The sequence below is a fragment of the Paenibacillus whitsoniae genome, assembly GCF_003955665.1.
Lineage (GTDB): Bacteria > Bacillota > Bacilli > Paenibacillales > NBRC-103111 > Paenibacillus_E > Paenibacillus_E whitsoniae.
Window position 1 is genome coordinate 114,104 of the sequence record NZ_RXHU01000042.1, and the last position, 57,671, is coordinate 171,774.

The following is a 57,671-nucleotide window of genomic DNA, read 5'->3' on the forward strand; positions in this document are numbered from 1 at the left end:
ACAGGTTAAAAAAAGTTGATTTTTATCTCCAAACGTATCGTAAAGGCTGCCTCTGTGGACACCTGTATGTGCGACCAAATCTTGTATGGAAGTACGTTCATACCCTTTCTGCCAGAACAGCTCCATCGCTTTATCGAGTACAGCTTCTTGATCAAATTCTCTGGGTCTAGCCATCAATTCCCCCTCCTCACTTGTCTATCATAATCGTTTAAAAACAAATCGTAAACATGAACTTTCTCGTATAAGAGGGCATTGATACGTCCAAAAAAGCCGTCCCAGAAGTCATCAACCCGACTCCAGGGACAGCTCTCATTTACTTCACTTTGGCTTCGGTAAGCGCCATAAACTGTTTGACATCGACGATCGCCATATCGACAGCGCTTTGCCAGAAATCCGGCTCCGTCAGGTCGACGCCGAGATGCTTCTTCGCCAGCGCTTCCACCGTCATGCTGCCGGTATCGCGCAGCAGCGCAACGTATTTGTCCTCGAACGCGGCGCCTTCCTGCAGCGCACGCGCGTAGATGCCCGCACTGAACATGTACCCGAACGTGTACGGGAAATTGTAGAACGGCACGTCCGTCGCGTAGAAGTGAAGCTTTGCCGCCCAGAAATGCGGGTGATACGAGCTCAGCGCATCCTTGTACGCCAGCTTCTGCGCCTCAACCATCAGCTCGCTCAACCGCTCGCTGCTGACCAGCCCTTGACGACGCTCCGCATAGAAGTTCGTCTCAAAAATAAACCGCGCATGAATGTTCATGAAGAAGGCGATCGCCCGCTGGATTTTATCCTCCAGCAATACAATCCGCTCGTCGTCCGTGGACGCCTGCTTCACAACGGCATCCGCGACGATCATCTCCGCGAACGTGGACGCCGTCTCCGCAACGTTCATCGCGTACTCCTGGGCCAGCTGCGGCATATCCGTCATCACATGACTGTGATAAGCGTGGCCGAGCTCATGCGCAAGCGTAGAGACGTTGTTCAGCGTGCCGCCATACGTCATGAAAATGCGAGACTCGCCCTTGATCGGGAACGAGGTGCAGAAGCCCCCTGGACGCTTGCCAGGGCGGTCCTCCGCCTCGATCCAGCGGTGCTCGAACGCCTGCTCAGAGAACGCCGCCAGCTTCGGGCTGAACGGCTTGAACTGATCGACGATCAGGGCAGCGCCTTCATCGTACGAGATTTTTTTGGACGAGTCGCCCAGCGGCGCATCCACGTCCACCCAAGCAAGCTTGTCGACGCCAATCAGCTTCGCCTTGCGATTCAAATAATTAACGAAAATGTCCTTGTTGCGGTCAATGACGTCCCACATGACCTTCAGCGTCTTCTCTTCCATCCGGTTGATGGCAAGCGGTTCCTTATGTACGCTGTCCCAGCCGCGGTATTTATACACCTGCAGCCGGAAGCCCGCCAAGTGATTCAACGCCTCTGCGCAGTACTCGGCCTTGTCCGCCCAAGCGCTCTCCCACTTCTCAAAAAGCGCCAGCCGCTCCTCGCGGTTCTCGGTATGCAGCTTATTGAAAGCCTGCCCCGCCGACAGGGTGACGGACTTTCCGTCTTCTTCGATCGTCATGCCGAATTGACCTACGGTCGAATTATACAAGTCGCCCCACCCATGATAGCCGTCTACGGCCAAATCATTGATTAAAGCTTCCATCTCAGGCGCCAGCTTTTCCTTCGCCAGTGCGCGGCGCTCCTCCAAAGCAAAAGCCACTCCGGCGAATGGTTCCTTGTGCAGAATCGCGGACCAAACGTCATCCGGAATGCCCGTCAGCACTTGATCAAAATGCGTCAAGGACGACAAATGCTCCGCGGACAAGCTCTTGACCTGACCGTTCAGGGCAGGCGCTTTCTTATCTTTTTGATTATCGGCTAGCAAACACCCTACGAATGAATCCGCTTCAATGATGTGCTTCAAATTGTGCTGGTAACGCTCCACCAGGCTCGCCAAAGCGGCTGTGTCATCTGCGTTCTGAGGCGGGGCCGTCGTGCGAACCTCCTCTTGAAACGCTGCGATCGAGGCTTGCAGCACCTTCAAATGCTCCGCAAATGCCGCAGACCCGCTTCCACCCGGGAAAAAAGCGTCAAGATCCCATGTTTGATTCAGAGGCAATTTCAACATTGATCACCTGTCCTTTCCACTATTTATTAAATCATATCCGCCCGCGAGAAGAAAGCGCCTCATCTTCCTCATTGCTTATAGGTCAAAAGTATGATTCAATGAGAAAGAGTTCCGCTGAAAAATCTGGAACAGGATAGGTGACTAACACAATGAAACCCTTACAAATTTCCCCCGAGACTGCCGTCAAACTTGCCGAGCAGTTAAACGTGCCTTTAGAACATCTCATGCATATGCCACAACATATTTTATTGCAAAAAATCGCCGAACTTGCCAAAAACGCCTCTCCAGGCGACGGAACGGAATCCAAGTAAGCTGTGATACCTTTTATCAATACGTGGCCGTATGAGATCATCATGAAAGACATTTACGTGGCGGAGTGCCCGTTCTGCCAAAGCGCGAACGTGCTCCTGCCGCTCAAAATTCACGAGCTGACCTCGATTCATGAAGGCAAAAAAAAGCTACTCGTCTTCCCATGCTGCCATAATAAACTGACGATTGTCGATACGGATCGCGACTATTTATTAGCAGACACGCCGGTGCGGAGCCGGTCCTAAGACGCAGCTTTCTCATGTGAGGAGAAGAGTTCCCCCCAATGAATACGTACCTTGTTCCTTTGACAAGTGCATGTACCTTGATCACTCTGAACTACGTGGCAATCAAAATCCGCAGCAAAATGCTCATCGACTCCCATGAGCAGGCACTGGCGCCGCTGCTTACTGGGCTGGCCAGCATCGTCATGATGCTGGTCCCTTTTCCGGCGTCGCTCGGCTTCATCGATCTGCGCTCCCTGCCGATCTTTATGGCGGGCATCCGCTATGGATTTGCAAGCGCGCTGCTCTCGACCCTGCTCCCTGCCATCGCGACGCTGCTGTTCACGGACGGCAATCCGTGGCTGCTGATCGGCCAAGAGCTCCTGATTCCCGCCGTGCTGGCCGCCTTCTTCCATAACCAGGAATATCGCAGCGGCTTTATGGATATTCCGATCAAGCATGCATTTCAATTATCCATCAGCGGGCTTGTGTTGCGCTGTGTCAGCCAACTGGCGCTCGGCAGCGCGCTCACTTTGCCGCTTTTGGTGGATCAACTGCTCATCACCGGCATCATCTTCGCGACATTCGCCATCATTCTCATTATGATCAACGATGAGAACCGCAGCTGGCGCTTGCAGCGGGAACTGGAGCTGCAGGCCAATCAAGACGGCCTTACCAAGCTGCCGAACCTGCGCAGCTTCCTGCCGATTGCAGCGAATTTGCTGCGCAAGCGCAATATCTCAATTCTCATGATCGACCTGGACAATTTCAAACAGTACAACGACTTCTACGGCCATTTGGCTGGCGACCAACTGCTGAGGGAGATCTCCTCCTTGCTGCGGCACCACATTGACGAGCAGGATTACTTGGCCCGCTACGGCGGCGAGGAATTCATTCTGCTCAGTACAGAGACAAATCCGGCACGACTCACCGCCTACGCCAAATCCCTTTGCGATAAAGTAGCGGAGACGTTCGCACAGAACGACCAGCCAAGAGCCATTCCCATTACGATCTCAATCGGCATGGCGATTTCGCCGAACACATCGGTCGAGCTTAAGAAAGTCATCTCCGAAGCGGATCAAGCGCTTTACGCTTCCAAGCACGGCGGCAAAAACAGAGCAACTCTCTTCACGATTCGCCCGCACCAACAAAAAATGAACGCGTAGCCCCTCCGGTCACTCCCGGTCCAGGGCATTCGCGTTCATTTACGTTTAAGCAGCTACCTTCTTTTATTTGGCCTGCTTCATTTCCTCCGGCAAGTCCAGCCGCATCGCCAGCATGTCCTCCCTCGTTGTCACCCATTGCTCACGGCTCGCCCGGATCATCCCGGCGTCCATAATTTTGCGATCGTTGATGATGCGCGAGAACCATCGTACCGCTTCATTAAATCGTTTCAGCCGCCGGTTCAGCTCGCCCATCAAATACATCAACCGCGCATTGTTGAGATCCATGCCTTCCGTTTCAAAAACGCTGACATACGCCTCGAGCGCAAATGCCAGAAACCGCTCTTCCTGTGACGTATCGCCATGGATGCGGTACAGCCACGCCAGGTGGTGCAGGAGTCCTGCCACGACCCGTGGCTTCTCGTTCTTAATCTGCGCACAGAGCAGCGCCAGCTTGTAGCTTTGAAGCGCTTCTTCCCATGTACGTTCGCCGGAATAATCACGGACCGTCCAGATTTTAGCCACCCGTTCATAGAATGCCTCGCGCTGCGCCTGCGTCCAGCGATCCGAGAAATTCTCAGAGTGCGCGAAACCGCAATACGGACAAATGCGAACAACATAGTAATCCGGATTCGTGTCTTTATAATGAACGCAGAAATCTGTATCAGTTTTGACCGCCTTTTTAAAGCTCGGCCGAACCTTCTTTGTCGTGAAACCATTGCTGCAGAAGGTGCAAGTAACGGAAATGTCGTAGAGAGGATCTACCATCCAAATCTCTCCCTTTCCCCGAAGTAGTAATGTTGCCCAAGATATTAGTCCTCGTCCGGCGTGTTGATGAAATGGTACGCAGGACCCTGCAAGCGTTCGAGCAGGAACCGTTTCAAATCATCCGGCATTCCGATCTCGCCCATCGCTTCCGACATACAGCCGAGCCAAGCATCGGCCCGCTCTCTCGTAATTAGAAACGGCATATGTCTGGCGCGCATCATCGGATGTCCATATTGATCGGAGTACAGCTGCGGTCCGCCAAAAAACTGCGTTAGAAACAAATATTGTTTATCCATAACAGGATGAATATCTTCGGGAAAAAGCGGCCCAAGCAGCGGATGCGCCTGCACCTTCGGATAGAAAGCTTCGACCAACCTGCGAATCGTCGGCGCCCCTCCCATCAGATCGTACACCGTATTGCCGTTCGTTTCAGACATGGGAAACCCCTCACAGTTGGAATCAGTAATAATGGTCTATATCCTCATCGGCCGTCCGCATCAGCGTTTCTCGAATGACAAACACGAATACACAGACAACAATACCGGCAATGACACTTGTCATTTCAATCACTCCCGTTCGCATAGGATTATTCGACCATTACTTTAGGCTTCCCGAGCGCTAAATGTAGCTCTACAACAAGCCCCTATTAGTACTATATTACCATAAAAACTGACAAGATACATTACAAAAGTAGGGCAAAAAACGGGACGGCATGTCTGTCCACCTCATCTCATAAGCTTAGAAGAGAGGGGGGATCGACCGGATATGCACAAACGGGAATTCACAGCCGCAATGCTTATATCTTTTGTGATTGTCGGCATTATTGTATGCTTGCTTCTGTTTCCGCATGACGGGTTTCAAGCGGCCGTGCGCGGCGTTGCCATTTGGTGGGACGTGCTCTTCCCGGCCTTGTTTCCGTTCTTCGTCATTTCCGAAATTATGCTCGGCTTCGGCATCGTGCATTTTTTCGGAACGCTGCTCGATCCGATGATGCGGCCCGTGTTCCGCATTCCCGGCATCGGCGGCTTCGTCATGGCGATGGGGTTCGCGTCCGGGTACCCGGTCGCTGCCAAGCTGACTTCCCAGCTGTGGGATCAAAAGCTGGTGAACCGCGAGGAAGGCGAACGGCTCGTCGCCTTCGTGACCAGCTCCGATCCGATTTTTCTGATCGGGGCTGTGTCCATCGGCTTTTTCCATGACGCGTCACTCGCCGGCATTCTGGCGGTCGCGCACTACGGCGGCTCGCTGCTGATCGGCCTCGGGATGCGGTTCCACGGCCGCAAATGCCCGGCAACGCCGCAGCCGCCTAGAGCCGGCGGCGGCATCGTAAGGCGCGCCTTTGCCGTGATGCATGCCGCCCGGCTCCAAGACAATCGGCCGATCGGCACGCTGCTCAGCGACGCGATTCTCCAATCGCTGCGGCTTATGTTTGTCGTCGGCGGGCTCGTCGTCTTTTTCTCCGTTGTCTTGACGATTCTGACGTCTGCGCAGGTCATGCACCTGTTTTACGTAGGGATCGCCGCCGCTCTGTCGTTCACGGGTCTCCCCAGCGAACTCTCGCAGGCGGTCATGAACGGGCTGTTCGAAGTGACATTGGGCGCGAAAGCCGCGGGTACAGCCCCCATGGATTTGGCGCTGTCCAGCAAAGTGGCGATCGGGGCGTTCATTTTATCCTGGGGCGGGCTTTCCGTCCATGCGCAAATCGTCAGCCTGCTCAGCCATACGAACATGCGCTATATCCCTTTTCTGACCGCCCGTTTCGCCCATGCGCTGGCTTCCTCTGCTATTGTTCTCCTCATTTGGGAGCCTATGCAGCGGTTCAGAGAACCACAGGCTGTTTTTATGCCGGCTTACGACCCAGGAGCCCCCGTGCTAAGCACGCTCAAGCTGATCGCCCCCGTCAGCGCTGCCGTCGCTGCCGTCGTTCTCGGAGTCATCATCGTTCTGTTCCTTGCATATTCCTTAGGGATGTTGGTGTATGAAAAGGTTGGAAAAACAAGATAATAGGGGTAATTCAAAAAGATGGGTTACATCGTGATCAAAAGACGACTAGATGGGAGAGACAATAACTATGGCAGCAGCCTTCCCTCAAGGGGCGAACGACATGCCCACAGCAATATCCCGCTTGCGCGAGCTTGCGTACAATGTTTGGTGGAGCTGGAACGACGATGCGCTGCAACTATTCGAACATATCGATCCAAAACGCTTTGCCGCGTCCGGCTACAATCCGGTGCGCCTTCTGAACGAGTTTGAGCCGGGTCAACTGGCATCTCTCAGCGAGAACGCTTCCTTCCTGGAGAGCTATCGGAAGGTCATGGCCCGATTCGACGACTACCTGCAGGGCGCATCGTGGTACAGCACCAACTATGAAAGCTCCAGCAACGCCCGCATCGCCTACTTCTCCGCCGAATTCGGTTTTCATGAATCCCTGCCGATCTACTCCGGCGGTCTCGGCATTCTAGCCGGCGATCATATCAAATCGGCGAGCGATCTCGGCATCCCGTTAATCGGGATCGGCCTCTTGTACAAGAAAGGCTATTTTACGCAAAAAATAGACGCACTCGGCAATCAGCAAAGCGAGATGGCGGCCTACGATTTTACGCAACTGCCGCTGCAGCCGGTGCTGCTGGACGATCGCCAACTTACGGTGTCGATACAGCTGCCGTTCCGCAGCATCACCCTGCTCGTGTGGTCGGTGCAGGTCGGGCGTACCCGGGTCTGCCTGCTCGACAGCGACCACGAGGCAAACGCGCCGGAGGACCGGGCCATTACGGCCCAGCTGTACGGCGGCGACCAGGATATGCGCATCGTGCAGGAGATCGCCCTCGGCATCGGGGGGATCAAAGCGCTGCGTGCGCTGGGGGTTTTCCCGAACGTGTACCATATCAACGAGGGCCACGCGGCTTTTCTCACACTGGAACGACTCAAAGAGCTGATCCAGCTCGGGCTGCCGTTCCATGTAGCCGTTGAAACCGTGCGCTCGGCGACGGTGTTTACGACGCATACCCCGGTGCCGGCGGGGCATGACGCTTTTAACATCGGGATGGTGGAACATTATCTCGGTCCCTATTTCAGCGAAGTAGCTGCGCACAAGCAAGCGATTATCGCGCTCGGTCAGGATCAGAAGACCGGCCTGTTCAATATGACCCACCTGGCGATGAATACCGCTGGGCTCCGCAACGGTGTCAGCAAGCTGCACGGCCAGGTGTCGCGCGAAATGTTCAAAGAATTCCACGGTCACACGGATGCGAATGAAGTCCCGATCGGTTCGATCACCAACGGCGTGCACCTTGACTCCTGGACCGCACCGGCATGGAAAGAGCTTTTTGATCGTTTTCTCCCGGGAACGTGGCGCGAGGAGCAGGCGAACACCCATCAATGGGCACAGGTCGAGGTCATTCCGGACGAATCGATCTGGAAGGTGCATATGCAGTTAAAAGAGCGGTTGATTACCTACGCGCGCAAAAACCTCGCTGCACAGCGAGCCCGCAACGGCGAGTCGCAGGAGCGGATTGACGAAGTGCGAGGCTACCTCAATCCAAGAGCGCTGACCATCGGGTTTGCTCGGCGTTTTGCGACCTACAAGCGGGCGAACATGATTTTCAACGATCTACATCGGCTAAAAAAATTGGTGAATGACCCGGATCGCCCGATCCAGCTCATTTTCGCGGGCAAGGCGCACCCCGCCGATTACCCGGGGCAGGATTTGATTCGCGACATTTACCGCATTTCGCAGATGAAGGAGTTTCTCGGGAAAATCGTCATCCTCGAAAACTACGATATTCATATGGCCCGCTATCTCGTGCAAGGCGTCGATGTGTGGCTCAATAATCCGCGCAGACCGCTGGAGGCGAGCGGAACCAGCGGCCAGAAGGCGGCGATGAACGGCGTCCTCAATTTCAGTGTGCTCGACGGCTGGTGGGAGGAAGGCTACAACGGCACGAACGGCTGGGCGATCGGATCGACCGGGCAGGCGGACTGGGCCCAACAGGAAAGGGAAAACACCCGATCCCTCTACCATTTGCTCGAAAATGAAATCATTCCCCTCTACTACAACCAGGGGGCGCTGCCGCATCAATGGATCAGCCGGATGAAGCGTTCCATCCAGTCGCTAGCTCCGGTGTACAACACCCATCGGATGGTGCAGGATTACACCGTTCAGTCGTATTTGCCGACCGCTGAGCGCGCGACGCTGTTCGTTGCAAACCAGTACGATGTGGCGACCAAAGTCGCCGACTACAAGCAGTTCATTCGCAACAATTGGCATCAAGTCCGAATTTTGGCGATTGAGGACAAATTGCCGCCATCCTCCGAGGCGGAGATCAGCCCTTATGATGCCGCCCCTTCGACCAAGAAGGTCCGGGCGCACATCCATTTCGGCCCGATCTGGCCGCAGGATACGGCTGTTGAGATTATTTATTACGAGGAAATTGACGAATCCTGGCACCAAAAAACGGTGCACATGGAACCCGTCGGCGAACTGATCGGGCAGGCGCAGTACTTCGAAGCTTCCATTCCCGGACATCTGTACCACGGTCCGCACTTCTCCATTCGTGTGCGGCCGATCTCGGCCAATTTTGCCCACTCGTTCGAGCTATCCTTAGTAACCAGCACGCTGGCCTGGCAGGAGGGCTAATCTCACAATTTGAAAAAAAAGCAGATAAGCCAAGCCAAAAGCCCCGTTTGGGGCTTTTCTTATTAGCATGAATCCCTTATGATGAATAGAGAATTTAGGTATTTTCATCATGAGTGTGCATGCAAATCTAACGACTTGGTGATGCTATGGATTGGAAGAAGGCACAAGAATTGGCAGAATTTAAGCCGAACTCCGAGTGTCACTTGATCATTGTCGGTGAATCGAAAGACGGTCAGCCTTTCTGCTTCGAGGACAATTTTCTTATCGACAATATTTGCGATCATTCGATTTCCGTTTGTTTGGAGCCGTTCATTTTGCTGCCTTTCGACAAACTGGAACATGTTTCCTTCGTTGAAATTTCGGTTAAGCATCGCGCCGTGCTATACTATGCGTATGTCGACCTGCTGCAGCTCGAGCTTCGAAAGACCGTCTGCACACTCACCCTCTCCATTCCGGAAGAAGTGTATATGCACCAGAACCGCGAGCATCCGCGTGCCAAACTGTCCGTTCGCACGCCGATTACGCTGCGAGTCGCCGGCATTCGCGGCTTGTCCGCGCAGAAAGGCGTCGCTTTTACAGGCCAACTGCTCGACATCAGCGCCGGAGGGCTTTCTTTTGTGACCACCAACCGGGTGTTTCCTCCGCTCTATCTCGAATGCAGCTTTATGCTGCCGACGCTTACTCTGCCCATCACGGCATACAGCGAAGTCGTCAGGGTGACGAACTTTAGTAGCGATTCTTACCGTGTGGCCGCGGCTTTTCGACTCACACCGGAATCCATTCTTCAAGAAATCGATACGTACTGCACTTTAGGAGGAACCTAGTTGAAATATAACGTCATTGAACGAGGCGACGATATTTCCAAGGAGCTGACCGAACGGTTTAAAGCTCTCGCCGCTGCGCACGGAGTTATCCAGGACGAGCAGTCTCCGGACATTGTCCTGTCCATCGGCGGGGACGGCACGATGCTGCAAGCTTTTCATCAATATGCGAGCCAGTTGGATCATATCGCATTCGTCGGTATTCATACCGGACATCTCGGTTTTTTTGCCGATTGGAAGCCTGCGGAGCTCGATCATCTCGCTTCCCTGATGTTCAGCGTCACCACACCGGAGGATTTGCCGATCGTCCAGTATCCCGTTGTGGAAATTGAAATTACGACCGAAACCGGTGTCGAAACCCACCTGGCTCTGAACGAGTTCACGCTCCGCGGCATCGAGGTTTCGCTTGTCGCTCAGCTGCATATTAATGACGAATTGTTCGAAATGTTCCGCGGCGACGGCATCTGCATTTCTTCGCCGGCCGGCAGCACCGCTTATAACAAAAGCTTGGGCGGCGCCATGGTCCACCCTTCGCTCGAGGCCATCCAGATTGCCGAGATTGCTTCCATCAACAATCGGGTGTTCCGCACGCTCGGCTCCCCGATGATTTTGCCGAAGCATCACCATTGCGACATTTATCCGAAAGCGCATCAGAATATGCTGCTTTCCCTTGATCACAAATATATGCAGCGCAGCGACGTCGTCTCCATCCGCTGCCGGGTTGCCGGCAACGTGAAGGTCAAATTCGCCCGCTTCCGGCCGTTCCCGTTCTGGCTGCGAGTGCGCGAAGCGTTCGTCGGGCAGGCCAGCCAATAACCGTGCGGAGCAAACAAAAACACCCCACGCGACCTGAATCATCAGGCGTGCATGAGGTGTTTTTTTGCTGAATCGGCAAGTTACACCGACGGCGAAGAAATCGCTTCAGCCGGCGTTTGCTGCTTGGGATTCGGTACGCGTTCGATAATAAAATACGCGCAGCCGAAATTGCAATATTCGTTCAGGTAATCCTGCAACGCGGCAATGGAGGACTCCTTGGTCGCTTTCGGATGAGCTTCTTTGAAGAAGCCTCTCAGTCTCAACTGGTTATAGCCCCAGTCGCCCACGATATAATCGTAACGCTCCAGCACTTCGCTGTAGCGGTCTTTGAATACTTCGTAGTTCCAGCCGTTTTTATGATCGGTTACGAGCTCATAGGTTCGATTGGCAATATGAATCATCGTCGTCAAAAGCGCTCCTTTCCAAGAGGCATCCCATAGGCAGGATGCTTATACCGTTGATGCGGCTTTCACTTGTTCATGCGCATGGTAAGAGCTGCGAACCAGCGGACCGGACTCCACATGCTTGAATCCGCGCTTCATGCCCTCTTCCTTCAGTTCAGCGAACTGTTCGGGCGTGTAGTATTTCGTTACCGCAAGATGCGTCGTGGATGGCTGCAAATACTGGCCGATCGTCATAATGTCGCAATCGACGGCACGAAGATCATCCATCGTCTGGAGCAATTCGTTCCATTCTTCACCGACGCCGATCATGATGCTGGACTTCGTCGGGATGCTCGGCGCAATGCGCTTGGAGCGCTGCAGCAGCTCGAGCGAGCGGCGGTATTTCGCTTTGGACCGGACGCGGTCGGACATCCGTTCAACCGTTTCCATGTTGTGGTTCAAAATATCCGGCTTCGCTTCCAAAACAGTCGCGAGCGACTCCTCCCGGCCCAGAAAGTCCGGAATCAGCACTTCCACCGAGCACAGCGGCAGCTTGCGGCGGATCGCTTTAATCGTCTCGGCGAAAATCATCGCCCCGCCGTCCGCCAGATCATCACGGGCAACGGAAGTGACGACGCAGTGGCGCAGCCCCATTTGCAGAGCGGCCTCCGCTACGCGTTCAGGCTCCTGCAGATCGAGCTCGGTCGGCAGCCCCGTTTTCACGGCACAGAAACGACAGGCGCGCGTACAAATATCGCCGAGAATCATGAACGTCGCCGTGCGGTTCGCCCAGCACTCATGGATATTCGGGCATTTGGCTTCCTCGCACACCGTATGCAGCGTTTTGGAACGCATCATGGATTTGATTTCTTTAAAATTCTCATCGGTTCTGAGATTGATTTTCAACCAGTCTGGTTTTCTCTCTATCGGCTTGGTAGGCACGTTAAATCCCCGCCTTTATATATGGGTTTCTCAATAGAGCTATTATAACATGAATGAATGACAAAACAATCCACTTTGCCCGGCAGTTATGATACACTTACTAATAGCGCTTTTCGAAAGTTCCTCTAGTTTCGGAAAGTCGCCTAGATGGACCAGAAACAGCTCAACTTAGAGGATACGGCTGTATGGGAGGATAGAAACATGAGCATACAAGAAGCAACACGCGAGAAAGACCGCAAGCTTGGCGAAATACTTAGAGGCATGGGCCGCGTCCTGGTCGCTTTTTCCGGGGGCGTGGACAGTACATTCGTGCTTAAGCGCGCGCAGCAGGAGCTGGGAGACCAGGTGCTGGCTGTGACAGCCGCTTCCGAAACATTTCCCTCGAGGGAGTTTGATGCGGCCGTACAATTGGCGGAGCAATTCGGCGTCCGTTTGCATAGAACCGAAGTCAAGGAATTGGAGAACGCCAATTTCGTTGCCAACAACCCTGACCGCTGCTACCACTGCAAGACAGGGCTTTATTCCCATTTGCAACATATTGCGAAAGAACTGGGCTATCCTTATATTCTGGACGGCTCCAACGTGGATGACCTAGGCGACTATCGACCGGGCCTCCAAGCCAAGAATGAACAAGGCGTCCGCAGCACGCTGCAGGAAGCCGGCCTGACAAAGGACGAAATCCGCGCGCTTTCCAAAGAGCTCGGCCTCAGCACGTGGAACAAGCCGTCTTTTGCCTGCCTGTCTTCACGGATTCCTTACGGAACCATCATTGAAAAATGGAAAATCGACCAGCTGGACGAAGGCGAGTTTTTCTTGGCGCAGCTTGGTTTGTACCAGGTCCGTGTGCGTCACCACGATAAAATCGCCCGCATCGAAGTCATGCCGGATGAGATTATGAAAGTCGTTGAGCACCGCGAAGCCATTTATGACAAATTTACCAAACTCGGCTTTACTTATGTCACGCTCGACCTGCAAGGCTACCGCACCGGCAGCTTGAATGAAGTGCTCTCCAAAGAAACCAAAGATAAGGTGAAAGAAGCTTCCCTATGATGGATTTAGACAAAATACTTAAGCTCGTTCAAACGGGCGATCTGGATGTTGAAGAAGCCAAAAAGCAACTTATCAAGGATGGCAGTTCAGGTCCTGCCAACCTTGACCTCGGCTTCGCGCAGCTCGACGTCGAGCGCGAGAAGCGGACAGGCTTCCCCGAAGTCATCTTCGGGGAAGGCAAGACCGCCGAGCAGATCGAGACGATCTTCCGGCGGCTGATGGAACATACCGACCGCGTGCTCGCTACGCGGGTCGATAGCGAGAAAGCCGCTCATGTTGTCGCGAACGTGGCAGGGGTTACCTACCACGAAACGGCGCGGGCGCTCACCTGGTTCAAGCGCCCGCTGCTCAAAGTGCACGACGGCTACATCGCCGTCGTCTGCGCAGGCACCTCCGACCTCCCCGTGGCGGAGGAGGCTGCCTTGACCGCGGAATGCCTGGGCAGCCACGTCGAACGTATCTTCGACGTAGGCGTAGCCGGCATTCACCGGCTGTTCCGCCGGCTGGAACTCATTCGCGGTGCGAACGCGATTGTCGTCGTAGCCGGCATGGAAGGCGCGCTCGCCTCCGTCGTCGGCGGGCTGGTCGCGAAGCCGATCGTCGCGGTGCCGACGAGCATCGGCTACGGCGCCCACCTCGGCGGCGTCGCTCCGCTGCTGTCCATGCTGAACAGCTGCTCGCCGGGCATCTCCGTCGTCAACATCGACAACGGCTTTGGCGCAGGCTACTACGCAGGACTCATCAACAAAAATATGTCGAAACGAGCGTGATCAACCACCATGCGTATTCTATACTTGGACTGCTTCTCGGGTATCAGCGGCGATATGACGCTTGGCGCCTTAGTCGATGCGGGAGCAGACCGCGCTTATATTGAGGATGAGTTGTCCAAAATCAAACTCGAGCCCTACTCGCTGGACTGGAAGCGCGTGATCAAACGCGGCATCTCCGCGACGAAGCTCGATGTCGTGCTCGATCCGGAGCATCCGCCGAAGCATCACCGTCACTATTCCGAAATCGTGAAAGTCATTCGCGAAGCGAAATTCTCGGATCGCGCCACCGCGCTGAGCCTGGCGATTTTTGAAAAAATCGCGATCGCGGAAGCCAAAATTCACGGCACCTCCATAGAGAAGGTGCACTTTCACGAAGTCGGCGCCATCGATTCCATCGTCGATATTGTCGGCGTAGCGCTGGCGATCGATTCCTTGCACATTGAGCGCATCTACGCTTCGCCGGTGCCGCTCGGTTCCGGAACGATCCATATCGACCATGGCATTTACCCGGTGCCCGCGCCGGCAACGCTCGAAATGATGGTTGGCGTGCCGATTGCTTCGACGCCATACACTATGGAGATGACAACGCCGACAGGCGCCGGCATTATCGCAGGCATTGTCGATGAGTTTTCCAAGAGCTTCCCGCCGATGGTCGTCGACAGTATCGGGTACGGCGCAGGTACACGCGACCTGCCGAAGCAGCCGAACGTGCTGCGCGTCGTCGTCGGTCAGATGGACCCTTATATCGGCAAGTGGCAGCTTACACACGAGCATCTGGCCCATGATCACAGCCATGAGCATGCACACGAGAATCATCATCACCATCACAGTCATGATCACCATGATCACCACCATCATCACGAGCATGCGCATGGCGATCATAAACATGATCATCACCATCATGATCATCACCATCACGATCACGATCACGATCATGATCATGATCATGACCATGACCATGACCATACACACCACCATGATCATGATCACGACCATCATGATCACAAACATGAGCACGTTCACACGCACCATCATCATGATCATAGTCACTAGCATAGTTAAGAAAGGCCCATGCGCGTTTGCATGGGCCTTTCGTTGTCCTCGCAGATATCAATTAATTCGTCCAACGGCAATGACGGCTTTCGCGTCAGCGGTCAGAACAGATTTGGCTTTTACCGAAATGTGAGACTGCAAACCCTGGTTATTCATCACGTCCAAGAAATCCTGCATATGCTTGATGGCTTGAGCTGGATGATTTTTGTTCAACTGATCCAGCGCCTGGATTAGTTTATTGCTCAGTTGGGTCAGCATGGGACCTCCAAGTTCACCTTGTTCCGTAAAACGATCCATCAGCGCTTTCAGCGAATCGATGTTTGCCGACACGTTAATCTGGATCACCGTTTGAGAGGTATTGCCCGCTGTATCTTTTAACATAACCGATACTACATGTTGACCTAGGTTACCCGCCCAATCCAGCGTCGTACCCGGTGCATACGGGATTCCGTCGACCTGGATTGATTGCTCGGCCATGCCGGACAAATTATCTGCTACTTGCATAGCCAAGATGATCGATTGGTTATCCTGGAGGGCCATTCCGTCATTCAGCGGGTGGCCATTGGCCGTTAAGAGCGCTGTCGGAGCGGTTTTATCGATATGGATCGTCGTGGAGTTCACAACCTCGACGTTGCCCGCTTTATCCGTGCTGTGATATTGCACTTCATAGATGCCGTCTTGATTGAGGGTTACTGGTTCCGTATAGGGTGTCCAAGTTTCCCCATGGTCTAAGCTGAATTCCGTTTTTGCTACGCCTGATAGATCGTCCGTAGCACTGATGTCTACCGTTACATCCGACTTATACCATCCCTGACTGCCGGTCGGCACCTCCGGGCTTATCTGTGCGACGCTGGCGGGTGCGATTACGTCAGGGACAAGCAGCCTGCTCGTGAGCTGTACGGGGAAGTGGGCGTTGGTGTCCTTGGTCCTTCCGATGCCGGACGACCATTCCAGGAAACCTTTGCGACCGCTGCCATCATCGTCGTTCACCAGGAACGAGAGCGCGAACGTTCCCTCAGGTGCGGCGGTAAGCCCGAAGCTCTGCCACGGAATGACGGCGTCGTAAGTCGTTGTGGTGCCTACGCGAGTGACCGAGAGGCTATCCGTCGGGGTGCGTCCCGTCACGGCGAGCCCAGTCGCTGCGAAGGTGTAGGCGTCGGGGCCGCTCGGCGTGAGGGCAAACCCGATCTCGGTGCGCTCTTGCGAGGCGCCGGGCTGTCCCGGGGAGAACGACAACTGGATCGAGTCGCCGTTGTACATGTTACCCGCAGGGTTCGTCTGCCGGAAAACGTTATCTTGCACCTCTGCGTGGAAGTGAACCCCGTTTAAGGTCTCGGTGATCTTGACGGTTCCACTGAGATCGGACGCGCCACCCCAGTCCGCAGTGTATTTCTGCCATGCGGCATCCGTTGCGAGGTCGATCGGTGCCACAGCCGCGCTGCTGTCCGGCTCAATCGGACCTATGCCCACGGACTGGCGCAGCGTTACCGGATCCATGTTGTGGACGCCGACGCTCAGGTCAAGGTATCCCTGCTTCCACAGTTGAAGGCTCGACAAGGGGAGCGTGCGCTGTATGCTCTTGCCAGCCTGGATGGTCGAGGTTTCGTTGATCGTACCCGACTGGCTGCCAACCTTCCATGCGATGTTGTTCAAGGTGACCGGCGTGACGCGCGACTTGTTCGCAACGCTGATGACTGCTTGCTCGGCGTAATTGTCGCCATCGCGAACAAGTTGCAGGTCGACGGTCGCCGTGATGGCCTGCGTGATCGAGATGGCGGAGGTAGCTAGGCTCGCGAATTGACCGCCGTTCATGGATGCTGTGCCGGTCACCCAGCTAGAAGTCTGCAATGCGGTGGTCGGCAAGTGGAAGATAGCTTCGCCGACGGTGCATCCGTTTACCTGGACTTCCTTCTGCATACCCTCCATGTTGAAGGTGACTGTCGAAGGAATGGACTGACAGTTGGAACCGCTGCGGTCGACCACGGCCCGCACCTCGATGCTCTCCCCTTTTGCGACTGTCGAAGTGGTTTGAAGCATGACGCCGGGTGCTGTGCCAAGCGCGACGGCGGTCGGTGCACCAGTGACGTAGACCGGGTGCTCGGTCAACGCGACGTTCACCGCTCCCGCATAGGGGGTCAATGTGCTCTGCGCGCCGAACTCATCGGTGAACGTCAGCGGCTGATAGGTCGACAACGTGACCGTCTTGCCGCCGCTCGGAGCCCACATGACGCGGGTCGCATCGCTTCCCGTTCCGAAGACGTAGGAATACGTCGACTCGTCGAGGGAGTCGCGGCCGGTCAGTGTTTTGCCTGCCAGCTCCGCAGCCATGACAGCCTGTGCGACCGCGGAGACCTTAGGTTCGGCTGCGTTCACCGAGGCAGCACGGCGCACTTCGAACAAGCCGAAATTATGTTCCTGATTGTTCGGATCAGTTCCATCGTCCCGAGCGTCGTACCAATACAACCTCGCAACGCCGCCAGCCAGCGAAAGCACGCTCGAGCGGACAAGATAATCCGCCTGCATGACGTCAGTAATGCCGTTGACTGGGGTGTTTGTCGGCCAGCCAAATTCGGTCAGCCACAGCGGGATATCCTTGCCGGCAGTATCCTTAATGGCTTTCACCATCGAGGCCATCTGCTTCTCCATGCCTTCGGGCGCCTGCGGGTGCCTGTAAGGGTGGATCGAAACGGCGCTCAGGATGTTGGAGCCGCCGCCCTGGAGCACCTGCTTGACGAAGTCCTCCGACGCGCCGGAAATCGCCGGCCCGACAAGCTGGCCATTGAGGTTCTTCGCCTTCACTGCTGCCCCGGCTGCATTCAACAACTGCGCGTAGCAGGCCGGCGTGCGACCGCACTTGCCGTCATTGAAGTTGATGTTGAACTCGTTGTAAACCTCCGTCGCCTGCGTGTAATTCTTGAACTGGTCGTTGAGTGCAGCGGTGTAATTGCCGTAGGCGGCCAACCCTTCCGGTGAACTCGGGGTCAGGTTGTTATCGTAAAGGGTATTGCGATAATCGGAAATCGGCAGCGGCTCGATCCCGGCATTGTAAAGCGCAGCAAAGCCATCGGTCAGGGTGCTCGGAAACGTGTAAACGCCTGGCGACTTTTCAACGGACGACCACGAAGCGTCGGTTCGCGCATGTTTCATGCCGATACGCGACAGACCTGCGATCACTGTGCTGTCGAAACCGTGAATGCCAACGCCGAATGGCGATCCGAAGGAATTCGCAGCTGCGGGCATGGAGGGTACGACACCAAAGGATGTCGACAGGTTCATAGGGCCATTGTCGGCGGTCGATGTCGCCTCGATGGTATAGAAGCCGTTGCTGAGGCTTGAGAGGTCTACCGCAGCCTTTCCATCGGTGTAGGCCGCCGTTCCGTTCTTGACCGGCAAGCCGCGGACATCACGGACCGTCCAACTCGCCGAGGTGGGATTGGGCGCGTCAGTGATGAAGTTGATCGCCGCCGTGCCCGGATCGAACAGCAGTGTACTGTTCGAGACGCCGAAATAGTAAGAGTGCTCTTCAAAACCACCATTGCTCAGCAAGTTCTGAGTTGTACCGTTCTCGACCATCGTCATGTCGTCGATACGCACCACGGGGGTAACGTCCTGCGTGAGGAGTCGAAGCGTCATGCTCGTCTGGCTTGATGTTGTCGTGTAAGTCCAGGTCACCTGCCGCCACGCGTAAGTTCCACTGGGGAAGCTGTATCGTATCCCCCAGTCGTCGCTGAGGATGGCCTGCAGCGCGCCACTGGAGGGCAAGCCGTCCGAAGCAACCCACGCACTGAAGCGGTAGAGCGTAGATGGCTTCACTGTGACCGTTTGATAGATCTGGGCGAAGGTGTTTGAGGTCTTGGGCGTCTGATTAACGATGCTGAGCGCAGCCCCTGTGTGACCATTCAGGGTCGCTGTAAACGCAGCGTCGATCGATCCGCTGCGACCGACAGTCCAGTTTGCGAACGTGCTCGAGTAGGGCAATGGGGCGGTTGCGGATGCATGGACGACACTAGAATTCAACAAGGTAAATGGGACGGATGATAGCACGATTACGGCAGAGAAAAACCAGATCAACCATTTTTTCATCACAATTTATACCTCCTGTTATGGCTCGCCGCAGCTTCCCCCTAGCCTTTCACGGCAGAGCTTGAAAAGCCTTGAATAATATACTTTTGACCCAAGAAGAATACGATGAGCAGGGGCACAACACTTGCCGTAGCAGCCGCCATCATGAGGTTATAGTCCACACCCGCCTCCAGCATGAAATTTTGCATCCCGAGCGGCACCGTGTACAGTCTCTTGTCCAACAGGAAAATCAATGCGTTCTCATAATCGTTCCAGGTCCATGTAAAATCAATGATGGCGAACGTCGCCAAAACCGGCTTGGAAAGCGACAGGAACAGTTGAAAGAAAATCCGGATATGCCCCGCCCCGTCAATGAAGGCCGCTTCGGATATTTCGTTGGGAATACTAATGAAAAATTGCCGAATCATAAATACCCCAAATACCGTAAACAACCCCGGCAGAATGAGCGCCCAATGGGTATTGTAAATATGCATCCACTCGAACATGATGAATTTGGGAACAAACAGCACCTGCTGCGGGATCATCATTAAACACATATATAAGAGAAAAATGGCGTTTCTTCCCTTGAAATCAATTCGGCTGAATCCATATGCGGCCAATGCGGCCAACAACGGTGCGCCAATCATGAGAAACACGGAAATCTTCAAGGAATTGAAATAATAGAGCGCAAATCCGTCTCCGGCCGTCCAGACCTTGATGTGATTGGTTAGCACCGGGCCAAGCGGAATCCACTGGACCGGGTAGGTAAAGACGTCCTTGGGTTGTTTAAACGAGGTGCTGATCATCCAGATCATGGGCAACAACAGCAGGAGGCTTAGCAAGGCCATGATGATCGTATTCAAGCTTTTGCCCAACTGCTCTTTGATGATTCTTGCGCTTCTTGCAGGCATGTCGCGTCTTTCCCCCTTCCTTTGAGACTGCGTCGAAATCAACTACCGCTATTTTCCTCGCAGCTCCTTTAGTAATGGACCCACTTTTTCTGACCCGCCCATTGAATGAGCGTAATGCCTAGGATAAGCAGGAACATGGTCCATGAAACGGCGGACGCATATCCCATTTCATAGAAGTTGAAAGCTTTTTTATAGGCGAAAATGGAGAATACCGTCGTACTGTTGGCCGGTCCCCCCTGGGTAATGGCATAGATCATGCCAAAACCCTTGATCGAACCGATAAACCCGGTAATCATCAGAAAGAATGTCGTTGGACTTACTAAAGGTAAAATAATAAGCCGCAGCAGTTGCCCAAACGTCGCGCCATCCATCTTGGCGGCTTCCATTTGCTCCGAGGATATTTCCTGCAGGGCAGCCAAATAAATAATCATGTTATACCCGATGCCGCCTGCAATCATCATGATAATCACCGCATACATGGCCGTATCGGGGGAAGCAAACCATTTCGGCGGATCCTCGATCCCGACGGATTGCAGGAAGGCATTGATCGGTCCCTTGGCCGGTTGGAACAGCACCATCCAGACGAAGGCAATGGCGATTCCGCTGGTAAAATGCGGGGCGAAGAAGAAAGCCCGCAGCGTCTTCTTGAAATAAACGCGATTGTTCAGCATGACCGCGATCAGAAAACCAAGAATAATCGCAATCGGCACCGGGATTAATACCAACAGCGTGTTTTTGACGGATACAGCAAACAGGTCATCTCTCACCATCATTTTGAAGTTATCCAATCCGATAAAATGGGGTGGTTCCCCGCTGGCGAATACCCAATCCGTAAACATCAAATAAAAGGAGAACAGAGCTGGAATCAGCATGAAAATCGACATCCCAATCAGATTGGGAGCGATGAAAGCATAACCAAGCAGCCGCTGCCGTTTCATCCAGTTCACGATCGGTCACCACCTTTCTCTATATAATAGGGGAGCCCTATTTTTTAGCAGCTTGCAAGTTCGCGTTATGGACCTTCGCCAGCTCTTTGGCACCTTCCTCAGGCGTCAGCTTCTGCGAGAACACCTTGTCGTAGATGACTTGCTGCTCGGTTCCCGTTTTCTTGTCCAGGCGACTTAACCCAAGCGGAAGGCTGCCGAACATGACCCGCTTAACGGAAGCAATGTCATAGGTGTTCTCAACGCCCTTGAACATAAGAGCGACAGCCTCGTCAACAGGGAAGTCCTTGGATGACGGCACTCTTCCGCCTGCGGCCATCGGCAGCATCCCTTTATCTGCATACCACTTGATAAATTTCCAGGCCGCTTCCGGATTCTTCGTGCGCGGGTTAATGGAAAGTACGTCACCCAGGCCACCGGCGTTGATGTAATCGGTCTGATCCTTATTTACCTTGGGAGCCGGCGCTGCCGCCACCTTGAAGGTGCGAGGATAATCCTTCACATTGTTGGTGGTCCGGAAAATCTGGTTGGTAGAGAAAAGCATCGCCGTTTCGCCCTTCACAAACATCTGGTCCAGGGCCGGCTTCGAGGTAATCTGCTCCGTATGGGGCATCATGCTCTTGTCCTTGAACATCATGTCCGAATACACTTGCAGCGCCTTCACCGTCAGCGGATTATCAAATGCCGAAGTGCCATCCGGTTTCGAAAATGTCAAACTTTGCTTCAGCATCGAGCCGTTGATGGGCACATTGAAGTAATAATCGCTTTGCGCCGCTCCCCACACCTTGTCTCCCTTGAGCTTGTTGGCATAATCCCTGAATTCGTCCAGCCCCCAGTCCGTGGGAACCGGAAGCCCCTTGGCATCCAGCATGTCCTTGTTCAGCCAGACGAAGGACATGCCCTTCTGGGTCGGGACACCGTAATACTTGTTGTCCACCTTCCATAAGGAGGCGCCTGTACCCATTTTGTCGTCCACATTGTAGTCGGTAAATTTGCTTAGATCCAGCGCGTTGCCCGCTTTAATCCGCTTCTCGTAGAGGCTGTAGTCATAGCTCATGTACATGTCAACGGGCTGACTGGAGATGAGGGCCGTATCCAGCTTCAGATTGCCTGCATCGTCATTGACAAATCGCACATATTCGACCTGGATATCCGGATTTTCCTTATTCCAGTTGTCTACAACAGCTTGCGGACCGCTCTCGGGCGGCACGCCTCCCCACATGGTCAGTTTGACCGGCTCCTTATTCGCCGCGGCGCTAGGCGCTGCGCTTACCGCAGGTGAAGCTGTCCCCTGCGCCGGATTGTTGTCTCCCTTCGTACTGCAGCCGGCAAGGGCCAACGGCACTGCCACAAGCCCAGCCAGCCCCAAGCTCATCCATTTTCTGTTTCTCATCTTACCTGTAACCTCCCTGTAATCGGATATTTGAGTCATTCCAACTATACCAAGCGACGTCCACGCTTCTAAGGGATGAAACTTGCAAGTTGATAGGATAAAACTTAGATATTCGTCTCCCTCCTGAACGAGCTGGGCGTTAATCCGGCCATGCGCTTGAATACCTTGATGAAATACGCCCCATCGGTAAAGCCTGTTTGAAAAGCGATCTCTTCCACACTGAGCTTGGTATGCAGCAGTAAGCGTTTCGCCTGCTCGATCCGAATATTTTGTAAAAAGGCGATAGGCGTCAGCCCGGTTTTTTTGCCGAATACAGTGCTTAAATAGTCCACATTGATGGCTACCAGCTTGGCTAGATCCGCAACCTTGATATTTTCCTTATAGTGTTCCAGCATATATTGAATCACTCGGTTCACCTCGGGATGGTCCGTAAAATTGACTTGCTCCTCTTTCAGATAGCGGATATGGTCGCGTATGGTTTGCAGCACATGGGCGAGCAGCGATTCATGGCTTATGGCCGAGTGAATGCGGCTCCCCTCGCTATCCTCCGATCTCCGTCCTGCGAGCATCGCCAAGATCTGCAGGAGATGGCCCGCCAACATTTTCACTTCCATATGGGAGAACGACGAGGCCTCCATGCCTTCCCACAACTGAGCTGCCACTTCTTCACATTTGCGTTGATTGCGTTCTTCAAAGCAGCGAATCAGCTCAGCTTCCAGCTCCGCAATGGACGGCAGCTTATGGTCCTCCGTCATCGGGCATGCTTCACGGCCGTACCAAAAGCAGTTCAACTGATTCAGTGCCCGCCGCCAATCCTGAGCTAGCCGATCCATGCAACTGCCGACTACCAGTCCAACGGGACGGTTCGGCTTGTTCCAATGGGCATGCTCATCCTCGCTATGACATTTCCAACAAAAAAAAGTGGTCTGCCCCTCTTCATAAAAAGATTGGACGACCAAGTACGCATCCGGTCGGATTCCTGCCTGATCCGCAGAAGATGAGCCAGTTCCGCTCAGCACTGCTATGATATCCAGTTTCAAGCTGCCGAACTTCTCCGCTGCCGCAACCGGGATGGCCTGATCCTCAGGAGCAAGTAGACTTGTCCCCCGAATGCCCGACCAAATACGATGATAATGGGGATACAGCGCCTCTCCCGCGACTCGCAGTTCTTCAAGCAATTCTCCCTTGATCCGCGCCAGATTGTCGAGCAACACCTCGTCATCTAAAGACAGCTTGAGCAGATAATTAAAGGCGCCATATTGGAGGGCGTCCCGGGCATAGTCAAAGTGGCTCATCGCTGTCAGCATAATAAACCGGCTGCGGATTCCCGCCTTTCGCGCTTCCTTCAACAGTTCAATCCCGTCCATGCCCGGCATAACAATATCCGCAATGACAACATCGGGCTTAAGCGCCAGAATTGCCGACAGCGCCTCCCTTCCGTCTCCAGCTTCACCTGCAACGCAAAAACCGTGCCCTTCCCAGTCCACGGTTTCCCGGATGGCTTCCCGGACAAAACCTTCATCTTCCACCAGCAAAACCGTCCACATGCCCATCATCTCCTTCCTGTGAATAGGGCGTTGCAATCAACAAAGGCAACTTGACCTTGACCAAAGTCCCTTCTCCGCTAGTTACAAATGCCACGGAACCTTCCTGTTTAAAAAGCAGCTGCAGCCTTTCTTTCAAGTTGCTTAGTCCGATCCCGTGCCCGCTTCGCCTGACTGGTCTCTTAGCCGCCGCTTCCATGCCGATACCGTTATCTTCCACTTCTAAGACAAGTTCGCTTCCCTCCACCTTGGCCCTGACCTTGATGGTGCAGCAGCCTTTCGCCGCGTCAAAGCCGTGGACGATCGCATTCTCCACCAGCGGCTGCAAGCTAAACTTGGGAACTAGCGCGTATTGAACCGATTCATCCATGTCATAGTGGATAGCAAATTGATCGCGAAAGCGAAACGCCTGAATGGAGCCATAAGAGCGCAATAGTTGTATTTCTTCTTTAAGAGGAAGCAGTTCAATGTCCGAGCCCAAGCTTGCCTCCAGCATGCGCCCCAAAGAGGTACAGATGCTTACAATCGCTTCCTGCTTCTCTTTTCTGGCCATCCATTTCACCGTGTTCAACGTATTCAACAGAAAATGCGGATTCATTTGGGAGAGCAGCATTTGGAAGCGAACCGCCTGCTTTTGCCGTTCCTCCAGCTTAAGCTTGTTAATGAGTGCGACGACGTCATCAATCATCCTATTAAAACTTTCGCCAAGGGATCGCACTTCGTTCGTCGCCCCTTTACCGATCGTTAGTTTGACATTCAGTTTCTTGTCCGACGCTTCCTCCATGCTCCGCCCCAGGGCATACAACGGCTCCGTCATGCGGGCCGATAAGAAGATGGTCACCAGCACAAAGGCGATAATCAGAATGGTCAAGAAGAGGAAAGCCATAGACCTTAATCGTTGTATCTCCTGCTGCAGCTCGTTGAGCGGCATTTGACTGACCACATACCAATCGAGATCCTCCAGATAGCTGTAATTGACAAGAGACAAGGCGCTTTCGTCCTTGAAATGTCCTTCTTTCGCAGGCGCGGACACGATTCTTTGCCTCATATCGTTACTAAAAGCCGTTTCCTTGCTTTGCAGAACAATCTCTCCCTGACCGGTCAAGATGACCAGGTCCTTGGTTGCCGGGCTATCTTTTAACGTACCGCGGAACCATTCTTGAATGTTGATGCTGATGCGAGCCAATCCGTAATTTCCCCGCAGTTGATCATCCAAAATAGTGTAAAAGCTTAGGAGCTTGCTCCCTTGGCTCCCATTCACATCATTCCAATCGTCGGCCATCCAGCGATAGGGATGAGCACCGCCTTGCAGCTTGTGCTGCCAATCTTGCAATTCATTCAACTGGTTCGTCAGCTGACCGTTAGGCGAATAAGACGTGTACACATTGCCCTTGCGATCGATAAATCGAAAATACAGCTCTGTCTGATGGAAGAAAAAGCTGTTATTGATGCCAAACATTTTGCTTTCGATCACTTTCTTTCGCTCAAGGGGATCATACTTGTCCGGATCATCCATAATCTGGATCAGGCTCTCGTCCTGGCTCAGCATCGTGTTAGCCTTATAAGCGAACGCCATCATATCTGTCAAGGACACATGGACCTGCTGCATACGCTCGGACATGCGGTCCATCATATCTTTCTGGCGAATAGACTCAAAATGCTGGAATAAATAAAAAATTGCAACGCACAAAGGAATCATCAGGAGAGTGATGTAGGCCATGAAAAGCCTGTATTTTAACGTGTTCGGCAGTAAATGTCGCCAGATTGGCATCGTGTAGGATTCACTCCTCATTGAATACAGGCAAAAACGCCTCTGCCTAAGAGCAAGAGGCGCTTCACCTTGAATCGTAACGGTTTTTGCTAATTGTATCACGTAAAAAACCGAAGGCGTTAGAATCAAAACTTGTAGTTTTATATAACAATTCTTGGAATCTGGAGTATCGATGCACTGTTAAGCGCAAAAAAACGCGCCTTCCCCTAAGTGGAAAGCGCGTTGTCTATATGTGCCGCTTCACAAATTGAAGCCTGACTTCCTCATACACTTGCTTTAATGGAACACCATATTGCTTCGCCACCTGCTCGCATTCCTTGAACTCAGGAGCGAATTGCACAAGCTTGCCGGCATGATACCCCACCTTCACCGTAAGCTCCCCCCATTTCGTCTCCACATGCTCGAACTCCCGCGCTAACCGATGGCAAGAAGCATGCAAATAGCGGAGCCCCAGCGTTGTCGACTCGCTAAAAATAATGTCCTCCATTGCCGATAATCGGTCCTCATCTATGAGCACGTTCAGCATAATGCCTGGCCGGCCTTTTTTCATAATAATCGGCACGACGTAGACATCGTTCGCCCCCGCGTCAAACAGCTTATCCATCAGGAACGAAATCCACTCCGGATTCATATCGTCCAGATTGGCTTGAACCAACAGCATACGATCATCCACATGCTCATCTCTATGATTAAAGCTCACCTTAGCCACCTCTTATTCGCATCATAACAAATATTGGGGAACAACGAAAGATCAATGCGTTTGTCCGACGAATTTGCGTCAAAAACGTCTCTTCGAACAAACTCCAAGGATAAGCTTTCGCCGATACGCACATCCTAATAACTAACAAGACAGGAAGGATGATCGTGATGCATAGTACCTCACGCTGGACAAAAGTTCTCACCCTAAGCCTCCTGCTATCCGCAGTCACGCCGCCGGCGTTCTCTGATCGAGTTGCATCACAGGTTGCTGCTCCGTCCCCATCCGCTTCAAGCACGCAAACAGGCACCAACAACAAAACAAAAGATCCAAAGACCGTCGCAGCAGAGCGGAAAGAACTTTTCGATAAAATAAGCTTAGTAACAGGAATCCCGTGGTCATTCCTCGCAGCAGTGGATCAGTACGAGAAAACGATGAACACGGTGAAAAAAAGGTCTGTCCAGCTCACTTTGGCCAACATTTATTTTAGCGAAGCCGCTTGGAGCGGCATGCTAAATCCGAACCAACTGGATACGAATCCGCGCAGCATCGCTTTCTTTCACGGCTACGGACGGGACGGATCGGGCGATCAAATCGCCGATAAGTCCAACGACCTCGACGTCCTGGCGGCAATGAGCGAAATTTTAGGCAAAAACGGAGTAAACCAAGAAAATCTGCAAACCAACCTTACGAACTATTATCAGAATCCGCGAAGCGTATTACGAATCAATCAGTTTGCAGCCATTTACGAAAAGCTGGGAACAATGGACGTGAATGAGCATGCATTCCCTCTCCCCGTCACCGCGGACTATTCCTACCGCAGCACCTGGGGAGACAGCCGCGGCTGGGGAGGTCACCGCATTCATGAGGGAACGGATCTTTTTGCCGGATACGGTGTTCCGGTCCGGAGCACCTGCTACGGCATCGTGGAGGAAAAGGGATGGAACCCTTACGGGGGTTGGCGAATCGGTATTCGAGACCTCAACAACATTTATCACTACTACGCGCATCTTTCTGGATTTCAAAAAGGCATCCAACCAAACGACATTGTCAAACCTGGCCAAGTCCTTGGATGGGTAGGAAGTTCAGGCTATGGCAAGCCTGGCACTTCAGGCAAGTTTCCGCCTCATTTGCATTTTGGTCTATATCGGGATAACGGCAACAAAGAATGGAGCTTCGACCCCTACCCGTCACTCCGAAGGTGGGAACGCGAAGATCAGCAGCGCAGAAAAAAATAAAACAAAGCAGGACCTCCTTCCCCAAAAAGCTAGTGGAGAAGCAAGGTCCTTTTTCATTATTTTTGGCCTGTTCCTGTTCCAGGCGCTGCCGAATTTGCCGGGCCGGTATTTCCGCTTGTTGAGCCGGTCCCCGGTACACTCGGCAGTGAAATGACCGGTGGACTCGCGTCCTTGTTGCTGCCAACCGGGTTCCCTTTATTATCGTAATAGTACGTCGGCACATCCCCTACTACAAGAGAATAGGAAATCGGAATTTCCGTTTCCACAATCTCCGTTTCCGAATCAAAAGGAATGATGACCGACACCTCAGCAATGATATGTACGTACACTTCAAACATCACCATATTAATCCCTACATTTTGCGTGCGAGTATTCAGATCCACCTTGACACTCCCTACAGGAAGCAGCCGAACGGGAATATCCGGGCCAAAAGAGGCCAAAATCGCACTATTCATCGCCTGCCCGATCGGAACGTGTTCCGAAATGCTCTTCAAATCCGCAAGCTCCCCTTGCACCGTGTTAATCGCTTCTGAAGTAATGCGCATATGCTCATTATAATTCAACATAAAGCCGGTGATTTTCCCGTTTTTGTCCATCTTCCAATCAATCAGTTGCTCGGCATTCGCCCCTCCTGCTACATGATTGGCAATCGCGCTATTAATCGCCTGTGTGGCAATTTGCTTAATTCGAACCTTAGCTAAACTCATGAGCGGCGGCCTTAAATTTTTCTCGATATAAATAAAAAACTGAATACAAAACAACACAACAATCAACAAACTGATCCAAATAATCTTCTTGCGGTTTGTCTTCCCTGTGGGCCTGCTTCGCCATCGTCGCCTTTGCAGCAGCATCCTGTCTGTCCCTCCCCCTAAGCCCGAGTCGACATTCTTCATGCCAGAACATGCCGATTTCGTTAGTACTACCTTATGCGGACAGGATTCAAGGCTATGCCTTTATGCATGCATTTGTCACAACTTTAAGCTTGGCAAGCCCATTGTGTTCGACCAATCTACCTCCCTTCGATTTCGATCCGTTCAGCGCTCACCCTTTCGCTCAGAAAACCATCTCGCTTGGCTCCAGCCCTCGACCAATGCCCTTCTCCAACAACGTTCCTTTTAAGGCTATCCCTTTCACTCAGTCCCCCTGCCTCTGGCCTACAACTAATACCTCTCTCCGACTCCGCTCTTTTCGATGCTATCCCATTCACTCAGTCTCCCCTGCCACTGGTCTTCAACCAATACCTCTTTCCGGCAACGCTCCTTTTAATGCTATCCCTTTCGCTCAGTCTCCCCTGCCTCTCGTCTTCAACCAATACCTCTCTCCGACTATGATCATTTCAATGCTATCCCTTTCACTCAGTAATTTTTTGCTAAAATGATATCTTAATTACCATATTTCAATTGAAATAAGATCATATGTTCGGTATAATGAGATTTAGAAAATATCCCATTTATGATAAAAGGGAGGTCTCACTATGCGTTTGTCCAACCTTACTTTGGAACAATTCAACAGCCAGTTTGCGACAGAAGAAGCATGCGTAACTTTCATCTATCAATCAAAATGGCCTCACGGCTTCAGTTGCCCCCGCTGTCAGTTTCGGCATGCATATGTGATCAATTCTCGGCGGGTTCCACTATATGAGTGCAGCCGATGCCAACACCAAACCTCGCTAATTGCCGGAACTATCATGGAGAACAGCAGGACTTCACTCAAAAAATGGCTGCTGGCGATTTATTTAACTGCTAGATCACATATCGGCACAACCGCCGTCGAACTTGCCAAACGTATTCAGGTTACCTACAAAACTGCTTGGCTCATGCTTCATAAAATCCGCACATCCATCCACCTCGCAGATCAGAAAGAACCGTTGAAAGGCACCGTTCAAATAAACGCCGGCATTTACGGCAAATCGCCAAAATCAAGCTCGTACAAGCAGCCTTCCGAGCATCTTGTTTTAGTCGGTTCGACGCTGAATTCAAATCATGAATGGGAACATGTAAAAATAAAACATATAGCTGCACCTCGATCTCGATACAAAGAAATTACTCGTACCGATTTACTATCCTTCCAGGAAAGCCATCTAGATGCTAGTGTTACATCATGCCAAGCTGTGACCGGCTTCTACACGCCTCGCAAGCAACGCCCGCTTCTTCAATTCGTTACACAAGCCAGCAACTGGCTAAAAACAACCTTCCACGGCATAGGGCCGCGCCACCTGCAAAAATATTTGGACGAATTCACGTACAAACTCAACCTATCTCTAAAAAATATTGCCATCTTCGACCACTTGCTTCAAATTTGCGTATCGCAACATGGCTAGCATCCCCATGCTTTCTTTTTCTTCTAAGTCGTATTTGTTCCCAAAGATCGACCTCTGTCTGTCTGTCTGTCTGTCTGTCTGTCTGTCTGTCTGTCTGTCTGTCTGTCTGTCTGTCTGTCTGTCTTTCCGCCACTTCGCACACCCTTAGCCATAAAAATCATTGGAATACCGTGATTCAAGCGTTATAGAAAGTTGCTTGCATGCAGGTGTACAAGCGTTTTTTGTTACGCTTCACAAGTCGCTTGGCTCTCTGACTCATTACAGCAAGTGTACGTAACTTGTTCAGCAGAAGCACAAAGCCCAAGCTTAGTTCTCCTGAGCAACGGGGATAGATAGTAAAAGAGACGTTAGGAGAACATAACAAATTCCGTGTTCGCCTTGGGCGCGCAGTGTCACCGACGCATAGCGGCGGTCAAAACCTTACTGAGTTAAGGGGATAGTGAACAAAAGAGTCGCAAATGGGGGATATACAGATAGACCGCCCCCCCGCTAACGAGGTTTTAGCGAAGAGGGCGGCATTGGAACCAGCATCTCTGCGGCCCGGAGACCACATTAAGTGGTAAGCTATGTGGCAAGACCGGCCAGCTCGGGCAACTCTTGCCACGAGGTAATTCTTGGCAGGTTCACGTGCTGATTGTAGGAGCGGTCTTTTACACAAACTTTCGTCGGCAAATGCAGCAGCGTCTCCAGTACCTTCGGTTTATCGTCAACATAATAATCCAGTCCCAGATTTGCAATGATATGCACTTTCTCCGAATCGCTCATGCCGCAGTAAAAATGCCCTTCTGCGACTGGAAAACCGTTCTCAATCATCCACATCTTCGTCCGCTCGGAATGCTCTCGATCTCTGGCTGTTATATAATAAACCTCATGTCCTTGCGCCACAAGTTGTTGCAACACCTCACGGGCATGGGGAAACGGCGAGCAGCCGGAGAAGTAAATTTCGTCCCGCAGACTGTGCCACAACTTGCCGCCTTCTTCCTTCGTAAGTCCAAATGCCTGATGGATTTCCATCGTATCCAAAGCTTCGAAGATATCTAGGCCAACGTTCATCTGCAGCTTATCATTATAAATATGAAAGGCGTGCTTCCTTAAATCGATGAGCGTGTCATCAATGTCAAATCCAAATTTCAAAGTGTGATCTTCCTTTCACCGTGCTGTTAATCTTTGAGCTGCAGTCCGATCAAATTTGCAAAAACCGCTGCTTGCTCCCTTGAAATGATGCAGCCGCGCAAGTTCTCCACATTCACACCCAATCGGGCAAACGAGTTCGTGCTGAGATCAATGCCTTCCAGCTTGACGCCGCTAAGCTGTGCCTGATCCAGCTTGCAATCTTCAAGCGCAATTTTTTGGACGGTCGCTTCATAGAAATCGGCCCCGATCAGCGAGCACTGGTGGAACAGCACTTGCTTCAAATTTGCCATCCGCAGCGTGAGGTAATCGCCCAAGCAGTTGTAAAAGCCGGTATTGCGGATCGTCGCGTCGGACAAATTCATCCCCATGATTTTGCAATCGCGGAACTCTGTCCGATGAATCGTCGCCGTGCCGAAATCCACATTGGATAAGTCGCATTTTTCAAAAATGACGTCGGTCAACTCAATCTCTTTCATTGAAATGCGCGAGAAGGTGACGTTGCGGAAAATAATTTTATCGAACGCGACTTTGTATGCCCGCTGGTTGTCGATGTCACATTGACTGATGATACCGGTATGGAAGCTGTCCTCCGGTTCCATTCTCTCTTCCTTCAGAACTAGCGGCGGCATGTCCGCCGGCAGCTTGGGCTGCTCTATTTTCAGTATGCTCATCAGATACTCCTTTGCAGTCATGAATGTATTCATATTTTACCAATCGCTTGCCAAAAAAGATACCGAAAATGGGACGACTTTGTGTCAAATCCGGTTCAATAAAGAGCGAAAAAAAGACGCCTTCCTCCCGTTGTAGCACGGGCCGGAAAGCGTCTGTATGAAGCGGATTAATGGCCGACGATGATCGGCATTTCGATGGAAGCCGCTTCGCCTTCGACCTTCTTAGGCTTCTGCAGCAAAAGCCCCAGCAGGCCGCCGACGATGGCGATGCCCAGCAAAATCAAGAACGTGTGACCGAATGCGGAAGCATACAAGCCGACATCCGGCTTTTGTGCTTTGGCTTCGATCATAAGATCCTTCATTTTCGTGGTGAAAATGGTCATCAAAATCGCGATCGCGAACGACATCATCACCTGCTGCGCAGCGTTCGTCAAAGATGTTACGCGGCCGACCAAGTTCTGAGGCGCTGATTGGATCAAATGATTGTTCAGCGGCATCATGAACAGCCCCATACCCGCGCCGAGCAGCGCGAGCGGCAGCATGACCGTGCCGACGCCGGACTCGCCGGAAATGTTCGAGAGCAGCAGCGCGGAGATCGTCGTCAGCACCATGCCGGCGATGACGAGCGGACGCGCGCCGAAGCGGTCGGACAGCTTGCCGCCGATCGGCATGAATAGGCCGGATGCCAGCGCCTGCGGCAGCATGATAAGCCCTGTTTTGAGCGGGCTGTAGCCATGCGCCTGCTGAAGGAACAGCGGCACAAGAAACATTGTGCCGAACATCGCGATTTGCGAGATCCACTGCACGATAATGCCTTTCGTGAAATTGCCTGAACGGAACACGCGCAGCTCAAGAAGCGGGTTATCGCGTCTCAGCTCAACGATGACGAACAAAATGAGGGCAACGAGACCGATGCCGGAACCGATGAGCGTATCCGCATCCGTCCACGTCGATTTGCCGGTTACCGGATCGATGCCGCCGTTGGAAACGCCGTAAACCAGCGCGGCGAAAGCGATCGGCCCGAGCAGCATGCCGAGCAAATCGAGCGAAGCGACGTTTTGACGCTGAATATTCGGCAAGGTACGAATGCCGAGTAAGATGCCGATGACGCCGATCGGCAGGTTAATCAAGAAAATCCACTGCCAGGAGTGATACTCCACCATCCATCCGGCAATGACTGGACCCAGCGCGGGACCGAGCAAAATCGGAATCCCCATCATGCCCATCACCGCGCCGACTTTATCCGGCGGAGATAAGCGATAAATGAATGCCATCGCAATCGGCACAACCACACCTCCGCCAAGGCCTTGAATGACGCGGAACGTAATGAGCATTTCCACGGAATTCGCCAGTGCGCACAGCCCAGAACCGATCGTGAACAGCGCTACGGAAATCAGAAAAATTTTCTTCGCGCCGAAGCGATCCGACAGCCAGCCGGCCAGCGGGATGACTGCAGCTTGCGCCAACGCGTAGCCGATAACGGTCCACTGCACGAGCGACAGATTCAGCAGGTGGAATTCTTCTTGCAGCTTCGGCAGCGCGACGTTAACCGCCGTGCCATCCAAAATAACCATGAAAATGCCGACAACAATGGCGACGAGCGGCGCCAAAATGCTGCGCATGGAAAACGGCGCTTCCTTCGCGGAAGCGTTTGTTGCTTGTGAAGACATGGGATCCCTCCATCCTTTTCTACGTATCTCTCTTGTCTATCGTTGACCATACGGTACGCGCACGGTACAATAGCAGTATTCATAAACTGCCGCAGCAGCTTGCCATAAACGGACAATTGTCCGTTTACACCTTTTGATGCTAACGGACTTTGAATTCTTTGTCAATACGAACACAGTAAATTTAACAATTCCGAGGTGGAACCGCATGTCCATTCGTCATGAACGCAAGGACGCCATGGAGAATCGCCAGCTCATTCTGCAAACCGCCAATCAGCTGTTTCAAGAGCACGGCGTACAATCTGTCAGCATGCACCAAATCGCCAAAACGGCGGGCGTCGGACAAGCGACGCTGTACCGCAGATATGCCCACAAAGGTGATTTGTGCTTCGATATTTTGCAGCAGTACGGGAATCACTTAGTGGAGCGGGTTGCGACGTATCTGGACAATCGCCGGCAGGAGCCGCCGCTGGAGCGTCTGAACGGCATCCTGGAAATCTGGATCGATGCCATTGAGGAAAAAGCCGATCTCATCGTCGCGATGGCTTCGAAAATGGCGCTGGATTGCGAGGACGGCCGCGGCAACTTTTTCCTCTCGCCCATGTATCGCATGTTCCGCGACCGCATGTCCGAGCTGATTCTGGAATGCATCGGCCCGAAAGCAGCGCAGCAGAAGCACCCGGAGCCGGAGCTGGCGGCACACACGCTCATCTGCTCGATCTCCCCGGCTGGCTATTTTCATATTAAGAACGAGAAAAACTACTCGAAGGCACGCATGAAAGAGCATTATCGGCAGCTGTGCGAGCTGTTGTTTCGGGCAGACGGCGCAGTGTAAGCAAAACCGCGCAAAAAAGCCCTCCCGTTGACCATAGGGTCAGCGAGAGGGCTTTTTCATTGTTCCGCTTACTTGATCGCCAGCGGGCTGTTTTGAACGGCATCCAGCCATGCGTTCGCGATGAGCTGGTGACCGGCTGCCGTCGGGTGCACGCCGTCGCGCGCCCAGAATGCGGCTTCTGCACGCGTGCAAGCCTCATCGAAACGCTGCTGCAGCGGCACGAACACCGCGCCGTATTCCTTGGCGAGGCCGCGAGTGACCTCCTGGTACTTGCCGACTTGCGCTTTCCAGCCGTCCCAGTTGTTCGCCGGCACGCCGACGTTAAGCACAAACGGCTCGCATAGAATGAGGCCTGATTGCGGCAAATACTCCTTCGTAATCGCAAGCAGATGGCGATACGAGCTTTCAAAACGGTCCGCCGCGCCGGTCGGCAGTTTATCCATAATGCGCCAAGCGTCGTTGACGCCGATCAGAATGCTCAGACGCTTCGGCTGCAAATAGATCGCGTCCTCGTTCCAGCGTGCATATAAATCCGATACCCGGTTGCCGCTGATGCCGCGATTTTGAATTTGCAGCTTTTGCTCAGCCAGTTCATAGCTTAACTTCGAACCAATAAGGTTTGGATAGCCTCTACCCAGATTTACCAAATCCTCGCGCACGCGGTTCGCATCGGTGATGGAATCTCCTTGAAACAGCAAATCAAGCGGTGTTTGCTCCGTACTCAATCGAACTCCCCCATTCTTTCCATGAATTAACTCTCTTATTTTACCATAGGGAGGAAGCTAGATTAAGTCAGAATTTACGCCATCACGTGCGTACCAAGGATTTACTTCGAGGACAGGTTGCTCACGTCGATAAAAGGCGTCGCCCCGCCGGTGACGGACGGGAGCTTGCCGTCCCATTTTTGAATTGCCTGTTGCTGCACTTCGATTTGCTTCAGGGCAATCAGATCCGGCGTCACTTCCTGCTTCTTCAATTTGAGCGATTCCGCTTCGGCCTGTGCCTGCGCGACCGTCTGCTGCGCTTCGATCTGTATACGCTTCAGGTCGTTCTCCGCTTTGAGCGCTTGCTGCTGCGCGACCTGCTTCGCTTCAATCGACTGGTTGAACGCGTCCGAGAACTTGAAATTAACAATGTTGATGTCATTGACGATCAAATCGTACTTCGCCATGCGCTTCGTCAGCAGGTCGTGAATCTCATTCGCAACGACGTCGCGTTTTGCAATCAAGTCTTCGGCTGCATACTTTGCCGTTACTTCCTTAACGATCTCCTGAATCGCCGGTGCCACAATGACCGTGTCGAACCCGCCCCCAATGTTGTTCATCAAGTTATAGGCGGATTCCTTGTTGACGGAATAGTTGAGCGCCACATGCGTGGAAACCGGCTGCAGGTCTTTGGAAGAAGCCGAGGTATCCGCTTCCGCTTTGGTCACCTGCACGTTGACTTGAATAATTTTCTGCACAAACGGGATCTTAAAATGAATGCCGGGTGCGAGCGTATTGTCGCTGAGTTTGCCAAGCGTTTTGTACAGGCCGACGTGGCCGAACTGCACGGTCGCCACGCTGTTGATCGCCGCGATGAGGAGCAGGAGCCCGATCAGACTCCAAGTGATTATGCGGCCAACGGGACTTTTCGCTTTCGGAACAGGGCTGTTTGGTGCTACGCCAATATCCATATGCCTACCTCCAACGTTAGAATGAATTGATACCTATCTGTACGCCGGAGAGCAATTCCAAGTTTCATTCGGATTTGGGGGCTGGAAGCTGCTTAATACTCGGTATAGCTCGTCACTGATTTCCCGGGCAATGTTACCGTAATCGCGCCGCCGGAAACGGCAATATCAGACAGCTTCGCCAGATTCTCTGTCGCGCTGGTCCGTCTGCCTGACACGTTTGCAAAGGTGAGTCCGCTGATCGTCGTCGTAATCGAGGACGAGCTGTTGTTGATCAGCACGACAGCTGCGCGGCCTGTGGCATTTTTGCCGGCAACGGAGACGATATTGCTGTCGCTGGACGATGCCAGGATGCGCGTATCATCCGGCCGCAGGTAGCGGCTGAACTGCCCCATGACATACAGGCGCTTGTTCACGGAATACGTATTGTTGCCCAGCAAATTGATCAGCCCCTCGCCGGTTGTCGAGGAAGCCGGATTGACGGCCCACCAGTACAACCAGCCTTTTTCGCCGCGCTTGAGGTCCGAAGCGATCATATTGCCCCATTTTAACCCGTCGGTGATAGTAGGATCATTGGGGTTCTGGAAGTCGCTGACCTCCGTGCTCATGAGCGGCTTGCCGTAAGTGCTGACGTCCGTGTATGTGCTGTAATCGTGAACGCTCAGAAAATCGAGCTTATCCCGCGTCGCCGTGCTAAGGTTGATAATGTAATTGTTCGAAGCGGAGCGGTTCGAACCTTCCGGCCCGCCAACCATCACACCCTGGTTCAGGCTGTGAATGCTGTCGGCCACCTTCGCCGCCACGGTGTTCATTTCGCTGATCGTATACTGCGCCGACGCGTACGGCGTGGACAGATCGGGCTCGTTTTGCACGCTGAGCCATTTGATGTTGAAGCCGAGTGTGTTGCGGTAATAGTTCACGTAAGTCTTCAAGTAATCGGCAAACTTGTCGTAATGCGTGGACTTGAGATGACCGCCGTTGTTCGGCGAGCCGTTATCCTTCATCCAGCCCGGCGGGCTCCAGGGCACGGCATAGAACTGGTTCGTGCCGCGGTTTTTCGCCTCTTGCGCGAACCAACGCTGATGTAAATCCGTGTTCCAGTCCAGCACACCGTCGGACGGCATGAACGTCGTCTGGACACTGTCCTGCGCCGACGTATACGGATTGACCTCGAGCCGTACGATGGATAAGCCTGCATTTGAATTGTCCGTGCGGAACAAGGTGTCCAGAATTTGCCCCTGCACCGTCGCGTTATATCCGGTTTTCAGCTCATTGACCGGGTGATTGGCCGCTGCGCCAAAGCCCCAAATCGTTTGGTACGTGGTGTCTTTGTACACCGTCACCGTGCTTGCCGCATACGTGGGCGCTGCAAAACTCAGGGTCAGCGCTGCTGTTAAACCTAGTACACCATAAACCTTCTTCCGTGTTGAAATCATGAATCCAAACACCTCTTTTCTCCAATTTGGCCTCATCGACCTCCCTCTACGTTAATCTGCAATCGCTTACAAAACACTGAGGCAAAATGCTTTTTTACCACAGAAATGCGGCATTTTGCCTGAAACTTCCCGTTATTCGCTGCCAAACCGTTCCTTGTATTCCATCGGATTGATCCCGTGGTACTGCTTGAAGATGCGCGAGAAGTGAATGCTGTTCTCGTAGCCAACCTTTAGCGCGATTTCGTAGCTGCGCAGCGACGAGGTCAGCAGCAGCTCCCGCGCCTTGCGCATACGCACGTTGACGCAGTACGTCCAGATCGTCATGCCGGCTTGCTCTTTGAACATTTTGGCGAGATACGAGCGGCTCATCGCCACATGATCAGCGAGATCCTGGAGCCCCCAGTTCTCCGCGTAATGATTTTCGATGTAGCGCTTGACCTGGTCAACGGCGCTCTCTTTCTGAAGGTTTTTCGCCTTGCGGGCGCGGTCCATCAGGAGGTTCGCCGCTTCTTCAAGCCTTTTCACGGCGCACAGCCGAAAATAGTGCCGCACCTGCGACCGCTGCAGGATCGCGCTGTCTTCGCCAAAGCCGAGATCGTCGGCTTCCTCCAGTTCGACGTCGATGCCCTGCTTTTTCAGCTCGGCTACCAGCATCGCCGTCCAGGCCAACGCCAGCTCGTCCAGAATTTCATAGCGGCCGTCGACCCACGCTTCGAACATCGCCAGCGTATCGACGATGAGCAGCGGCTGCCCGTGCAGGTAGACACTCAGAATCATCTCGAGCCACTGCTCGAGCAGGAGCTTGTTCAGGGGCAGCTTGCGCAGCAGCAGTTGGTTCGCGTCGTTCCGGCGCTGCCGGCTCACTTTTTCGTTAGCCTTCTGCACGGCCTCCGTCAGCAGATCCGGATCAATCGGCTTAAGCACGTAGTCGACGGCGCCGAGCAGAATGCTCTTTTTCGCATATTGAAAATCGTCGTAGCTGGAAATCACAATACACGTCATCCACGGGTACAGGCGGTTGATCTCCTCGATCAGCTGCAGCCCGTCCACGAGCGGCATGCGCACATCCGTCACACACACATCGGCAAAATGGTCCTTCAGCCAATCCAGCGCCTTTTGCCCGTTCGCGTGCGTCGCCGACACCGCCACATCCGCCATATCGGACAATTGGATCGCCAGGCTTTCCCGGATAAGCTCCTCGTCGTCTACAATCATCAGTCTGTTCATGCTGTGACCTCCCCTTTCCAAAACGGCAGCGTAATCTCCACCACCGCGCCTCCATCCACCGCTGAATTGCCAAAATGCAAAATCGCCTCTTGATGATAGAACATGCGCATCCGATAAATCAGGTTCGACAGCCCTACCTGTTTAAAATGGTCGTGGCTCGCCTGCAGATCCGCCTGCTCCTGGCTCAGCCGCTGCAGCGTCTCCTCTGTAAAGCCGGCGCCGTTGTCCCTGACGGACAGCGTCAGCTTGCCCTCCTCCGTCAGCCGGCCGGAGATGCGGATATGCACGGATTCCCCGGTCGTTTCCCGGCCGTGCTTGATGCAGTTCTCGACCAGCGGCTGTAAAAGCGCTTTCGTACAAATGGCAGTGAGCAGCTCCGGCGGCATGTCCACCTCATAGGTCACCTCGTCCTTGTAGCGGACCTTCATGATTTTCAAATAATTCTCGAGATGCTGAAGCTCTTCGCCGACTGTGACTTGCACATGCTTATAATCCGACGTATAGCGAAGCATGTTCGCGAGATTTACAGACACGTGTCCGATATGCGGCTGCCTCGCAATTACAGCCATGGAATTAATCGTTTCAAGCGTATTGTATAGAAAATGCGAGTTAATTTGCGATTGCAAGGCGGAGATAACCGCCCGATGCTGGAGCACTCGCGTCTCGGCATGATCGTGGATCGACTGGGCGAGATGCCCGAGTAAATTGTTGAACGAATTGCCGAGATCGGCCACCTCGTCGGTGCCGCTGACCTGTGCCCTGACGCCAAAGTCGTTGGTCAGCTGCATCGTTTTCATCAGCTTCCGAAGGCTTGATATCCGCCTGGTGATGGAAGACGCCGCAAAGTAGGTCAAAATGACCGAGATAATGAGCGCCCCGATCGCCACAATAATCGTGACGTTGCGCGTGTAGTAGATGCTTTTGCCGATCTCTTCGTACGGCAGGATGGCGATGATTTTCCAACCGGTGATGGGAATCGTTTGAAAAATAATGAGCTCCTTGCCCGACTTGTCGAAAAATGAGCCTTCCTTCTTGCCCTTGACGGTGTCCACGATCCGGTCGTCCATATGCCCCATGACTTCCTTCGCATCGGAATGGTGAATGATCGTGCCCTTCTCGTCCATCACGACGGCGGCGCCGGAATTCGTAATGGAGATCTGATCCATAACGCGCTGTGACGGCGTGAGCGATATGTCGATTTTGAGGTATCCGCCGTTATCCACCTGCTTAAACAGCGTCAGCACAGGAATTTTCATCTTCTGATTGGCGGAATCCAGGTAGTTCTCGGAGATGCCGGTGATGAATTTGATTTTTTCGAAATTGCCGGAAGTGACGAAATAGGGTTCGTTCTTGATGCTATACGTTAACGGAAGCGTGTAGGCGGCGTTGGTAAAATGCTGCTCAAACCCGCGCGGGTTGTACAGCGACACCGACAGGATTTCCGGGTATTGCAGGAACATGCGGTTAAGGTAGTTCTCTTTCATCCGTTCGTAGTTGCGGATTGAATCCGACGTCAGCTGCGGCGAGGCTGCACGCATCCATTCGCGGACTTCCAGCGAGTTGCTGAACATGAGATAGGCAAGCTCGTATCCCGAATAGTAGCGGTCCAGGTTCATATTCGCCTGCTTCAAAATTTGCACGCTCAAGTGATCGATGTCTTTGCGCACGTAAGACGTTGTCTGCATATAGCTAAGAAGCCCGATCAACGCCACGGTGAAAATAAGAATGGTAACGATGATCGAAATCAGCTTCCATTTGAGCGATCGGCGCATGTTTTTCATCATGTAGGTCAGCAAGGTGTCCGCCTCCTGAGGGCATGTATCGTACCTTCAATCATAGAAGGAAGAAGGCGGGCGCGCAATGAGGGAAATGTTTGAAATACTGCAGGGATCGTATTTTTTGGGGCTCAAAAAGCCGCCCGCATTTAACATGCGGACGGCTTCGTGAAAAATCATTATGGCTGATATACGTGCTTAAACATCCGGTAAAGCATGACAGCGGCTTCCGCCCGTGTGGAATTGCTGAGCGGATGCAGCAGGTTCGCATCGCCTTCAATAAAGCCTTGACTGGCCATGGCTGCGATCGCATCCTTGGCGTACGGAGCGATTTCGCCCGCGTCCGTGAACGGAAGCGACTTGCCTGCGCCGCTCGGCAGCTTCGCATCCGTTTGCGCGAGCGCTCTGGCGATCATCGTGAACATCTCCTGACGGGAGATGAGCGCTTGCGGCGCAAACTGTGTAGCCGTTTGCCCGTTGACGACGCCGAGCTGATGCGCGATTGCGACAGCTTGGGCATAGTACGCGTCTTGGCTGGCATCAGCAAAGGCGTCAGCCCCTTGAACGTTGGCTTTCAGGCCGAACGTCTCCACCAAGAGCTTGGTGAAATCAGCGCGAGTGACCGCTGCCGACGGATGAAAGGCACTCTCGCTTACGCCTTGGATGATGCCTTTGGCCGCAAGCGCTTCAATCGCTTGCTGCGCCCATGGCGTGCGGCTTACATCTTCGAAAGCCGGTTTCACATAGGATACCGCATAGGTTGAGAAGTGCGGTGTTGAGAAGACCATTTCTCCATTGGCGACGTCATAACGGCCAGTCGGCATGAGCTGTGCGTTGCCGCTGCCGTCAACGTACCATACGTTCAGCAGCTCGCTATGGCTTCGCTGCTGAGCCGTTGGCTGGTACGGAATCCGCACTTCAACGACGGATTTGCCGTTGAAAGAGAGCGGCTGTTGATCTCCAGCCGTGATGCTAAGTTCTACGACAGCACCGGTCGTGCCCGGCACTTGCGAAGCACCGCTACGATCTGCGGAAGCGATGCTCACTGTCAGCGCAGACGATTTCTCTGCCGCAGGATTTCCGGCAAACAGGCTGCTTGGCAGCAGCAATGTGCCGAACGTCGTTTTCACTTGCAGGCTGCGTCCCCCTGCTTGCTCAGTCAGAAAGCTGGCAGGCAGCTGCAGCTCGTAAGCTTTAGCGCCCTCCGCTTTGGCAAGGTCGACAACCACGCGTCCGGCTGACGCTGACTTGAAAGCTGCTTCAAGCGCTGCTTTATCGACGCTGGCCACCGATTTGCCGCCACTTACCGTATGCGCAGGTACGTTAATGATATTGCTGCCTGCTGGCGACGCTGTCTGGTTCGGCATGGATGGTGCCGGAGTAATATCCGTCGACGCTGTACGAACCGCCAGTGTCGGCCCATTGGTCGACCAGTTGCCGGCTTCGTCCACAGCTTCGACTTTGAACGTATACACGCTGTCTTCGGCTAAGCCGGTCACTTGCCAGAAAGTTTGCGCCGTCGTAGCGATCGGATTGCCGTTCAGCTCCAAGCGGTATTCCTTCACGCCCATGCGATCGATCGCTTCGCTCCAGCTGACCGTGATGGAAGTTTGGCCGACCGACTGAGCGGTCAAGCGGCTTCCTGCCGGCCAACCTGGTGCCGTCGTATCCGTCGGTACCGGAATAAGGGCATCGTTCGTCGCCGGTCCGAAGACGGTCGCAGTTCCTACTAAGTCTTGTGCTTCTATTTTATACACGCTATCAGATGCAGCATCTTGCAGCGTGTAGGTTATGAGGCCGCCATCGACCTGTGCAACTTGCACGCCATTGCGGTAAATCAAGTACTGTTTGATCGCGATATTGTCAATCGCCGCATCCCAAGTGAGCGTCACTTGGTCGCCGGCGCGAGAAGCTGTTACACGCGAACCTGTCGGCCATTGCGGTGTAATGGTATCCACTTGCAGCGTTGTGACTTCCGCTTGCAGCGGATCGGATGCGTTCCCGGCCTGATCAAGGGCGCGAACAGTGAACATATACGGGTGTGCGGCTTGCAGCCCGTTTATCCAATAGGACCGAATGTCTTGCGATACCTCGATTACGGTTGTTCCGTCCTGCTCGATACGATAACCGGTGACTCCGGTATCGTCCGTGGCCGCAGGCCAATTCAATTGCATTCCAGAGTCGCTGATGAGCGAAGCGCTCAAACCGCTTCCTGCGCCCCAGCCCGGCTTCGCCGTATCGGCGGCAGCCGTTGCCGTGGTCAGCGTCTGGGAGCTGGCCGTATTGCCTTCTGCGTCGCGAGCATCGACATGGAACGTGTAGGAGGTGCCAGGCGTCAAACCGGTGACCGCATATTGGTTGATTGTCCCCGATACCGTGCCGAGCAACGTACTGCCCTGATACACGTCGTAACCTGTGACGCCGTAATTGTCAGCCGCAATCGGCCAGTGCAGCGTCAGCCCATAGCGGCCCGCGTCTGTAACTGTAACTGTAACTGAAGAGCCTGAAGGCCATGTCGGATGTACCAGGTCGGCGGCAGGCGTTGTCAACGTTGTGGATGGCCCTGTCGTCGATTCCGAAGCAGCGTCCATCGCTTCCACTTTAAAGGTGTAATTGGTGGCTGGCTTGAGTCCGCTCACTTGATAGCTGTAAACATCCGCAGCTACCGTTGCAATCGGTACACCGTTCTGGTACACCTTGTAGCGGTTGACGCCTACGGTGTCCTGCGCGCTGGTCCAGCTTAGTGCCAGCGCATGTGGAGCCAACTGCGATACAGAAAGATTTGCGCCAGGCCAAGCCGGTGCTGTCCCATCAACAGGAAGCTCTTCCGTGCCAACCGAGAGGTACGGGCGATAGGCAACGTTGGCGCCTGTCGCTTCTTTGGAATGCATGTCAACGTTTTGATCCAGCCATGCATCGTCCTGCAATTTAAAGGAGATCGTCTTGTCGCCGCTCACTTCAAGCGCCGTTTGAGCAGTTACATCGAACTTCTTCCAATACAAAGCGTTGCGGATCACAGTACTTCCGATCATGGCGCCGTCGGTCGGCTTGTTCAACCAGTTGATCGTCGACTCCGTCCAATTGTCTCCTGTGCTGTACAGGTTCATCGGGATGTCCATATTCGGTGACTGCACAGCAGAAATATACAGATTGAGTGAAGCGTCATACACATTGCCCGTTACAGAAGTCAACGGGAATTTCAAATATGCGCGCCGGTTGTTGCCGGTGTTCTTGTTCGCATCGGTGCCCGAAGCCCCGGCCGCATTCTTGTATCTGAGATACTCCAGATTGTTCGTCGTGCCCGCTCCGCCTACTGTAGCAGGCGCTTGAATAAACGCATCGTCGCTCGGATAGTAGATCGTCTGTTTGCGCACGACGCCGTCAAACGTCCTCACGGAAACGGAAGGCCCGTTCGCCGTCCAGTTGCCCGCCGCATCGCCAGCCTGCACGCGGAATGCATACGTTGTTCCCGCTGTAAGGTTCGTCACGGCATAGCTCGTCGCATTGCCGTCCACCGTCGCGATCACCTGGTTATTCGCGTACACTTTATAGCCCGTCACGCCGATACTGTCTACCGCAGGCGTCCAATTCAACGTCACAGCGCGGTCTGTTAGCCCGCTGTAGGTTAAGCTCCGGTCCGGCGGCCACGCAGGTGCGGTCGTATCGGGCCCTGCTGCCGTCGTCACAGTCAGCGTCGGCCCCACCACCGACCAGTTGCCTGCCGCATCGCCCGCTTCAACGCGGAATGCATACGCTGTGTGCGGTGTTAAGCCCGCCAGCCCAAAGCTGCGCGACGAAGCCGGCAGCGTCACGATTTCCCGGCCGTCCTGATAGACGCGGTACGCCGTCACACCGTAGCTGTCCTGCGCCGCCGGCCAGCTCAGCCCCACGCTCGTCTGCGTCACATCCGAGGCGGTCAAAGCCGCTGTGCCGACCCACACCGGCGCTGCCGTATCCGCTGCGCCCAGCGTGCGGAACGTCACAATTGGCCCGCCGACGGACAAGTTGCCGTCGCCGTCCTTGGACTCAACGCGAACTGTGTACAGCTTGTTGTGCGTAAGCCCCGTGAGCGTGTACTGGGTATCGCTCGTATCGCTCCAGAGCTGCCCGTTCACGTAGAGGCGGTAGCCCTCCGTACCGTCGTTATCTACGCCTGCCGGCCAACTCAGCTTCGCTCCGGTCTGACCCAGGTCCGCTACGTCCAGCAAGGAGCCTTTTTTCCAGCCTGGCAGTTCGGTATCTGCGCCAGAAACCGCCGTCACGTCAATCGGCTGACTCATGACAGACGTATTGCCCTGCGCATCCAGCGCCTGAACCGTGAACGAATAACGGTGACCCGGCGTCAGGCCAGTCACATCCAGACGCGTCACGTTCGCGCCCAGCTCCTTCACCAACGCACCGTCTTGATACACCTTGTAACCGGCCACCTCTTGGTTATCGTGCGCCTCAGGCCATGTCAAGCTGACAGACGTCGGCGACACATTCGACGCCTGGAACACGCTGCCGTAAGGCCAGACCGGCGCCGTAATTTCCGCCGTCTGCGCCGGTGCCGTGAGCGGCACAAAGCTTGGCGCCGTCGTGCCGCCGGATGGCGAGCCCCAAACGATCGTCACCTTGTTGTCTTTTCCTTTTAATAAGGAGGTTTTCACCGTCTGGCTCGTGCCGCCAATTGTAACGGTAATATCATAGTTTCCATAGAAACCGCGCGTTTGATACACACCGTTCACATCGCTCTGGCCCGTAACATCCGTCCACCAGGTATGATAAATAAGGTCACGCCACGCCTCGCCGGACGGCTTCAGCGTCCAGTTCTGGCGGAAGAGCGGAGCATTGTTTTGCCAATGCGAACCATCCCAGAACCCCCACATCGTGAATGACTGCACGTTCGGATGACTGAATGCCGCAAGCATAATGTCGTGGGTGAACTTACCCTGTATATCCTCTTTCGGAGAATTGACGTCGAATTCGGTAATCGCAATCTCCGGCGCGTACTGCGCGAAATGCGTAAGCTGGTTATAGAAAGCCATCGGACTGACCGGCGTCGAGCCAAAATGCGCCTGAATCCCGACACCGTCAATCGGCGCCCCGTTATCCTTCATCGATTGCAGGATGTTTGAGAACGTCCCGATCACCGGCGCGTCAACGCCGAGAATTTGCGTTTCATTGACGTACAGCTTGGCGGTCGGGTCCGCTTCCTTCGCCATTTTAAACCAGTTCGCCATCACGGCTCCGGGATTGTCGTAGGTGCTGCGGATCATACTGTTGAGCACCGGCTCGTTCAGCACATCCCAATTGTAGAGGCGCCCCCGAAAAAAGCCCGCCAGTTCATGAAAATGATCCTGAATCCGCTTCTCGAGCTGCGGCTTGTTGCTCATCAGCCCTGGAACGTCGTTCGGAAGCCGAGGCGTGTTGTCCCAGATCAAGGCATGGCCCCGAATGTCAAAGCCGTTTGAGCCCAACCAATTGTAGGCATTCACCGTCTTGGCCTTGTTGCCTTCCCAGAATTGCCACTTCATATCGTTTTCCATAACGGCCGAGTTAAAATTCTCTTTCAGCTTCGTCCGGTACATTTCCGAATCCGCATCCGTACCGAACAGCTTATCCGAATTCACGGCGGTGCCCCATTTAAAATCGTGCTTCGTCATCGCCACGTGCACGTCCGCATTCGGAATCGGCTGACCGCTGGCATCCTTCACCTCAACCGTCAGATCGCCTTTACGGATCTGCTCGATGCGGGCATTGGCTTCCGTGCGCCATGGCGCATTGTCCTCCATCCCGTCATACACAACGGGGGTGCTGGGAAGATCCGCAAATGCAACCGCTTTCTTATAATTGACGACTTTCAGATCGGCAATCTCGATCACCTGCGGCTTGTAGCCCAGCCGGAACGTAATTTGCGGCGTATTCTCTTCCATAAGCAAAGCCGCTTTAATCGGGACGAGAAACTTTTTCCACGTGTTCGGAATCGTAATCGTTTCATTGATCGATTTATCAAACGTTACCGTTTTTTCCATGACTAACGAAGCCGTTCCCTCCGCCGTTTCTACGGTGGAACTGAGCGTTCGGGCATAGAATGTGGCCAACATTACGTCATCTTTTTCAATGCGTGAGGCAATCGGGAATACGTATTGCAGCAAATAGGTAGAGGCAGGCTGCACGTTCGTCGTAAAACGCAGCGCCTCAGCAAACGGCTGCCCGTCAACGGATACTTTGGCAGCGGTTCCATAAGCAGGCGCTTCAGGATTAAGCGCAGCGTTCGGCTGATGAATGCCTGACAGAATCACTTCGCTGCCGCCTACTTGCGCAAGCTCATCCTCCGTCAGCGCCTGCGCCCCCACCGATACGGGGACCAAGGAGACGATCAGCAGCAGACCGATTAACAGCAAAGCGAGTATTTTATGCAGGTGATTGTTCACGATCTTCATCCTTTCCCATGTAGAGCTCAAATACATAAAGCGGTGACCCACCCGAGCAAAATGCTTGCTGCAGGTGGGCTGGCCGAAATCCTCTTATTTCTTGCGATTGGCGTTGTACCAGTCGGTAAGCTCTTTGATCGCTTTATCTCCACCTTGCTTTTTCCAGCTCGCCACGTACTCATCGAAATAGTCCAGCGGCTTCTCGCCGAGAATAATTTTCGCTGCTGCTTCCTGGAAGGAGCCTTTGTAGCCCAGGTCCGCATTCTTCGTCAATGTCTCTGACGGCGGCATACCGGCTGTCGGGTTCGTAATGCCTTCTTTGCGGGACGTTGCAATCGTATCGAGCAGTTTGTTGTACGCTTCATCGTTGTTGATCAGCACTTTTTGCGCTGCTTCGTTAAAACCGTGCATTTGGAATACGGCGGAGCGCCATTTCACGTCGGCATCTTTGTCGGCGTTGTATTTAATCGTGCTGCCTTCTTTGGTATAGGATTGACCTTCAATGCCCAGCTCCGTGAACATTTGGCCTTCGTCCGATACGAGCCAGTCGAACATTTTGACGATCGCTTCCGGATTTTTCGTGTCTTTGCTGACGACGAACGTTTTCAGCACGGGCTTCTCGACACGGCCGACTTGACCGTCGTAGCCTTCGCCTTTTGGCGTCGGAATCGCGACAACGTTCGGTTTCTTGTCTGGGAGCAGCTTACTAAGTTCCTTCTGCCACGGATCCCAAATGCCGAAGACGACGTGATCCCAGGAGCCGACGAGGTCGGATTTGATTTTCTGATCCCAGATGGCTCGGGTATTCGTCAGGAATTCCGCATCGATCAGCTTCTCGGCGTACATCGTTTTGAGGGTACCGAGCGCTTTTTTCATATTCGGGCTGACGAAGCCTGGCATTACTTCATTGTTATATAGCGTATTCGAATCGAGGTTCACCCCGTACATGCCAAAAATATTGTCCGCCCACTCGAACTTCTCACGCGAGGAGAACGGAATCTCGTCCTTCTTGCCGTTGCCGTTCGGGTCTTTATCGCGGAACGCCCGCAGCATGTCGAGGAATTCAGCAGTCGTTTTCGGCGTCTGAATGCCGAGCTTATCCATCCAGTCCTTGCGCACATAGATGACGCGCTCCGAAGGCGCATTGCCTTGTGCAGGCTGCGGGATGGCAAGAATTTTGCCGTTCAGGGTGACAGCGTCCCAAGCGGATTGCGGAATGTTTTTCTTCAGATTCGGCCCGTATTTATCGATATAAGGTTTCAAATCCATTGCCAAACCGTTGATGACAAGATCGGAGGTTTCAATGCCCCATACCATGTGCACGTTCGGAATGTCGCCGGAAGCGAACTTCAGCTTGAGCTGATCCATGTAGTTCTCATGCGGCAGAAACGTGATGTCGAGGTCGGTGTTCGTTTTTTGCGCAAGGTACTTGACGGTTGCCAGGTCCATCGATTTGCCGCCCGGAATTTGTTGGGCGTTATTCGAGACGAACATCGAAATCTTCGCCGGTTCAGCCGGTGTCGCGCTTTGGGTGGCTTCCGGCGCGGAGGCCGACGGTGTCGAAGACGTGCTTTTATCGGAACCGCAGGCAGCCAAGGCACCGGTGAGACAGACGACACAGGATAATGTAATCGCTTTCTTTAATAGAACTTTCATCGAGATGACCCTCCCTAATTATGTTCATTATAAAATACAGACTTTCCACTTAACATCAGCATATGGCTGGTAAAATCTGCATCACCTCCGGTGTAGACTCTGTAGGAACGTCAAGATGCGGGCGGGCGGAGCCGCCGCTTCCTATTCCTTCACCGAACCGAGCAAAGCGCCTTTAATAAAATGCTTTTGCAGGAATGGATAGATGATGATGACAGGCACGGTTGCAATGACGATCGTCGCCATTTGAAGACCTTGCGGCGTAATCGCCGTCGAGAGTTCTGTCACCGACTGGCCCCCGGCGGAGTCCATATCGAACTGCGAGATCAGCTTGTACAGGTACAGCTGCAGAGGCTGAAGCTCGCGATTCGTAATGTACAGCAGCGGGCCCAGGTAGTTGTTCCAATGCCCAACGGCATAGAACAGAATCAGCGTCACGTTGATCGGCATGGACAGCGGAGCGACGATTTTCCACAAAATGCGGTACTCCGACATCCCGTCCACCCGGGCGGCTTCGAACAATTCCTCCGGAATGGAGCGCATAAAGGTGATGCAGAGCATCATATTAAAAGCGCTGAGCGCACTCGGAATAATGAGCGACCAGATCGTGTTCATCATGCCGAGGCTTTTGATCAGTAAGTACATCGGCACCATCGGGGCCTGGAAGATCATTGTAAAAATAATGGCCAGCAGGATGGCTTTGCGTCCGCCGAGCCATGACTTTGAGAGCGGATACGAGGTAAGCAGCGTCAGTACCATGTTGAGTGCCGTACCGATGACGACAATCTGGATCGTGACCCAGAACGCTCGCCAGAAGACGGCGTTTTTCAGCACGAACTCATAGTTGAGCCAGTTAAAACCGACGGGCCACAACATCACTTTGGCATGCACGATCGCTTCATTGGAGCTGAGCGAGCCTGCGATGACGTTCATGAGCGGCAGCGCGACCGCTGCGCAGAAGAGCAGCAAAATCACGACGTTGGCTGTATCGAAAGCGACTTCGCCGGATGAGCGTTTGATTTTCATAGCTGAGAAGTCCCCCTTTTAATAGAGCCCTTCGCCGGTGGTCAGCTTGCTGACGCGGTTCGCGATGACGAGCAGAATGAAGCCAATGACGGATTTGAACAATCCGATGGCGGTTGTGATGCTGTACTGTCCTTGCAAAATCCCCGCCCGATACGTGTAGGTATCGAGAACGTCCCCGGTTTCATACGTCGCCGGATTCAGGAACTGATAGATTTGTTCAAAACCGGAATCCATAATATGGCCGATTTTGAGCATGAGCAGAATCATAATCGCCGGCAGAAGGCCCGGCACCGAAATGTGCAAGAACTGCTTCCAGCGGTTCGCACCGTCCATTTTGGCCGCTTCGTACAGAGCGGGGTTGATGCCCGCCAGCGCAGCGATAAAGATGATGGCGTTCCAGCCCATCTCCTTCCAGATGCCCGATGTGATGATGATCGAGCGGAAGTATTCCGGCTTTTGCAGGAATGAGATTTTCTCGCCGCCCAGCATGACAATCAAGTGATTGACGAAGCCTTGCGCCGGGGACAGCATCATGTACGTGAGTCCGAAGACGATCGTCCACGAGAGAAAATGCGGCAAGTAGAGCACCGTTTGCGTCACGCGTTTGAACGCCATTGACCTCACTTCGTTCAGCAAGCACGCCAGAATGATCGGCAGCGGAAACGCGAAAATGATCTGATACAGCGAAATGAACAGCGTATTGCGGAGAAGCCTTGCGAACTTATCGTAGCTGAACATCTGCTCAAACCACTGAAAGCCGACCCAATCACTGCCTGTAAAGCCTTTGAAAATGTTATAATCCTGAAATGCGATTACACTGCCGGCGAGCGGCACGTAGCGAAACACGAGAAAATAGAGCAGCCCTGGAATGAGCATCAGATAAAAAGCCCGATGCTTCAGAATGTACGTCCAGGCGCTCATTTTCTTCGGCTTCACAGCGGCCAGCTGCACCGCCTTGTCCTGTCCTAGAATGGTTTCCATGTCTCTCACCTACTGTTGTTTGATCTAGTGTCTTCATTATAGATTCCGCTAGTTGGCCCAACAATGTGGCGGTTTGTCGATTTACTGTAGTAAAAGTCTTTTTGTAGGGAGAACTGATCAGCAATGACTGTTAAAACTAAAAACGGCTTGGTTGACGAGGTTACACAAGTCTAACGGACGTTTTTGTCAGCTAGATCGTGCACTAGCCCAAAAGCGTACCGCTAATGGACATTTGCGTCCATGAGGGTTACGCCAAATTCTACTACCTCCAACTTTATCCTCCTCCCAACGCTCAACTGGAATTTATCCCGTTCATTTTACGCAAAAAGGAGGATTGGCCAAGGTGAACTGGAAAACCTCCAGTTTAATTGATGCGTTTGGCCCTCCAGAGCTAGCATAGGTGCAAATAAGATGGAGAAATTCCAGTTCACGCGGCTATTTTTGCGGAAAAGCGGATATTGAACTGGAACAATTCCAGGTCAGCGAAGTTGCCGCGGCTCCGACGAGGCTGTGCGCGCCCAAACATGCAAAAAAGAGCCGCCCCAGCAGCTTAACCTGCTTAGGGCAACTCTTTTTGCAAAATCGCGGCTTACCAGAACAGCTCGCCATGGCCTAACAACCGGGACAAGCCCTCGACGAAGTAGTAGTCGCCGTAGATTAGCGGCACGTCGATGTTCTTGCCTTCCGGGAAGTGGCTCGTGCCGTGCAGGACGAGCCCCTCCTCGGCGTCGGAATTCCACGCGCCGTAGTTCGTGTACAGCGAGTGAAGGATGCGCTCTCCCGCGTCGCGGTACAGCGCCGCTTCCGCAGGGCTCACCTGCTCGCTGATCAGCAGCAGGCCGCATGCCGCGCATGCGCCGGCGGAGGAGTCGCGGTACGCCGGCACGCCTTCCGGCAACCGGAAATCCCAGTGCGGCACCTGATCCTCCGGCAGGTTCGCCAGGAAGAAGTGCGCCGCGCGCTTCGCCGCTTGCAAGTACTTCTCATCGCCGGTGTACTTGTAGCTCAGGCTCATGCCGTAGATCGCCCATGCCGTGCCGCGCGACCAAGCGGATTCCGGCGCGTAGCCTTGCCCGCCGTTCACCGAAACCTGCTCGCCGGTGTGCGGGTCGAAGATCACGATGTGGTTCACTGAACCGTCGGGACGGATGAAGTGCTCTACCGCCATGTCCGCGTGGCGCGTGGCGATATGCGCGTAGCGCGGGTCCCCGGTCGTCTGCGAAGCCCAGTGGAGCAGGGACAAATTCATCATGCAGTCGATAATCGCCCAGCCTGCATTGTCCTCGCCTTCGCGCCACGGGTTCCAGGCGCGGATGTACCCGCCCTGCACGTTGAACCGTGCAGCGAGCAGATTCGCCGCCAGCAAGGCGCGGCGCTTCGAATCCTCCGAGCCGAGCAGCTTGTACTGCGCGACGCTCGTCAACGTCCACATAAAGCCGATGTCATGATCGAGCTTGTAGTAGTCGGCCACGACCTGATCGAGCTGCTGCTCGCAGGACGCGGCAATCGCCTTCATTCCCTCGTCCTTCGTATCGCGATACAAGAGCCACAGCAGCCCCGGCCAGAACCCGGCGGTCCACCAATAGGCTGGCTCCAGCTTGTATACGCCATCCACGCTCGCATGCGGGAAGTTCGCCCCGATGCGCTTGCTCGTTTTATTCACTTTTGCCACAGTTTGTGACCAGGCTTCCTGCGCCCAGTCTTGCTGAATCGTCATTATCGTATGCTCCTTAACAGGTGTTGTTTAAACGTTTAACCTATTATAACACCTGGGGGTTAAGAAGCCTAGTCAGGAATGTTTCTTGAGCCCATGGCGCTGCTGCCGGACTGCATAGTTCGTCCAAGCTGCAGCTCCAGGTTCTTTTTACCCTTTCACGGCGCCTGCCGTAATTCCCTTTATAAAGGTACGGCTTCCCAGCATGAACACAATCAGAACCGGCAGAGTTGCCATCGCCAGTGCAGCCATTCGCGCACCGTAGTCGGTTCGATGTACAATACCCAGCGTTGATATAAACACCGGCAGTGTAAACCATTTTGAGTTGTTGATGGTCACGAGAGGCAGCAGATAATTGTTCCACGACCACAGAAACACGAGCGTCGACAACGTGGAAATTCCGGGTTTAATCAGCGGCAGCACGATTCCGCCTAAAATTCTCGGCTCAGACGCACCGTCGATTCGCGCGCATTCCATAACCTCGCTGGGCACCGTGTCGCGGATGAATTGAATCATAAAAAACGCACCGAACGACCACGCACTCCAGGTCAAAATGACGGGCATTAAAGTATTGCCAAATCCCAATGTCCGCATCTCGATGATGTAACCGATCAGCCCAACCTGAGCCGGTATCATCATCGTAATGATAATAAAGTAATTCAAATGTCTTTTCAGTTTGAAATCAAATTTGGCCACCGCGTAACCGATCAGCGTGCTTGTTGTAACCCCAAGCAGCGAAGAGCAGATCGACACGGTCAAACTGTTCGCATAAACGCGGAAAAAGTTTGTTTTAAACACAGTCTGAAGGTTCTCAAACAAGTAGTTGGACGGGAGGAGCGGCAGCCCTTTAAAAATATTTTCCGAATAATACGTGCTCATCATGATCATCACATAGAAAGGAAATAAAGATACGATCGTCACAAGCCCGATAAACAGCCATTTTATGAGCTTCATGCCTTCTCCTCCTTCCCCGAACCGATGCGATAACTCACGATGGAGAACAGCACAATAATAACGAATAGCATGTAAGCCGTAGCAGCACCATAACCGAAGCGGGTTCCTGTAATGAAGGAATCATTGACGAATTTCCAGATGACCGTTAATGCGGCGTTATCCGGTCCGCCGGAGGTACTGGCTGTCCAGCCACCGTATAATAGTTTTGGCTCATCAAACAGCTGCAGACCGCCAATAATCGAGGTGACAATCAGGAAAACCGTAATATTTCTCAACAAAGGCAGCGTAATGCGAGTGAACGTATGCAATCCTGTAGAGCCGTCTACCCTCGCAGCTTCGTAAATATCCTGGGGGATTGCCGTCATCCCCGCCAAATAGATGGTCATGAAATACCCCAGGTTTCTCCATACAATCATCATGGCAATGATCATCTTGGCCGTCAAAGGATCTTGCAGCCACTGGAGGCCCTCCGCTAACAGTCCAAGCTTAAGCAGCATGTTATTGACAATTCCCGTTTGCCAGTCAAACATGAAAGAAAATATAAATCCAATCGCCACCGGCGTTGTGATATAGGGCAGGAAGTTCATTGTCTGGAAGAAGACCCGCCCTTTCGCGAGCTGAAATATCACATAGGCCAGTACCATGCCAAGCAGAATCATCGCCGGCACGGACATGATCATGATCATGACTGTGTTGTACAGTGCCTTATAAAATAGCGGATCCTTGGTCAGCAAGGTTGCGTAATTGCGCAGTCCGATGAATGTTTTCCGCCCTACGCCATTCCAGTCGTGCAAGCTTAACCAGAACGAATATAAGACCGGATAAAAATGGAAGGCAAAATAAAGCACGACGAACGGCAAAGCAAACAAGTAAGGCCATACTTTCATACTCGAACGAACAACTTTCACAGACCTGTCGTGCTCGGCTCGCTTCGTGGTCGCTTCCACTTGCATGACGCTCTCTCTCCTCTCCGAAGACGGCCCCCTTCGTTATTTTATTGTAGCTTCCGGTGCCAGATTTTTGACTTCACTCTTCAGTTTCTCAAGCGCCGTTTTTACATTGATGCTCGTATCCTTCATCCATAACGGATACAGTGATCCGTATGCCGTCTGCACCATCGCATTATATTTCGTTTGTGGATCCGCTTTCACCGTAGGTACGATTTTTTCAACGAACGTCTTGTTCAGATTCTGTCCTGCGAAATACTTATCATACTCCGTACCCGCATCAATCCAATCTTTATGTTTCTCAAAGAACTGCTTTGTTCCCGCCATATTGCCGAATTCTTTGTAGTTGATCGCCATGCCTTCGTCAGACATGTAGGCAAAGTTAATGTACGCCCAAGCAGCGTCCTTGTTCTTGCTGTCTTTATATACACCAACAGATGTTCCACCGTAGGTGTAGCTTCCGCCAGGCGCCGGGATCAACCCCCACCGTCCGATGCCGTCTTTGTCATTAGCAGCAATGTTCCACTTCGCGCTCCATGGCGCCATCGGATAGAAAATGTTATCCCCTTTCGCAAACGATGCATTCCAACCTGGCGTATACGCTTCGTACTTGCCTAGTATGCCCGCGTCACGCATGCTGAACACCGTCGTGAGCGGAAGCTGCAACCGGTCTGTCAGATTGATTGTTGTTCCAGTCACATACGGCTTCGAATTTTGCTCGCGGATGACCCGATAAGCATCGTCGAAGGATGCGAACATCGTTACCTTACCGCCGCTTTCCTGCTGCACCTTTTTCCCCTTCTCAATAAATGCGTTCCAATCAGGAATCGCCTTAGCGAGCGCGTCAGGATCATCGGTTCCCAAATACTGTTTTGCCAGATCTCGACGGTACGCAAGGCCTGCTGGCGTAATCGACTGATCGACGCCGACTAGCTCACCTTTTGAATTCGTCAGTATCGACGGCAAGTAATCCAACAATTCGGTACGTTTAAAATTGTAGGGGGCCTTCTCCAGATTATCCAGAATATCCAGATCGAACAGCTGTCCGCGATAGTTCATTTCGCCAAGAACGACGTCCGGTACATCCGAACCGGACGCAATGCCGCTTTGAAGCTTTTGCATATAATCGCCGTTATTGACTACGGTGTACTCCACCTTCACGTTTGGAAACCGTTTATTAAATTCGGGCACCATTTTCTTCAGAAAGGCTTCGTCCCAGTCCCACACTTTAATCGTTCCCTTAATGCCAGCGGCTGTAGCAGCCGAGTCGCCATTCAGCGTGCTCGCTCCCTTCTCTCCGCCTCCGGCTGCGTTATTACTTTCACTTGTGCAGCCTGCCAGTGTGACGGCTCCTGCCAACAGGAGCGTTGCGGGCACATATAACCAAGATTTTTGTGTGTGTTTCAACTTCAAACCCTCCTCTTTTGAAATCGCTTCCTTTATCATGTTAACGCTTACTTAACACGGTTGAAATGAAACAAAGCGGTTATTTGCCTCACAATCCGGTTGTCGTCTTTAGTCCGGCTGCTCTCCCGTTCTTAAAGGAATCCGAATAGTAACGGACGTTCCGGAGCTGGGTTGAGAAGTCAGGTCAAGGCCGTACTTGTCCCCGTAATGAAAAGCGATCCGCTCTCGAATATTGGCCAGTCCAATCCCCTTCGTCTGGCCGGAGTTGGCAGAATGACGTTGGGATACATGGTAATGCGAGGAGTCCGCATCCAGACCAATGCCGTTATCTGTCACAGTGACGCAAAGCGTATTCTCTTGAGCCAAGGCGGATATCCGGATCACGCCCTCTTCCTCCAAGTTAAAAATACCGTGGACTAGCGCATTTTCCACAAGAGGTTGGATCATAAGACGAAGCACAACACATGAACGAAGCCGATCCGGGATAGCCCATTCTACTCGAAAGCGATCAGGATATCGGTATTGCTGAATATGGATATATTGGACGACGAGGTTCATTTCCTCGTCGAGTGTCGAGAAGAAAGCATCCTCGCCCGTCTTGATTGTATCCTGCAAGATAGCGATTAACGCTTTCGTGATCGTAATTGTATCCTTGTTGCGCCCTGCATGAGATAAATAAATGACCGTATTCAGCGTATTGTAGATAAAGTGCGGATTGATTTCCGAAAGAAGCAAATTAATCTGCATATTTCTTTTGATTTCTTGCTCCCTCATCGAAGATTTCATCCAGGCATCAAGCTCGTTTACCATTCGGTTGAATCCTTCCCCGAGCACCTCCATCTCATCGCCGCTGCGGATCAGCACGTTGGTGTTCAGTTCGCCGACAGATACCTTCCGCATTGCCCGAGCGAGTTGAGTAATCGGCTTTGTAAAATTAAAAATGAAGGTAGGCACGATAAGGAGGATGAACATCAATCCGCCGATGACAATTAACAAGTAGAAGAGCAGAATCGGACGAAATGACTCGTACAGCTTCTGCTTCGAAATGTATGCTTCCTGGCTCCACCCTTCCCGCATGGCATCGTAACGGATGGAAATAACATCATCAGACGATACGTTAGCTGATTCAGAGGCCTCCTCCCTATTCGTATCAAAAATGATTCGCCCGTCTCCACCCCTTAGAATGATGCGCTGAAAATCTTTACTGCTTTCCGAAAATACCTTATCGATTTCATCCTTCTTCATTTCGATGATCAGGAAGTATGAACTTCCCGATGACTTATCTTCCCAATTGCGGTAAGGTGTCACGTAACTAATCACATCACGCACGCCATTAAAGTTGACGAGAGGATGTATCGCGGAGAAACGTGTCTCATTTGTTCCGCTCAGGAAAGGTTGCAGCCAGTCCTCCTTTAAATATTCTTCATAGTAGCTCTCATAGCCACTATAGTTGGAGAAGACCACTTTGTCAGGATTTACAATCATAATGTTTAGCAAGCTTGAGTCCAACGCTACAAACCGCTGCAATTGCTTTAACACCGCCACTTTGTTAAAGTAGCTCATCTCCAGCGTCGCTCCAGGTTTTGACACGATCCTGGCGTTGATTTCCGGATCGGCGATGATCGTCTCTGCCGTCTTGACAAGCCGATCCTGCATTCGGGTAAGGGAGGATGACGTTTGGGCCAGCTTGGTCATATTGTCCTTGACAGCCTGCTCTTGCAAGATTCTGGACATATACGTATACGTAATATAGCTGCTGAAAAGCAAAGATACCATGACAACCAACATCGTACTGCCGATGATTTTCGCTCGAATCTTAATCCTCATCGCACGTCGCCTCTTGCCTCGGCGTAGTCTAACGGCGACATACCGACCGTTTTGCAAAATATTTTACTGAAATAGTGACTGCTCTTATAGCCGACTCTCTCTGAAATTTCGTAGAGCTTGAAATGCCCGCTTTGCAGCAGCCCCTTCGCCTGCTCCATGCGGCATGCCGTTATATAGTCGTGCAGCGTCAGCCCCATTTCTTGCTTGAACAGATGACGCAAATGCTCCCCGCTGATACCGACTCGGCTCGCAATCATCTCGGCGCTAAGTTCTTCAGCTAAGTTGACGGAGATATAATCACACGCCTCTCGAATTTTACGGCTATTTGGGGATGATTTTCCGTTACCGGTCATGGTTTCGTGGACTTTAGCGAGAAGCCACAGCTTGATGCCTTCCAC

Annotated in this window: 45 protein-coding genes (2 of these 45 running past the window's edge); 13 read left to right on the top strand and 32 right to left on the bottom strand. The window is 53.0% G+C overall.

From position 1 onward, the window contains the following. A protein-coding gene (locus EJQ19_RS15260; protein WP_126142094.1) for a TetR/AcrR family transcriptional regulator crosses the window boundary here: on the bottom strand, window positions 1-174 show its 5' end (the start). It extends 411 nt beyond the left edge of the window; 174 of the gene's 585 nt are visible here — the first part of the coding sequence; it begins with the start codon at window positions 172-174; its stop codon lies beyond the left edge, outside the window. 139 nt (window positions 175-313) lie between these two features. Continuing rightward, window positions 314-2,116 carry a M3 family oligoendopeptidase gene (locus EJQ19_RS15265; RefSeq protein WP_126142170.1) on the bottom strand — a complete coding sequence of 601 codons (1,803 nt, stop codon included), beginning with the start codon at window positions 2,114-2,116 and terminating at the stop codon, window positions 314-316. A gap of 152 nt (window positions 2,117-2,268) precedes the next feature. On the opposite strand from EJQ19_RS15265, the gene EJQ19_RS15270 reads away from it, so the two are divergent. The 3 genes from EJQ19_RS15270 to EJQ19_RS15280 are packed head-to-tail and all read left to right on the top strand — an operon-like array spanning window position 2,269 to window position 3,815. Further along, entirely contained in the window at window positions 2,269-2,430 is a 162-nt protein-coding gene (locus EJQ19_RS15270; protein WP_126142095.1) for a YycC family protein, read from the top strand. 3 nt (window positions 2,431-2,433) lie between these two features. Next, window positions 2,434-2,673 (top strand): hypothetical protein, encoded by a 240-nt coding sequence (locus tag EJQ19_RS15275; protein ID WP_126142096.1) that lies wholly within the window; start codon window positions 2,434-2,436, stop codon window positions 2,671-2,673. Between the two features lie 38 nt (window positions 2,674-2,711). After that, window positions 2,712-3,815: a GGDEF domain-containing protein gene (locus EJQ19_RS15280; RefSeq protein ID WP_126142097.1), complete on the top strand. Its 1,104-nt coding sequence runs from the start codon at window positions 2,712-2,714 to the stop codon at window positions 3,813-3,815. Between the two features lie 63 nt (window positions 3,816-3,878). Here EJQ19_RS15280 and EJQ19_RS15285 read toward each other — a convergent pair whose 3' ends face one another. Together EJQ19_RS15285 and EJQ19_RS15290 are read right to left on the bottom strand one after the other, a co-directional pair. Then, entirely contained in the window at window positions 3,879-4,580 is a 702-nt protein-coding gene (locus tag EJQ19_RS15285; protein WP_126142098.1) for a DUF2225 domain-containing protein, read from the bottom strand. A gap of 44 nt (window positions 4,581-4,624) precedes the next feature. Further along, window positions 4,625-5,017: a globin domain-containing protein gene (locus tag EJQ19_RS15290; protein WP_126142099.1), complete on the bottom strand. Its 393-nt coding sequence runs from the start codon at window positions 5,015-5,017 to the stop codon at window positions 4,625-4,627. Window positions 5,018-5,345: 328 nt separating this feature from the next. On the opposite strand from EJQ19_RS15290, the gene ylbJ reads away from it, so the two are divergent. The 4 genes from ylbJ to EJQ19_RS15310 all read left to right on the top strand — a co-directional run bounded on the left by ylbJ (window position 5,346) and on the right by EJQ19_RS15310 (window position 10,853). Continuing rightward, window positions 5,346-6,584: a sporulation integral membrane protein YlbJ gene (gene ylbJ, locus EJQ19_RS15295; RefSeq protein ID WP_126142100.1), complete on the top strand. Its 1,239-nt coding sequence runs from the start codon at window positions 5,346-5,348 to the stop codon at window positions 6,582-6,584. A 67-nt stretch (window positions 6,585-6,651) separates the two neighbouring features. Then, window positions 6,652-9,216 carry an alpha-glucan family phosphorylase gene (glgP, locus tag EJQ19_RS15300; protein WP_126142101.1) on the top strand — a complete coding sequence of 855 codons (2,565 nt, stop codon included), beginning with the start codon at window positions 6,652-6,654 and terminating at the stop codon, window positions 9,214-9,216. Window positions 9,217-9,386: 170 nt separating this feature from the next. Next, complete coding sequence (locus EJQ19_RS15305) at window positions 9,387-10,040, top strand: PilZ domain-containing protein (protein WP_241242921.1); 654 nt, start codon at window positions 9,387-9,389, stop codon at window positions 10,038-10,040. Further along, window positions 10,041-10,853 carry an NAD kinase gene (locus tag EJQ19_RS15310; protein ID WP_126142103.1) on the top strand — a complete coding sequence of 271 codons (813 nt, stop codon included), beginning with the start codon at window positions 10,041-10,043 and terminating at the stop codon, window positions 10,851-10,853. Window positions 10,854-10,933: 80 nt separating this feature from the next. Here EJQ19_RS15310 and EJQ19_RS15315 read toward each other — a convergent pair whose 3' ends face one another. Both EJQ19_RS15315 and lipA read right to left on the bottom strand, forming a co-directional pair. Then, on the bottom strand, window positions 10,934-11,254 hold the full coding sequence (locus EJQ19_RS15315) for a YutD family protein (RefSeq protein ID WP_126142171.1): 321 nt from the start codon (window positions 11,252-11,254) through the stop codon (window positions 10,934-10,936). A gap of 48 nt (window positions 11,255-11,302) precedes the next feature. Beyond that, on the bottom strand, window positions 11,303-12,178 hold the full coding sequence (gene lipA / locus EJQ19_RS15320; protein WP_126142104.1) for a lipoyl synthase: 876 nt from the start codon (window positions 12,176-12,178) through the stop codon (window positions 11,303-11,305). 201 nt (window positions 12,179-12,379) lie between these two features. Between lipA and larE the strand changes: the two genes are divergently transcribed. The 3 genes from larE to larC are packed head-to-tail and all read left to right on the top strand — an operon-like array spanning window position 12,380 to window position 15,051. After that, a complete protein-coding gene (larE, locus tag EJQ19_RS15325) occupies window positions 12,380-13,228 on the top strand; it encodes an ATP-dependent sacrificial sulfur transferase LarE (RefSeq protein ID WP_126142105.1) in 849 nt (282 codons plus the stop codon). Beyond that, a complete protein-coding gene (larB, locus tag EJQ19_RS15330; RefSeq protein ID WP_126142106.1) occupies window positions 13,225-13,998 on the top strand; it encodes a nickel pincer cofactor biosynthesis protein LarB in 774 nt (257 codons plus the stop codon). The genes larE and larB overlap by 4 nt, the downstream gene beginning before the upstream one ends. A 9-nt stretch (window positions 13,999-14,007) precedes the next feature. Beyond that, window positions 14,008-15,051 carry a nickel pincer cofactor biosynthesis protein LarC gene (larC, locus tag EJQ19_RS15335; protein ID WP_126142107.1) on the top strand — a complete coding sequence of 348 codons (1,044 nt, stop codon included), beginning with the start codon at window positions 14,008-14,010 and terminating at the stop codon, window positions 15,049-15,051. A 57-nt stretch (window positions 15,052-15,108) separates the two neighbouring features. Here the strand turns inward: larC and EJQ19_RS15340 are convergent, their stop codons facing one another. The 7 genes from EJQ19_RS15340 to larC2 all read right to left on the bottom strand — a co-directional run bounded on the left by EJQ19_RS15340 (window position 15,109) and on the right by larC2 (window position 26,376). Next, complete coding sequence (locus tag EJQ19_RS15340) at window positions 15,109-19,134, bottom strand: OmpL47-type beta-barrel domain-containing protein (protein ID WP_126142108.1); 4,026 nt, start codon at window positions 19,132-19,134, stop codon at window positions 15,109-15,111. Window positions 19,135-19,175: 41 nt separating this feature from the next. Beyond that, window positions 19,176-20,024, bottom strand: coding sequence for a carbohydrate ABC transporter permease (locus EJQ19_RS15345; RefSeq protein ID WP_126142109.1), 849 nt, complete (start codon window positions 20,022-20,024; stop codon window positions 19,176-19,178). A gap of 68 nt (window positions 20,025-20,092) precedes the next feature. Next, complete coding sequence (locus EJQ19_RS15350) at window positions 20,093-20,962, bottom strand: carbohydrate ABC transporter permease (protein ID WP_126142172.1); 870 nt, start codon at window positions 20,960-20,962, stop codon at window positions 20,093-20,095. A gap of 46 nt (window positions 20,963-21,008) precedes the next feature. Next, window positions 21,009-22,361, bottom strand: a complete 1,353-nt coding sequence (locus EJQ19_RS15355; protein WP_164716562.1) for an ABC transporter substrate-binding protein — start codon at window positions 22,359-22,361, stop codon at window positions 21,009-21,011. Between the two features lie 104 nt (window positions 22,362-22,465). Beyond that, complete coding sequence (locus EJQ19_RS15360; RefSeq protein WP_164716563.1) at window positions 22,466-23,908, bottom strand: helix-turn-helix domain-containing protein; 1,443 nt, start codon at window positions 23,906-23,908, stop codon at window positions 22,466-22,468. Continuing rightward, the gene (locus tag EJQ19_RS15365; RefSeq protein ID WP_164716564.1) at window positions 23,880-25,676 is read right to left on the bottom strand and encodes a cache domain-containing sensor histidine kinase; all 1,797 of its coding nucleotides are present in this window, start codon (window positions 25,674-25,676) and stop codon (window positions 23,880-23,882) included. The genes EJQ19_RS15360 and EJQ19_RS15365 overlap by 29 nt, the downstream gene beginning before the upstream one ends. A 226-nt stretch (window positions 25,677-25,902) precedes the next feature. Further along, window positions 25,903-26,376: a nickel pincer cofactor biosynthesis protein LarC2 gene (gene larC2 / locus EJQ19_RS15370; RefSeq protein WP_126142113.1), complete on the bottom strand. Its 474-nt coding sequence runs from the start codon at window positions 26,374-26,376 to the stop codon at window positions 25,903-25,905. 158 nt (window positions 26,377-26,534) lie between these two features. Here larC2 and EJQ19_RS15375 point away from each other — a divergent pair, with 158 nt between their 5' ends. Beyond that, window positions 26,535-27,611, top strand: coding sequence for a M23 family metallopeptidase (locus EJQ19_RS15375; protein WP_126142114.1), 1,077 nt, complete (start codon window positions 26,535-26,537; stop codon window positions 27,609-27,611). 56 nt (window positions 27,612-27,667) lie between these two features. Here EJQ19_RS15375 and yunB read toward each other — a convergent pair whose 3' ends face one another. Continuing rightward, window positions 27,668-28,462 (bottom strand): sporulation protein YunB, encoded by a 795-nt coding sequence (yunB, locus tag EJQ19_RS15380; RefSeq protein WP_241242923.1) that lies wholly within the window; start codon window positions 28,460-28,462, stop codon window positions 27,668-27,670. A gap of 623 nt (window positions 28,463-29,085) precedes the next feature. Between yunB and EJQ19_RS15385 the strand changes: the two genes are divergently transcribed. After that, on the top strand, window positions 29,086-29,931 hold the full coding sequence (locus tag EJQ19_RS15385) for a transposase (protein WP_126142115.1): 846 nt from the start codon (window positions 29,086-29,088) through the stop codon (window positions 29,929-29,931). Between the two features lie 564 nt (window positions 29,932-30,495). On the opposite strand, the gene EJQ19_RS15395 is transcribed toward EJQ19_RS15385, so the two are convergent. The 3 genes from EJQ19_RS15395 to EJQ19_RS15405 form a co-directional block, all read right to left on the bottom strand. After that, the gene (locus EJQ19_RS15395) at window positions 30,496-31,065 is read right to left on the bottom strand and encodes a 5' nucleotidase, NT5C type (RefSeq protein ID WP_126142117.1); all 570 of its coding nucleotides are present in this window, start codon (window positions 31,063-31,065) and stop codon (window positions 30,496-30,498) included. Between the two features lie 26 nt (window positions 31,066-31,091). After that, window positions 31,092-31,736, bottom strand: coding sequence for a pentapeptide repeat-containing protein (locus tag EJQ19_RS15400; protein WP_241242924.1), 645 nt, complete (start codon window positions 31,734-31,736; stop codon window positions 31,092-31,094). Between the two features lie 167 nt (window positions 31,737-31,903). Next, window positions 31,904-33,406, bottom strand: a complete 1,503-nt coding sequence (locus tag EJQ19_RS15405; RefSeq protein WP_126142119.1) for a DHA2 family efflux MFS transporter permease subunit — start codon at window positions 33,404-33,406, stop codon at window positions 31,904-31,906. Window positions 33,407-33,611: 205 nt separating this feature from the next. Here EJQ19_RS15405 and EJQ19_RS15410 point away from each other — a divergent pair, with 205 nt between their 5' ends. Beyond that, complete coding sequence (locus EJQ19_RS15410; RefSeq protein WP_164716565.1) at window positions 33,612-34,238, top strand: TetR/AcrR family transcriptional regulator; 627 nt, start codon at window positions 33,612-33,614, stop codon at window positions 34,236-34,238. A gap of 68 nt (window positions 34,239-34,306) precedes the next feature. On the opposite strand, the gene EJQ19_RS15415 is transcribed toward EJQ19_RS15410, so the two are convergent. The 15 genes from EJQ19_RS15415 to EJQ19_RS15485 form a co-directional block, all read right to left on the bottom strand. Further along, window positions 34,307-34,963: an SGNH/GDSL hydrolase family protein gene (locus EJQ19_RS15415; RefSeq protein ID WP_126142121.1), complete on the bottom strand. Its 657-nt coding sequence runs from the start codon at window positions 34,961-34,963 to the stop codon at window positions 34,307-34,309. A gap of 101 nt (window positions 34,964-35,064) precedes the next feature. After that, the gene (locus tag EJQ19_RS15420; protein WP_126142122.1) at window positions 35,065-35,913 is read right to left on the bottom strand and encodes a prohibitin family protein; all 849 of its coding nucleotides are present in this window, start codon (window positions 35,911-35,913) and stop codon (window positions 35,065-35,067) included. A 92-nt stretch (window positions 35,914-36,005) separates the two neighbouring features. Further along, window positions 36,006-37,346 (bottom strand): glycoside hydrolase, encoded by a 1,341-nt coding sequence (locus EJQ19_RS15425; protein ID WP_126142123.1) that lies wholly within the window; start codon window positions 37,344-37,346, stop codon window positions 36,006-36,008. A 132-nt stretch (window positions 37,347-37,478) separates the two neighbouring features. Continuing rightward, window positions 37,479-38,573, bottom strand: a complete 1,095-nt coding sequence (locus tag EJQ19_RS15430; protein WP_126142124.1) for a response regulator transcription factor — start codon at window positions 38,571-38,573, stop codon at window positions 37,479-37,481. Further along, complete coding sequence (locus EJQ19_RS15435) at window positions 38,570-40,369, bottom strand: sensor histidine kinase (protein WP_126142125.1); 1,800 nt, start codon at window positions 40,367-40,369, stop codon at window positions 38,570-38,572. The genes EJQ19_RS15430 and EJQ19_RS15435 overlap by 4 nt, the downstream gene beginning before the upstream one ends. A gap of 158 nt (window positions 40,370-40,527) precedes the next feature. Next, window positions 40,528-46,764, bottom strand: a complete 6,237-nt coding sequence (locus EJQ19_RS15440; protein WP_164716566.1) for a fibronectin type III domain-containing protein — start codon at window positions 46,762-46,764, stop codon at window positions 40,528-40,530. A gap of 93 nt (window positions 46,765-46,857) precedes the next feature. After that, on the bottom strand, window positions 46,858-48,420 hold the full coding sequence (locus tag EJQ19_RS15445; protein ID WP_126142127.1) for an extracellular solute-binding protein: 1,563 nt from the start codon (window positions 48,418-48,420) through the stop codon (window positions 46,858-46,860). A 141-nt stretch (window positions 48,421-48,561) separates the two neighbouring features. Next, the gene (locus EJQ19_RS15450; RefSeq protein ID WP_126142128.1) at window positions 48,562-49,443 is read right to left on the bottom strand and encodes a carbohydrate ABC transporter permease; all 882 of its coding nucleotides are present in this window, start codon (window positions 49,441-49,443) and stop codon (window positions 48,562-48,564) included. An 18-nt stretch (window positions 49,444-49,461) separates the two neighbouring features. Continuing rightward, complete coding sequence (locus tag EJQ19_RS15455) at window positions 49,462-50,424, bottom strand: ABC transporter permease (protein WP_126142129.1); 963 nt, start codon at window positions 50,422-50,424, stop codon at window positions 49,462-49,464. A gap of 589 nt (window positions 50,425-51,013) precedes the next feature. Continuing rightward, window positions 51,014-52,141, bottom strand: coding sequence for a glycoside hydrolase family 88 protein (locus EJQ19_RS15460; protein ID WP_126142130.1), 1,128 nt, complete (start codon window positions 52,139-52,141; stop codon window positions 51,014-51,016). A 147-nt stretch (window positions 52,142-52,288) separates the two neighbouring features. Then, window positions 52,289-53,092, bottom strand: coding sequence for a carbohydrate ABC transporter permease (locus EJQ19_RS15465; RefSeq protein WP_126142131.1), 804 nt, complete (start codon window positions 53,090-53,092; stop codon window positions 52,289-52,291). Next, window positions 53,089-54,045: a carbohydrate ABC transporter permease gene (locus EJQ19_RS15470; RefSeq protein ID WP_241242925.1), complete on the bottom strand. Its 957-nt coding sequence runs from the start codon at window positions 54,043-54,045 to the stop codon at window positions 53,089-53,091. Before EJQ19_RS15470 ends, EJQ19_RS15465 begins: the two co-directional genes overlap by 4 nt. A gap of 36 nt (window positions 54,046-54,081) precedes the next feature. Continuing rightward, window positions 54,082-55,446, bottom strand: coding sequence for an ABC transporter substrate-binding protein (locus EJQ19_RS15475; RefSeq protein ID WP_241242926.1), 1,365 nt, complete (start codon window positions 55,444-55,446; stop codon window positions 54,082-54,084). A gap of 108 nt (window positions 55,447-55,554) precedes the next feature. After that, window positions 55,555-57,273, bottom strand: coding sequence for a sensor histidine kinase (locus EJQ19_RS15480; protein WP_126142133.1), 1,719 nt, complete (start codon window positions 57,271-57,273; stop codon window positions 55,555-55,557). Then, a protein-coding gene (locus EJQ19_RS15485) for a response regulator transcription factor (RefSeq protein WP_164716567.1) crosses the window boundary here: on the bottom strand, window positions 57,270-57,671 show its end. The gene runs 1,158 nt beyond the window's last position; 402 of the gene's 1,560 nt are visible here — the last part of the coding sequence; the start codon falls outside the window, past its right edge; it ends in the stop codon at window positions 57,270-57,272. Before EJQ19_RS15485 ends, EJQ19_RS15480 begins: the two co-directional genes overlap by 4 nt.

What these genes read in the sequence shown, in the direction of transcription:
- EJQ19_RS15270 (WP_126142095.1), top strand. Translation starts at nt 2,269, where the DNA reads ATGAAACCCTTACAAATTTCCCCCGAGACTGCCGTCAAACTTGCCGAG.
- EJQ19_RS15280 (WP_126142097.1), top strand. Translation starts at nt 2,712, where the DNA reads ATGAATACGTACCTTGTTCCTTTGACAAGTGCATGTACCTTGATCACT.
- EJQ19_RS15285 (WP_126142098.1), bottom strand. Translation starts at nt 4,580, where the DNA reads ATGGTAGATCCTCTCTACGACATTTCCGTTACTTGCACCTTCTGCAGC.
- EJQ19_RS15290 (WP_126142099.1), bottom strand. Translation starts at nt 5,017, where the DNA reads ATGTCTGAAACGAACGGCAATACGGTGTACGATCTGATGGGAGGGGCG.
- ylbJ (WP_126142100.1), top strand. Translation starts at nt 5,346, where the DNA reads ATGCACAAACGGGAATTCACAGCCGCAATGCTTATATCTTTTGTGATT.
- glgP (WP_126142101.1), top strand. Translation starts at nt 6,652, where the DNA reads ATGGCAGCAGCCTTCCCTCAAGGGGCGAACGACATGCCCACAGCAATA.
- EJQ19_RS15315 (WP_126142171.1), bottom strand. Translation starts at nt 11,254, where the DNA reads ATGATTCATATTGCCAATCGAACCTATGAGCTCGTAACCGATCATAAA.
- larE (WP_126142105.1), top strand. Translation starts at nt 12,380, where the DNA reads ATGAGCATACAAGAAGCAACACGCGAGAAAGACCGCAAGCTTGGCGAA.
- larB (WP_126142106.1), top strand. Translation starts at nt 13,225, where the DNA reads ATGATGGATTTAGACAAAATACTTAAGCTCGTTCAAACGGGCGATCTG.
- larC (WP_126142107.1), top strand. Translation starts at nt 14,008, where the DNA reads ATGCGTATTCTATACTTGGACTGCTTCTCGGGTATCAGCGGCGATATG.
- EJQ19_RS15340 (WP_126142108.1), bottom strand. Translation starts at nt 19,134, where the DNA reads ATGAAAAAATGGTTGATCTGGTTTTTCTCTGCCGTAATCGTGCTATCA.
- EJQ19_RS15345 (WP_126142109.1), bottom strand. Translation starts at nt 20,024, where the DNA reads ATGCCTGCAAGAAGCGCAAGAATCATCAAAGAGCAGTTGGGCAAAAGC.
- EJQ19_RS15350 (WP_126142172.1), bottom strand. Translation starts at nt 20,962, where the DNA reads ATGAAACGGCAGCGGCTGCTTGGTTATGCTTTCATCGCTCCCAATCTG.
- EJQ19_RS15355 (WP_164716562.1), bottom strand. Translation starts at nt 22,361, where the DNA reads ATGAGAAACAGAAAATGGATGAGCTTGGGGCTGGCTGGGCTTGTGGCA.
- EJQ19_RS15360 (WP_164716563.1), bottom strand. Translation starts at nt 23,908, where the DNA reads ATGTGGACGGTTTTGCTGGTGGAAGATGAAGGTTTTGTCCGGGAAGCC.
- EJQ19_RS15365 (WP_164716564.1), bottom strand. Translation starts at nt 25,676, where the DNA reads ATGCCAATCTGGCGACATTTACTGCCGAACACGTTAAAATACAGGCTT.
- EJQ19_RS15375 (WP_126142114.1), top strand. Translation starts at nt 26,535, where the DNA reads ATGATCGTGATGCATAGTACCTCACGCTGGACAAAAGTTCTCACCCTA.
- yunB (WP_241242923.1), bottom strand. Translation starts at nt 28,462, where the DNA reads ATGCTGCTGCAAAGGCGACGATGGCGAAGCAGGCCCACAGGGAAGACA.
- EJQ19_RS15385 (WP_126142115.1), top strand. Translation starts at nt 29,086, where the DNA reads ATGCGTTTGTCCAACCTTACTTTGGAACAATTCAACAGCCAGTTTGCG.
- EJQ19_RS15400 (WP_241242924.1), bottom strand. Translation starts at nt 31,736, where the DNA reads ATGAGCATACTGAAAATAGAGCAGCCCAAGCTGCCGGCGGACATGCCG.
- EJQ19_RS15405 (WP_126142119.1), bottom strand. Translation starts at nt 33,406, where the DNA reads ATGTCTTCACAAGCAACAAACGCTTCCGCGAAGGAAGCGCCGTTTTCC.
- EJQ19_RS15410 (WP_164716565.1), top strand. Translation starts at nt 33,612, where the DNA reads ATGTCCATTCGTCATGAACGCAAGGACGCCATGGAGAATCGCCAGCTC.
- EJQ19_RS15420 (WP_126142122.1), bottom strand. Translation starts at nt 35,913, where the DNA reads ATGGATATTGGCGTAGCACCAAACAGCCCTGTTCCGAAAGCGAAAAGT.
- EJQ19_RS15425 (WP_126142123.1), bottom strand. Translation starts at nt 37,346, where the DNA reads ATGATTTCAACACGGAAGAAGGTTTATGGTGTACTAGGTTTAACAGCA.
- EJQ19_RS15430 (WP_126142124.1), bottom strand. Translation starts at nt 38,573, where the DNA reads ATGAACAGACTGATGATTGTAGACGACGAGGAGCTTATCCGGGAAAGC.
- EJQ19_RS15445 (WP_126142127.1), bottom strand. Translation starts at nt 48,420, where the DNA reads ATGAAAGTTCTATTAAAGAAAGCGATTACATTATCCTGTGTCGTCTGT.
- EJQ19_RS15450 (WP_126142128.1), bottom strand. Translation starts at nt 49,443, where the DNA reads ATGAAAATCAAACGCTCATCCGGCGAAGTCGCTTTCGATACAGCCAAC.
- EJQ19_RS15455 (WP_126142129.1), bottom strand. Translation starts at nt 50,424, where the DNA reads ATGGAAACCATTCTAGGACAGGACAAGGCGGTGCAGCTGGCCGCTGTG.
- EJQ19_RS15460 (WP_126142130.1), bottom strand. Translation starts at nt 52,141, where the DNA reads ATGACGATTCAGCAAGACTGGGCGCAGGAAGCCTGGTCACAAACTGTG.
- EJQ19_RS15465 (WP_126142131.1), bottom strand. Translation starts at nt 53,092, where the DNA reads ATGAAGCTCATAAAATGGCTGTTTATCGGGCTTGTGACGATCGTATCT.
- EJQ19_RS15470 (WP_241242925.1), bottom strand. Translation starts at nt 54,045, where the DNA reads ATGCAAGTGGAAGCGACCACGAAGCGAGCCGAGCACGACAGGTCTGTG.
- EJQ19_RS15480 (WP_126142133.1), bottom strand. Translation starts at nt 57,273, where the DNA reads ATGAGGATTAAGATTCGAGCGAAAATCATCGGCAGTACGATGTTGGTT.